The organism is uncultured Rikenella sp., assembly GCF_948810725.1.
In the GTDB taxonomy this organism is placed as follows: Bacteria; Bacteroidota; Bacteroidia; order Bacteroidales; family Rikenellaceae; genus Rikenella.
Genome location: NZ_CAQIVA010000001.1, coordinates 50,043 through 107,713, shown reverse-complemented (window position 1 = coordinate 107,713; position 57,671 = coordinate 50,043). Strand labels below are relative to the sequence as shown.

Annotated in this window: 56 protein-coding genes, 1 tRNA gene and 1 pseudogene; 39 read left to right on the top strand and 19 right to left on the bottom strand. The window is 43.1% G+C overall.

The window, feature by feature from the left end:
- Window positions 1-169 precede the first annotated feature (169 nt).
- The 4 genes from Q9S52_RS00540 to Q9S52_RS00525 all read right to left on the bottom strand — a co-directional run bounded on the left by Q9S52_RS00540 (window position 170) and on the right by Q9S52_RS00525 (window position 2,968).
- Window positions 170-394: a hypothetical protein gene (locus Q9S52_RS00540; RefSeq protein ID WP_304707627.1), complete on the bottom strand. Its 225-nt coding sequence runs from the start codon at window positions 392-394 to the stop codon at window positions 170-172.
- A 180-nt stretch (window positions 395-574) separates the two neighbouring features.
- Window positions 575-1,063: a hypothetical protein gene (locus tag Q9S52_RS00535; protein ID WP_304707625.1), complete on the bottom strand. Its 489-nt coding sequence runs from the start codon at window positions 1,061-1,063 to the stop codon at window positions 575-577.
- Window positions 1,064-1,126: 63 nt separating this feature from the next.
- Window positions 1,127-2,266 (bottom strand): hypothetical protein, encoded by a 1,140-nt coding sequence (locus Q9S52_RS00530; RefSeq protein WP_304707623.1) that lies wholly within the window; start codon window positions 2,264-2,266, stop codon window positions 1,127-1,129.
- A gap of 336 nt (window positions 2,267-2,602) precedes the next feature.
- Window positions 2,603-2,968: a hypothetical protein gene (locus Q9S52_RS00525; RefSeq protein ID WP_304707621.1), complete on the bottom strand. Its 366-nt coding sequence runs from the start codon at window positions 2,966-2,968 to the stop codon at window positions 2,603-2,605.
- Between the two features lie 254 nt (window positions 2,969-3,222).
- Between Q9S52_RS00525 and Q9S52_RS00520 the strand changes: the two genes are divergently transcribed.
- The 29 genes from Q9S52_RS00520 (at window position 3,223) to Q9S52_RS00380 (ending at window position 30,540) form a co-directional block, all read left to right on the top strand.
- Window positions 3,223-3,903, top strand: a complete 681-nt coding sequence (locus tag Q9S52_RS00520) for a hypothetical protein (protein ID WP_304707619.1) — start codon at window positions 3,223-3,225, stop codon at window positions 3,901-3,903.
- Between the two features lie 50 nt (window positions 3,904-3,953).
- Entirely contained in the window at window positions 3,954-4,313 is a 360-nt protein-coding gene (locus Q9S52_RS00515; RefSeq protein ID WP_304707617.1) for a hypothetical protein, read from the top strand.
- A 20-nt stretch (window positions 4,314-4,333) separates the two neighbouring features.
- Window positions 4,334-5,686 carry a major capsid protein gene (locus Q9S52_RS00510; RefSeq protein ID WP_304707615.1) on the top strand — a complete coding sequence of 451 codons (1,353 nt, stop codon included), beginning with the start codon at window positions 4,334-4,336 and terminating at the stop codon, window positions 5,684-5,686.
- A gap of 5 nt (window positions 5,687-5,691) precedes the next feature.
- Window positions 5,692-6,021 (top strand): hypothetical protein, encoded by a 330-nt coding sequence (locus Q9S52_RS00505; RefSeq protein WP_304707613.1) that lies wholly within the window; start codon window positions 5,692-5,694, stop codon window positions 6,019-6,021.
- Entirely contained in the window at window positions 6,018-6,338 is a 321-nt protein-coding gene (locus tag Q9S52_RS00500; protein ID WP_304707611.1) for a hypothetical protein, read from the top strand. The genes Q9S52_RS00505 and Q9S52_RS00500 overlap by 4 nt, the downstream gene beginning before the upstream one ends.
- A 1-nt stretch (window position 6,339) precedes the next feature.
- On the top strand, window positions 6,340-6,786 hold the full coding sequence (locus Q9S52_RS00495; protein ID WP_304707609.1) for a hypothetical protein: 447 nt from the start codon (window positions 6,340-6,342) through the stop codon (window positions 6,784-6,786).
- Window positions 6,786-7,199, top strand: coding sequence for a hypothetical protein (locus tag Q9S52_RS00490; RefSeq protein WP_304707607.1), 414 nt, complete (start codon window positions 6,786-6,788; stop codon window positions 7,197-7,199). Before Q9S52_RS00495 ends, Q9S52_RS00490 begins: the two co-directional genes overlap by 1 nt.
- A 23-nt stretch (window positions 7,200-7,222) precedes the next feature.
- The gene (locus tag Q9S52_RS00485; RefSeq protein WP_304707605.1) at window positions 7,223-7,687 is read left to right on the top strand and encodes a hypothetical protein; all 465 of its coding nucleotides are present in this window, start codon (window positions 7,223-7,225) and stop codon (window positions 7,685-7,687) included.
- A 42-nt stretch (window positions 7,688-7,729) separates the two neighbouring features.
- Window positions 7,730-7,803: transfer RNA gene (locus Q9S52_RS00480), tRNA-Met, on the top strand.
- A gap of 41 nt (window positions 7,804-7,844) precedes the next feature.
- Window positions 7,845-8,384, top strand: coding sequence for a hypothetical protein (locus Q9S52_RS00475; RefSeq protein ID WP_304707603.1), 540 nt, complete (start codon window positions 7,845-7,847; stop codon window positions 8,382-8,384).
- Window positions 8,385-8,592: 208 nt separating this feature from the next.
- Window positions 8,593-13,404 (top strand): tape measure protein, encoded by a 4,812-nt coding sequence (locus Q9S52_RS00470; protein WP_304707601.1) that lies wholly within the window; start codon window positions 8,593-8,595, stop codon window positions 13,402-13,404.
- A gap of 3 nt (window positions 13,405-13,407) precedes the next feature.
- Window positions 13,408-13,896 (top strand): hypothetical protein, encoded by a 489-nt coding sequence (locus tag Q9S52_RS00465; protein WP_304707599.1) that lies wholly within the window; start codon window positions 13,408-13,410, stop codon window positions 13,894-13,896.
- Window positions 13,851-14,819, top strand: a complete 969-nt coding sequence (locus Q9S52_RS00460; RefSeq protein WP_304707597.1) for a hypothetical protein — start codon at window positions 13,851-13,853, stop codon at window positions 14,817-14,819. The genes Q9S52_RS00465 and Q9S52_RS00460 overlap by 46 nt, the downstream gene beginning before the upstream one ends.
- Window positions 14,820-14,823: 4 nt before the next feature.
- Entirely contained in the window at window positions 14,824-15,654 is an 831-nt protein-coding gene (locus Q9S52_RS00455) for a hypothetical protein (protein WP_304707595.1), read from the top strand.
- Window positions 15,655-15,667: 13 nt separating this feature from the next.
- Complete coding sequence (locus Q9S52_RS00450) at window positions 15,668-17,101, top strand: hypothetical protein (RefSeq protein WP_304707592.1); 1,434 nt, start codon at window positions 15,668-15,670, stop codon at window positions 17,099-17,101.
- A gap of 273 nt (window positions 17,102-17,374) precedes the next feature.
- Complete coding sequence (locus tag Q9S52_RS00445) at window positions 17,375-18,409, top strand: reverse transcriptase domain-containing protein (RefSeq protein WP_370648978.1); 1,035 nt, start codon at window positions 17,375-17,377, stop codon at window positions 18,407-18,409.
- The gene (locus tag Q9S52_RS00440; RefSeq protein WP_304707590.1) at window positions 18,396-18,779 is read left to right on the top strand and encodes a hypothetical protein; all 384 of its coding nucleotides are present in this window, start codon (window positions 18,396-18,398) and stop codon (window positions 18,777-18,779) included. The genes Q9S52_RS00445 and Q9S52_RS00440 overlap by 14 nt, the downstream gene beginning before the upstream one ends.
- A 1-nt stretch (window position 18,780) precedes the next feature.
- Window positions 18,781-19,095, top strand: a complete 315-nt coding sequence (locus Q9S52_RS00435) for a hypothetical protein (protein WP_304707588.1) — start codon at window positions 18,781-18,783, stop codon at window positions 19,093-19,095.
- Complete coding sequence (locus Q9S52_RS00430; protein ID WP_304707989.1) at window positions 19,095-22,238, top strand: hypothetical protein; 3,144 nt, start codon at window positions 19,095-19,097, stop codon at window positions 22,236-22,238. The genes Q9S52_RS00435 and Q9S52_RS00430 overlap by 1 nt, the downstream gene beginning before the upstream one ends.
- Window positions 22,239-22,303: 65 nt before the next feature.
- On the top strand, window positions 22,304-22,906 hold the full coding sequence (locus Q9S52_RS00425; RefSeq protein WP_304707586.1) for a hypothetical protein: 603 nt from the start codon (window positions 22,304-22,306) through the stop codon (window positions 22,904-22,906).
- Window positions 22,903-23,361, top strand: coding sequence for a DUF5675 family protein (locus Q9S52_RS00420; RefSeq protein ID WP_304707584.1), 459 nt, complete (start codon window positions 22,903-22,905; stop codon window positions 23,359-23,361). The genes Q9S52_RS00425 and Q9S52_RS00420 overlap by 4 nt, the downstream gene beginning before the upstream one ends.
- Window positions 23,358-23,834, top strand: coding sequence for a hypothetical protein (locus Q9S52_RS00415; protein WP_304707582.1), 477 nt, complete (start codon window positions 23,358-23,360; stop codon window positions 23,832-23,834). The genes Q9S52_RS00420 and Q9S52_RS00415 overlap by 4 nt, the downstream gene beginning before the upstream one ends.
- A 283-nt stretch (window positions 23,835-24,117) precedes the next feature.
- On the top strand, window positions 24,118-24,579 hold the full coding sequence (locus tag Q9S52_RS00410) for a hypothetical protein (RefSeq protein WP_304707580.1): 462 nt from the start codon (window positions 24,118-24,120) through the stop codon (window positions 24,577-24,579).
- A gap of 1 nt (window position 24,580) precedes the next feature.
- The gene (locus Q9S52_RS00405; RefSeq protein ID WP_304707578.1) at window positions 24,581-25,327 is read left to right on the top strand and encodes a hypothetical protein; all 747 of its coding nucleotides are present in this window, start codon (window positions 24,581-24,583) and stop codon (window positions 25,325-25,327) included.
- 555 nt (window positions 25,328-25,882) lie between these two features.
- Window positions 25,883-26,761 carry a helix-turn-helix domain-containing protein gene (locus Q9S52_RS00400; RefSeq protein ID WP_304707576.1) on the top strand — a complete coding sequence of 293 codons (879 nt, stop codon included), beginning with the start codon at window positions 25,883-25,885 and terminating at the stop codon, window positions 26,759-26,761.
- A 115-nt stretch (window positions 26,762-26,876) separates the two neighbouring features.
- A complete protein-coding gene (locus Q9S52_RS00395; RefSeq protein WP_195651864.1) occupies window positions 26,877-27,989 on the top strand; it encodes a site-specific integrase in 1,113 nt (370 codons plus the stop codon).
- Between the two features lie 174 nt (window positions 27,990-28,163).
- Window positions 28,164-28,985 (top strand): hypothetical protein, encoded by an 822-nt coding sequence (locus Q9S52_RS00390; RefSeq protein ID WP_304707572.1) that lies wholly within the window; start codon window positions 28,164-28,166, stop codon window positions 28,983-28,985.
- A 101-nt stretch (window positions 28,986-29,086) separates the two neighbouring features.
- The gene (locus Q9S52_RS00385; protein ID WP_304707570.1) at window positions 29,087-29,464 is read left to right on the top strand and encodes a helix-turn-helix domain-containing protein; all 378 of its coding nucleotides are present in this window, start codon (window positions 29,087-29,089) and stop codon (window positions 29,462-29,464) included.
- A 2-nt stretch (window positions 29,465-29,466) separates the two neighbouring features.
- Window positions 29,467-30,540 carry an AAA family ATPase gene (locus Q9S52_RS00380; RefSeq protein ID WP_304707568.1) on the top strand — a complete coding sequence of 358 codons (1,074 nt, stop codon included), beginning with the start codon at window positions 29,467-29,469 and terminating at the stop codon, window positions 30,538-30,540.
- A gap of 658 nt (window positions 30,541-31,198) precedes the next feature.
- Here Q9S52_RS00380 and Q9S52_RS00375 read toward each other — a convergent pair.
- The 12 genes and pseudogenes from Q9S52_RS00375 to Q9S52_RS00320 form a co-directional block, all read right to left on the bottom strand.
- Window positions 31,199-32,221, bottom strand: coding sequence for a virulence RhuM family protein (locus tag Q9S52_RS00375; protein ID WP_303644624.1), 1,023 nt, complete (start codon window positions 32,219-32,221; stop codon window positions 31,199-31,201).
- Window positions 32,222-32,347: 126 nt separating this feature from the next.
- Complete coding sequence (locus Q9S52_RS00370) at window positions 32,348-33,127, bottom strand: toll/interleukin-1 receptor domain-containing protein (RefSeq protein ID WP_303644623.1); 780 nt, start codon at window positions 33,125-33,127, stop codon at window positions 32,348-32,350.
- A gap of 322 nt (window positions 33,128-33,449) precedes the next feature.
- Entirely contained in the window at window positions 33,450-34,934 is a 1,485-nt protein-coding gene (gene brxL / locus Q9S52_RS00365) for a BREX system Lon protease-like protein BrxL (protein WP_303644622.1), read from the bottom strand.
- 11 nt (window positions 34,935-34,945) lie between these two features.
- The gene (pglZ, locus tag Q9S52_RS00360; protein ID WP_304707563.1) at window positions 34,946-37,336 is read right to left on the bottom strand and encodes a BREX-4 system phosphatase PglZ; all 2,391 of its coding nucleotides are present in this window, start codon (window positions 37,334-37,336) and stop codon (window positions 34,946-34,948) included.
- The gene (locus Q9S52_RS00355) at window positions 37,329-40,787 is read right to left on the bottom strand and encodes a hypothetical protein (protein ID WP_304707561.1); all 3,459 of its coding nucleotides are present in this window, start codon (window positions 40,785-40,787) and stop codon (window positions 37,329-37,331) included. Before Q9S52_RS00355 ends, pglZ begins: the two co-directional genes overlap by 8 nt.
- Window positions 40,788-40,812: 25 nt before the next feature.
- Window positions 40,813-41,238 (bottom strand): hypothetical protein, encoded by a 426-nt coding sequence (locus Q9S52_RS00350; protein ID WP_304707559.1) that lies wholly within the window; start codon window positions 41,236-41,238, stop codon window positions 40,813-40,815.
- Between the two features lie 8 nt (window positions 41,239-41,246).
- Entirely contained in the window at window positions 41,247-43,751 is a 2,505-nt protein-coding gene (locus tag Q9S52_RS00345; RefSeq protein ID WP_304707557.1) for a phosphoadenosine phosphosulfate reductase family protein, read from the bottom strand.
- Window position 43,752: 1 nt separating this feature from the next.
- On the bottom strand, window positions 43,753-43,956 hold the full coding sequence (locus Q9S52_RS00340; RefSeq protein ID WP_195554881.1) for a helix-turn-helix transcriptional regulator: 204 nt from the start codon (window positions 43,954-43,956) through the stop codon (window positions 43,753-43,755).
- Window positions 43,957-44,318: 362 nt separating this feature from the next.
- Complete coding sequence (locus Q9S52_RS00335) at window positions 44,319-45,581, bottom strand: type II toxin-antitoxin system HipA family toxin (RefSeq protein ID WP_304707552.1); 1,263 nt, start codon at window positions 45,579-45,581, stop codon at window positions 44,319-44,321.
- Window positions 45,582-45,584: 3 nt separating this feature from the next.
- Window positions 45,585-45,905 (bottom strand): helix-turn-helix domain-containing protein, encoded by a 321-nt coding sequence (locus tag Q9S52_RS00330; RefSeq protein WP_032573715.1) that lies wholly within the window; start codon window positions 45,903-45,905, stop codon window positions 45,585-45,587.
- 102 nt (window positions 45,906-46,007) lie between these two features.
- Window positions 46,008-46,718, bottom strand: coding sequence for a hypothetical protein (locus Q9S52_RS00325; protein WP_155012630.1), 711 nt, complete (start codon window positions 46,716-46,718; stop codon window positions 46,008-46,010).
- 46 nt (window positions 46,719-46,764) lie between these two features.
- Window positions 46,765-46,941 (bottom strand): annotated as a pseudogene (locus Q9S52_RS00320) (helix-turn-helix domain-containing protein); the annotation flags it as partial.
- A gap of 527 nt (window positions 46,942-47,468) precedes the next feature.
- On the opposite strand from Q9S52_RS00320, the gene Q9S52_RS00315 reads away from it, so the two are divergent.
- Window positions 47,469-48,161 (top strand): hypothetical protein, encoded by a 693-nt coding sequence (locus tag Q9S52_RS00315; protein WP_304707546.1) that lies wholly within the window; start codon window positions 47,469-47,471, stop codon window positions 48,159-48,161.
- Between the two features lie 89 nt (window positions 48,162-48,250).
- Here Q9S52_RS00315 and Q9S52_RS00310 read toward each other — a convergent pair whose 3' ends face one another.
- From Q9S52_RS00310 to Q9S52_RS00300, 3 genes are all read right to left on the bottom strand, one after another.
- Window positions 48,251-48,544, bottom strand: a complete 294-nt coding sequence (locus Q9S52_RS00310; protein ID WP_300601312.1) for a hypothetical protein — start codon at window positions 48,542-48,544, stop codon at window positions 48,251-48,253.
- 26 nt (window positions 48,545-48,570) lie between these two features.
- Window positions 48,571-49,389, bottom strand: coding sequence for a DUF6591 domain-containing protein (locus Q9S52_RS00305; protein WP_304707543.1), 819 nt, complete (start codon window positions 49,387-49,389; stop codon window positions 48,571-48,573).
- A 245-nt stretch (window positions 49,390-49,634) separates the two neighbouring features.
- Window positions 49,635-50,555, bottom strand: coding sequence for an IS1595 family transposase (locus tag Q9S52_RS00300; protein ID WP_304707541.1), 921 nt, complete (start codon window positions 50,553-50,555; stop codon window positions 49,635-49,637).
- A gap of 208 nt (window positions 50,556-50,763) precedes the next feature.
- On the opposite strand from Q9S52_RS00300, the gene Q9S52_RS00295 reads away from it, so the two are divergent.
- The 9 genes from Q9S52_RS00295 (at window position 50,764) to Q9S52_RS00255 (ending at window position 57,226) form a co-directional block, all read left to right on the top strand.
- On the top strand, window positions 50,764-51,378 hold the full coding sequence (locus Q9S52_RS00295; RefSeq protein ID WP_304707539.1) for a hypothetical protein: 615 nt from the start codon (window positions 50,764-50,766) through the stop codon (window positions 51,376-51,378).
- Between the two features lie 27 nt (window positions 51,379-51,405).
- Window positions 51,406-51,816: a hypothetical protein gene (locus Q9S52_RS00290; protein ID WP_304707537.1), complete on the top strand. Its 411-nt coding sequence runs from the start codon at window positions 51,406-51,408 to the stop codon at window positions 51,814-51,816.
- 288 nt (window positions 51,817-52,104) lie between these two features.
- Window positions 52,105-52,359, top strand: a complete 255-nt coding sequence (locus Q9S52_RS00285; RefSeq protein WP_304707535.1) for a hypothetical protein — start codon at window positions 52,105-52,107, stop codon at window positions 52,357-52,359.
- Window positions 52,350-52,784: a hypothetical protein gene (locus Q9S52_RS00280; RefSeq protein ID WP_304707533.1), complete on the top strand. Its 435-nt coding sequence runs from the start codon at window positions 52,350-52,352 to the stop codon at window positions 52,782-52,784. The genes Q9S52_RS00285 and Q9S52_RS00280 overlap by 10 nt, the downstream gene beginning before the upstream one ends.
- Before the next feature lie 62 nt (window positions 52,785-52,846).
- The gene (locus Q9S52_RS00275) at window positions 52,847-53,761 is read left to right on the top strand and encodes a Fic family protein (RefSeq protein WP_304707531.1); all 915 of its coding nucleotides are present in this window, start codon (window positions 52,847-52,849) and stop codon (window positions 53,759-53,761) included.
- Window positions 53,762-53,781: 20 nt separating this feature from the next.
- Window positions 53,782-54,825: a Fic family protein gene (locus Q9S52_RS00270; RefSeq protein ID WP_304707529.1), complete on the top strand. Its 1,044-nt coding sequence runs from the start codon at window positions 53,782-53,784 to the stop codon at window positions 54,823-54,825.
- A gap of 49 nt (window positions 54,826-54,874) precedes the next feature.
- Window positions 54,875-55,315: a PH domain-containing protein gene (locus Q9S52_RS00265; RefSeq protein WP_304707527.1), complete on the top strand. Its 441-nt coding sequence runs from the start codon at window positions 54,875-54,877 to the stop codon at window positions 55,313-55,315.
- Window positions 55,316-55,400: 85 nt separating this feature from the next.
- Window positions 55,401-55,721, top strand: a complete 321-nt coding sequence (locus Q9S52_RS00260) for a helix-turn-helix transcriptional regulator (protein WP_304707525.1) — start codon at window positions 55,401-55,403, stop codon at window positions 55,719-55,721.
- Between the two features lie 8 nt (window positions 55,722-55,729).
- The gene (locus Q9S52_RS00255; RefSeq protein ID WP_304707523.1) at window positions 55,730-57,226 is read left to right on the top strand and encodes a type II toxin-antitoxin system HipA family toxin; all 1,497 of its coding nucleotides are present in this window, start codon (window positions 55,730-55,732) and stop codon (window positions 57,224-57,226) included.
- Window positions 57,227-57,671: the final 445 nt, after the last annotated feature.

Below are 57,671 nucleotides of genomic sequence, written 5' to 3'. Positions count from 1 at the left end.
CTGTATCGTTTTGCCGGTTGCCCACCCGCTGTACGGGAAGAACGTAACGGTCTTGCCCTTGTGAATGAACTGTATTTTCTTGTTATCCCGCAGCGTTATTGTGTAGCCAAGCTGCTCAATTCGCCGAACCGCATGGGCAATGCGCTCCGGTTCCAGCCGCTCCTGTCGCTCAATGTTCAACCTTGCCATGTCCTACGATTTTTTCGGGGTGTACGGGAAAATCCCAATTAACCATTTCATCAGGCAACGAGGAATGAATGTCGCCTCCGAGAACCAGCCCGCAATGTTTCTCGGCATATTCTTCCGCCTGCGCTTTGCTGGCGGCTTGGATTTTGAACTCGCCCCTGAACACGAATCGAACAGGGACGGTATAAATTCTCTTTCTGTCGCTCATAATTTCAGATTTTGTTGCCTGACAATCGCAGGCGGTTTGACAAATACCCGTAAGGGTATTATTATATACTTTCCTATACTATACTCTCCTTTACTCTACTATGGGGTATTGAAACTCCGAAACTCCGCCGTAATTCATTGATTTGTGTGTTATGGCGTGGTTTCGGCGTGCCATAACTTGTCATAAGCGCACTATCTTCGACGCAACCTCCTCACCCCAATACCCGACGATGAGGTCATAGGCATCTTTATCACCATCCCATGCAATCATACATTCGTGGTTATTGTATTCATAGAAATACACCTCTTGCGGATCGCATTCTTTCGGGATGGCCGCCCTACTATCGGCGTAGAATTTGAAAAATGCCGCAAGTCCGTCCTTTGTGCCGCAAGCTCCCGTATCTTTATCTTGGCATATTTTATCGCCGTCTTTAATGTGTCCGAGCTCTATCAAATGCTTGTACCCTTTGGCAAACTGCTCTCGGCTAAAAGCGAAGAAAACCCCGTATTTATCCGCATTGGGATGCTCATTTTTAATCGCCTTGTAGCGGTTGATAGTTTGGGCGTTCAACATTACAACACCCCCGTCGTAATTACCCCAATCCCGATAGTATCGGAGCTCGCCCCGCGTGGTCTTGACCGTCTTAATATCTTTAATGTCCGTTGTCATTGCCTTTGAAATTTTATACCCGCCACTCACGCCTTTTTAGGCCGAATGGCGGGCGATTATTGCTTATGCGGTTACTTTTACCCGGTTGAGCAAAGCCCCCGAAATCTCGTGTAATTCACGACTGCGGCGGGGTTCGAGTTCTCTTGCGTGTGCCGTAATAGCCTGCGTCAGTTTCCAAAGGGTTGCGCCGCCCTGTACTCCGTCGTCGGGGTCGTTACGCATGAGGATTTTTTCAACGCTCTCGCCCTCCGATTTCAGTAGCGAACCGGCCTTTACCAGCCGTTTCAGTTCTTGGTCAAAATCAACGTCGATTTCGGCCGCTCCTTGAATCTCAATGGCTTTTTGCATGATATTGTCCTTGCTGAACAATCCTCTCGTCAGGTCTCGAACTGCGGAAACCGTCGTGCGGGTGTCGAGTTCGTAGGTGCGGTTGGAGAGTTGCAGATTGTCAGGGAGGCGGGAGCCGAGGTGTACTTGCTTCATCACGCTCTCCCGAACCATACCATTGAGGCAAGCCCCGTTGAGTAAAAATGCCCGCATATCAACTGCCCCGTCGCCATAGTCGGAAGTGCTGAACCTCGCTCCTGCGAAAATTACCACCTCGCCGTTCTTTACCGTCGGAACAACTATGGGCTGCGGCAGTATCGTTTCCGCCCATACTTTCGTATCGCTCATATAGGCATCGGCGATAACTGCCCCCTGCTGGCTCGCCTCCTGTACGAAAGCGGTCAGGATTTCAACGCTGTTCAACCGGCGGTAGCTGTCGCTCAACACGCCTCGAACCTGCTGTCCGACCGTGCGGATAAGAACCCGTGTGCGCTGCGTCCAGCCGCTATGCTCGTTCAGAACCGTTGCGGCGAGTTGTCGTTGCCATTCGTCGCCGGAGGCGAGCTGCCGGAGATAGCGAGAGGGGATGCCCATTTTGTCGGCCAACTGTCCGATAGCGTTGTCGTGGAGGGTGTATTGCCCGCTCTGCATATTCATCAGGACGTGCCCGTTTCCGCTGAACGTGATTATCGGAGAGTGGTCGTTACGGCGCAGTTCTACTCCGATAGGGGCGATATAATCCTGTGCGATTTTCCCCTCGTTTACCAGGCGTTCCATTGTGGCCTGTACGCCGACGGCCTTGTTTTCAATCATGCGCTGAACCTTGTTAATTACAACTTCGTTCAAACCTTTCTGCGTTGTCATTGCTGTTTCCATAATCCTGTTATTTATTTGGTTAAAATTCTTCTTTTAGTAAGTCTTGAAGTTCTGTTTTAAGTTTAGTTCGCAATATTTGGTTTTGCATTTGTCGGGTTCTGTTATGCCGATTAGACCTAATACGCCGATTGCATGAAACAAACTCCCTTATAGTTCCATTTTTCCCTAATACAGTTAAAAGTTTCTTTCCTGTCATATCCTTGTATTTTTCTGATTATTTTGCCAAATCTGTGATGTATGCGAGGGCTTCATCGTAGAGTTCCTCGGCGGGCAGGTTGTCCGAGCTTGGCTCGAACCCTGCCATATATGCCGCTTCAATTATCTGTGCCATAGCCATTATTTGTACTCTGCAATAAGTTTGTTCAGCATTACCCGCATCGCTTTGTCGTCTTTTTCGAGGTTAAAAATGCGGGTCAGTTCTTTTGCATAGGCGTTCGCCTGTGTGAGTGCTGCTATCAGTTCTTTTTCTGCGTGTTCACGTTCCGCCTCTCTTTTGCGGCGTTCTTCTGCGAGTTCTCGCCGGAGCGAAAGGATTTGCCCTCTCATTCGGTTGCTTATCTCCTCGATGCCGCCCTGTTTAATCCATATCTTGCAGAACTTATCTTTATCAAGTTCACTTGCCATATACTCGGCTTCAATCTCTGCATAAAGTTCAGGGGTAGTTATAAATCCCGTCCGCTGTTCAAATTCTTGCTGTGTCATATCTCTGTTATTTTTGGTCTTTTGTTGATGATTGTTTTATAATCACATTGCAAAGTAAGTGAAGTATATTTGCTATAACAAATTTTTCACGAAGAATTTTTAACTGAAAAGGTTATTTTTCTTTGTCCGTTCAATTATATCGTTGATACTCACAACCAATCATTTGAAAGAAAATTCCTGATTATATTATAATCACTATCCGATTTTTGAGTATATTTGTCGCAGATAATCTAAACAGTTAATTTTTGAATCGTATGAGAAAAGAGATTTTGGATGCGCTGAAAGCCAAATTTGTGGGGGTCAGCGAAGCAATCTTGGGCAGGATAGCCGACAAGTTGACGAAGACTGCAACCACGCAGGAACAGGTTGCAACCGCAGTCGAGGGGGTAACATTCCAGCAGGTTCTCGAAAGCTACGGCGACAGCCGAGCTACGGAAGCCCAGCAGACCGCAGTATCGAACTACGAGAAGAAACACGGCCTGAAAGACGGGAAGCAGGTCAAAGGGGGCGCATCTGCTGAACACAACGACGAACCCGACAATCAACACGGTAACGGAGATAACGATACTCCTGCGTGGGCAAAGGCGATTATCGACGGGCAGAAAAGCCTATCCGACCGCCTGACTGCAATCGAGGGCGACAAAGTTACCACCAGCCGGAAACAGAAATTCGACGCAATCATCGGCAAGCTGCCGGAAGACCTCCGCAAGCCTTATGCCCGCACGGACATCAAGAGCATATCGGACGATGAGTTTGACGCTCTTTTGTCCGAGGTCGGCACGGAGGTCGAGGAACTTGCAAAAAAAGAAAATGCGAGGGGTGCTGTTTTCGGACGACCGGCCACCGGCGGCGCAGCAAAAACCACAACGAACGGAGTCAAAGAGGCGACGGACGAGGAGGCGCAGCGTGTTGTGGACGGGATGAACTTAGGTTAAACCATTAAAATTCAAAGACAATGCCTACCGCAGATTTGAAAAGAGCCTCTATGGAGGTCAATGACGGGCTGGATGCTATCGTCATTGTAAACGACTTGGGCGATGTCCCCGGCGGACGCACCCTTGACGTGTCGGGACTTGCTGCTGATGTCGAGGTCGTCAAGTCAGGCCATATCCTGATTCAAGACGACAAGACCAAAGCTGTAAAGCCGCTCGGAGTATCCGCCGGAGCGTATGAAACGCTGCCGTCCGGACATTCGTACCTCGGCGTTCTGAAAGCCTCTGTGCTGAAGAAAGACCCGAGGGCTGCTATCCTGACTATCGGTCAGGTCAATGCAGCAGCAAGCCCGTACCCCGTAACGGCGGCAATCAAAACAGGATTGCCCCGCATCGAGTTCCTTAACGCCTAAAACAGAAAGGAGAATAAATTATGAATCCGTCATTATTCATCGAGTACATTGACAAGTACTTCCGTCTCGTAATCGGGAAGATTACCGAGAAAATCAACGGCAAGAAAACGGAGGAGCAGTTACTGCACAAAACGATGCTCACGGAGGAATACTCCGCCGACCTCACCTGGGGTTCGACCGAGCTGAACACCTCCGTCGTGGCCGCTGATGTCGTGGCTATGGACAGCTCGCTGCCCTTGAAAAAGCGGGATAAAATCAGCAACGCAAGCGGCGTTATCCCGAAAATCGGTATCAAGTTCAGCAAGGGCGAGAAAGCCATTTCCGACATCAACGTAATGCGAGCAAGAGGAGCCGACGAAACCACCGTCGTTGGCAAAATCTTCGACGACGCCCCGAAAGCAATCAAGGGCGTGGATGTCCGCAAGGAAATTATGTTCCAAGAGGCTCTGTCCACCGGCGTAACCCTCGTCCCCGACGATGAAAACGTCGGCACGGGTGTCCGGGCAGATTTCGGATACAAGGCCGAAAACACATTCCACGCAACCAAAGCCAAATGGGGCGAGGCCGATGCCGTTCCGCAGGACGACGTGCAGCAGCTTTTCGACAAGGCACAGGAGGACGGCAACTCAATCGCCCTCGTTATGCTGTCGAAAAAGTATTTCAACCTGTTCCGTAACTCGAAGCAGGGCAAGTTGCTCGCTGCGAACTACAACAAACAGGTCATCACGAACGAAAACCTGCTGTCGGTTCCGTCGAGGGAAACGATGTTGGAGGCTTTGGCCGACGAGTACGGCGCAACTTTCCGCATCGTAGATTCTTCGTTCAGAATCGAAAAGCCGGACGGCTCCCGTGTTTCCGTTAAACCGTGGGCAGAGGGCAATATCATCGGTCTGCCGGGCGAAAACGTCGGACGACTGGTGTATGGTACGCTGGCCGAGGAAACCAACCCCGTTGCCGGAGTGAACTATCAGAAATCAGGGTCGCATATCCTCGTGGCAAAATACTCGAAGACCGACCCGCTCAAAGAGTTCACGACCGCACAGGCTTTGGCCTTGCCGGTTATCGACGGTGTGGACGGCATCTATATCCTCCATGCCGATTCTACCGGCGAGGGGTTGAGCGTCAATCCGACCTCTTTGTCGTTCCCCAAGTCAGGTTCGAGCAAGGCGTTTGACGTACACTACGACGGCGACACCTCCAAACTGACCATTGAGGCTGGCGAGGATTGGCTGACCGCTACGCTTTCCGGGAACAAAGTAACCGTCAAAGCTACGGCCAACACGGGAGCAGAACGAACCGGCACTATTACCGTAACCGACGAGGAGGACAACTCCGTCGAGATTTCAGTAACGCAGGCCGCAGGTAACGCCTAATCGTCATGGCAACAGTTCTCGAATCGCTGAAAAGCATCAACGCCTACCCTATTCCGTTGCGTACCCTTGTGGACGCAGCGGAATATCGTGGGCTTGATATGACGGCAGAAGTCTCGCAGGAGATTATGCAAACGGCTAAATATAAACTCGCCCAAGCCGACCTCTTGTTGTGGATTTCGCTCGCTCCCGATGTTACGCAGGGCGGGCAGTCATACAGTTTCACGGACGAACAGCGGGTGCAGTTCCGCAACAGGGCAAATGCGCTGTACGGGGAATGCCAGGAGGAGAGCAACAAACCGAAATCCATTTACGGGTACAAAGGTTCAAGACTATGATTATCGCAAACGGCACAATCGAAACGAAGATAAAGACAGGCGGAGGGATAGACCCTGATACGGACTATCCTATCGCCCCGTCTGTTTCTTGGGGTAGCCCTATTTCGTGTCAATACCGGGCAAATAAATACAGCAACAAAGGCAAGGCGAATGGTGAAGCATTTACAATCGCTTCCTATGAAATCCTCATAGATGAGCAGCCATACGATGCCGAAATGCTGCGGTTACGGGATGAAAGCGGGAAAATCCTCGGAGAGTTTTCTGTTATCGAAGTCGAGCCGTTGCGGGCAGTTTGTCAAATACGGATTTTGGTCTGATATGGCAATGAAGCAGCTAACACCGATGTCCGAGGTCGATGCGTACCTCGAAGAACAGATACAGAGGATTGAACAGCAAGCCATCTACAATCTGTCCTATGTCGGCGAACGCTGTCTGAATGAAGCCCGCTCAACCAACTCCTACAAAGACCAAACAGGGAACCTCCGAAGTTCTATCGGCTACGTGATAGCCAAAGACGGTAAGATTGTTCAAACGAGCGATTTTACCCCCATTAAAGGAGGTAACGATGGAGCAAAAGGCGGGGCGGCATTTGCTCGCCAACTCGTCAAAGAGTTTCCCGACGGTATAGTCTTGATTGTAGTGGCAGGAATGAACTACGCATCCTATGTATCGGCAAAAGGATATAACGTGCTGGATAGCGCAGAACTGTTGGCAGAACAACTCGTGCCGAGCATTATGAAACAACTTGGATTTACAAAAAGGTAATGGCAAAGACAGGCAAACAGATACAAAGCGATGTGCTGGCGTTGCTGAAACGCAGCAGCCTCCCCGCCCTCATATCGGGGAAAGTATATCGCAAAGGTTATCGCCCGAGGGATTCCAAAGCCGAGGACGCTATTGTGATTTTCACGACCGGTCTCCCCGGACAGGTTCAGACGGGCGTCGTAACCATAAATATCTATGTCCCTGACATCGACCCTTGCGAAAATGGTGTTCTTGTGGAGAACGGACAGCGTTGCGAAACGCTTGAAAAAGCCGCTTCGGACTGGGTGGATAGCCTTACGACAGCCGTATCGAATTACAAGTTCAAGTTGCAGCAGACGATTTACACGGAGGAAGAGCCTGAAATAAATCAGCATTTCATCGTGGTTAAGTTGCAGTACGAATACATTGATTAACAAACCATTAAAACATCAAGAATATGTCTGTATTAAGTTGGGGTAAACCGACGGTAGAGTTTACCAAAAGCAAGGACGGCGCACCGGAAGCCTCTGCATCGTGGGAGAAAATGCCCGAAATCAAGGAGGACACCGCCAAACTGACCACCACCGAGGGTACAAAGAAAGAGGCAACCGAGGAGGGCGGCGACCTCGTGGACACTCGAAAGGGTAAAAACAAATACCTCTTCGAGTTGGAAATCTTCGTCAAGAAAGGCGACGAGAAGCCTATTGAGGACGAGGACGGTGTAGTCATCGATAACTATGCCGTGCGTCTGACACCGGAGGACGAGGAGTGCGAGGGCTTCCTGATTGAGAACGCCTCTGTGTCGGTGTCTGAATCGTGGTCATCGGCAGACGGCAAACTGTGGAAGTACTCTTTCGACGCCAAGAAGCCGAAGACCGGCAAGACGTTGAAAAAGTACATCAAAACAGCAGCCGGAGCGTAACGCTCAATACCCATGCGGAGGGGGATTAAACCTCCGCACATAGCGGGATAGAGCAGGTAGTAGCTCGCCAATTTCATAGGTTGGAGGTCGCTGGTGCAAATCCAGCTCCCGCCCCAAGTTAATTACGGCGGATTCGCCATAAATAAGAATTATAGTTATGCCGGAAAATATCGAACGTAAAGTCGCTCAAACCATTCTCCAACAACCGGAGGAAATCACGGTTGGCGACAAAGTATATCAGGCCGCTCCGCCAAGCGCAGCTACACTGATTTTGGTGTCGGAGGCTGTTGCACGGATGCCGAAAGTGCAACTCGACGCAGAACGCATTGTGGACGAGGTTCTATCCATAGGGAAAGATTGCCGACCTATGGGGGAAATCATCGCCATTCTGATACTCGGAGCGAAAGGCCTAACAGAGACACGCAAAACGGTCAAAACAATCGAAAAACGACGTTTTTGGGGGCTTGTCAAAGAAACCGAACAAGTGGAGGTCGAAGAAACTATCGACCACAAATCCGAACTCGCAAAATCTCTGCTGGAAGACATCACGCCGAGAGAACTCCATAATCTGGCCGCACGGTTATTACAAAGGTCGCAGGTTGCCGATTTTTTCGGGCTTACCACTTTCCTGACCGAGATAAATCTGCTGCGACAGACGAGGGAAGTGGAAGCCGAAACGACAGCATTTGGGCAGTAATCGCAGGCACGGTCAAGGGATTTAATCTTCCGCTCGAATATGTCTTGTACGAAATGAGCTATGCCAATATGATTTTGTACGGGGCAGTTCTTCCGAGTTACAAAAGCAAAAAAGAAAATGGAGCGGATAAAGGTAATGACAATGAAGTTATAAATGCGGACGACCCCCGCAACAGGGACAAAGTCCGAGCAATATTATTCGGAGAGTAATGCAAAACAACAAGGGCAAATTATACTACGGTTTAGGGTTGGATAACAACCAGCTGCGAACTGACGCTGCCGAATCTCGTAATATCATCAAGGGTATTGGCGATACAGCAGTATCGGAGGGAAGCCGTATTGATAGCATTTCCAAAAGAATTGGAACTGCTATTGCCGTTGCATTTTCAGTCCAGCAAGCTACGACATTCGCCAAATCAGTCATTCAAGTTCGGGGAGAGGTTGAAGCTCTTTCTATATCATTCGAGACCCTTTTAGGTGGCAACAAACAAAAAGCGCAAGCCCTATTTTCGGAAATACGGACTTTTGCTGTTAATACCCCTATGATGCTGAATGACTTTGCAAAAGGAGCTCAGATGCTTCTATCGTTCAACATTGAAGCCGACCGTGTCATGCCAATCCTTAAACAGATTGGCGACATATCAATGGGCGATGCCCAAAAATTCAACTCGCTGACGCTGGCGTTCTCTCAGATGATGTCTACCGGCAAACTCATGGGACAAGACCTTTTGCAGATGATTAACGCCGGATTCAATCCGCTTTCTGTTATTTCCGAGAAGACCGGCAAGAGTATCGGCCAGCTCAAAAAAGATATGGAGGCCGGTGCAATATCTTCGGAAATGGTTGCCGACGCTTTCGCTGCTGCCACCGCCGAGGGCGGCAAGTTCCACGGAATGCTCGAAAAACAGAGCAAAGGCATCAATGGTAGCATATCAAACCTGAAAGGTGCTATCGATGATATGATGAACGACATCGGCACGTCGAATCAAGACATCATCACAGGGTCGATTTCTGCCGCTACAACGGTTGTACGCCATTACGAGCAAATCGGCGAAATCTTGTCGGTTATCGTTGCCACATACGGTACATATCGTGCAGCACTTATTGCAACCGAAGCCGTGCGTCAATCCGTTGCCACGGTAAAACATACGGAGGAGGCCGCCGAACTATACAAACTCCTTTCAGCGGAGCAACAGGCGCAAATCTCGAAAATGGGATTATCGAAAGCCTCTGTCGAGTATTATACCGTCGTCAAAGCAGAAACCGCCGCTAATGTACAAGCAGCCCAAAGTGCTTTGACGAAAGCCCGTGCGGATGTTGCCGCTGCCAATCAAGCTGTTGCAGCTCGCCGGACTGAATACATAGCCGCCAAACAATTAGAGCAACAGCGGCTTGCCGAATTAATGCACATCGGGGCAACAGGCAATGCAAAACAGGTAGAGGTGGCACAACGCAAATTAGCCACCGCAGAAACACAACGGGAAACCGCAGCCCTCGCCTATCAGTCTGCCGCACGTGATTTCAACGCCAAGAAAACGGCAGTTGAAACCGCCGCCCGAACAGCCAATACGACTGCTACCGCTGTAAATACTGCGGCACAGACGGCCAACGCCACGGCGAGCGGCTTTTTGACAGTCGTTAAAACCCGTCTGACTGCTGTCGCCGCCAAACTTAACGCCGTAATCATGGCGAACCCCTATGCGTTGGCAGCAGCGGCTGTCATCGCACTCGGTTATGGATTATATAAACTCATAACCTACCAAACAGATGCAGAAAAAGCCCAAAGCAAACTCAATGACACAATAAAAGCTACCAACAAAGAGATTGATTCAGAGGTGCATCAGATTGATGCAATGTTTGGTCGATTGAAAGCAGCCAAAGAGGGTACGAATGAATATCGAGCAGCCAAAGATGCCATAATAAACCGATATGGCGAATACCTGAAAAAACTCGGCGACGAAAAAACTGCTCTAAACGACATTGCCGCTGCTTATGCCCTTATCACCGAGGAGGCAAAGAAAGCAGCACGAGCTCGGGCAATGGAAACCTTTACCAAAGATGCTGCGGATACGTTGGCAGAGAAAGAGGGCGACGTTAAAGATGAAGTAAAAAAAATTCTTGATAAACAGTTCAAGGGGCAAAAGGGGACTGACGGTGTAAGCCTGTCAGAGACTTACTATTGGAAAATAAAGCCGGTTATTGAGGGTGAGGCTGAAATAACCGATGAAATTAAAGAAATTATCAGTTCGTTTAATCGAACCAAAACGGTAATGACGGGGATTACACCCGGCACAGATGCCCCCATATATTCGGAAATCGTAGTAAACGACCTCCAAGAGCAGATTGATGCCGCTATAAAAGCACGTGTAATTTTCAATCGTTCTATGGAGCAAGCTCGCATGAAATTCGGCGAAAATCCGGCAACGGACAATGGGGAAACGATTTTCGATGCCGCTACCGCCTCATTACAGCAACTCATGGACAGGCTACCCAAAGCACAAGAGGAACTTGCGGCTCTGAAAAAAGCCGAAACGCCCAATGCCGCTGCAATCGCTGCCAAAGAGCAAGAAATACAGCAAATCAAAGATAAAACCCTCGCCCGTGAACGAGAGTTGTCAGTAATCAAAGATGTCAAAGCGCAAATTGATGTGTTGCAGAAAGAGCAACTGAAATATGGTAAAGATGACGCAGAGTACAAGGCTCTTGAAGCCCGCATAAAAGTCCTAAAAACAAAGTTGCCACTTACAGAAGGGCAATCGGGTAAAGCCGAAAACGAGGCCGCAAGAATAAAGCGAGAAACCGCCGAGCGAAATCAGAAAATACAAGAGTACGAGACAAATGTCAAGAAACAGATAAAGCAGTCGGAGTTGGATATTTCCCAATCCCGTATTGACGCTATGGATGAGGGATTTGCCAAAGAGCAAGCCCAAATGGAACTTGCATATCAACGATTGATTTTCGCCAACCAGCAACGGGAAGCCGAAATGGTCGAGGCATTACGTGATGCGCGTGAACTCGAATGGGAGAACAAAAATCCCAAAGCAAAAGCAAAGGGAGAGACATTCGACCGTTCCACCGTTACTGCCGCCGACCTATCGCCGGAGCAGCAAGCACAAATTGCAGAATATTATAAAGTGGCCGAGGAGATACGCAACAAAGCCAACAAAACCTCGCTCGAACAGATGCTGGCGGATTTTATGACCTACGAACAACAGAGGAATAAAATCACGGAAGAATACGAACGGCGACGGAAAGCTCTGTATAACGATGACGGCTCCTTGCGGAAAGGAGTTACGCAAGGGAATGTCGATGAACTCAACCGTAACGAGCAAGAAGCGTTGAAAGCTGTTGATGAACAGTTCGCATCACGAGAAGCAACATATCAGGCATGGATGAACGCCATAGCCAATATGACATTGCGTCAGTTGGAGCAAGTTTTGGAAAAAGCCGAACAGGAGTTAGCCGCACTTGAAAAATCAGGGACAGCCGATAGCAAGCAACTGTCCACCGCTCGTGCGAAAGTGAATACCGCTCGTAAAAAGGTAACGCAGGCAAAGGCTGAAAATGAGGTCTCACCTGGCAAACGCTCTATCAAAGAGTGGGAAGACCTTTACAAAACATTACAGGAGGCGGAACGTGAATTTGAAAGCATAGGCGACACAGTAGGCGGTACAGCGGGCGAAATTATCAGCACAGCGGGGACTATCCTTTCCTCGACGTTGAGCATGATAAATAGTATTGTGTCGCTCACAACGGCATCGACAACGGGTATGCAGACTGCGGCGTTGGCGTCATCTTCGGCCATTCAGACGGTGGAGAAAGCCAGCGTAATCCTGACTATTATTTCTGCGGCTCTGTCTATTGCAACGGCTATTATCGAGTTGTTCAACAATGACGACAAATATCAGGAGGAAATCGAAAAGTTGCAAGACCGTATCGACCAGCTCCAATGGGAACTCGACAATGCCGACGTGATGCGGTTACAGAGCAATTCGTTCAACGCCTTGCAAAAGGTAAAACAGGTGTACGCCGAGACGACCAAAGAAGTGCTGCGACTTCATACAGTTACAAACCGATACGCCAACACCATGTATCAGATTATGGGAAGGGTCGTATATCAAAACGAGATAATGCAGAAATCGGCAGAAAAACTGGCTGTCGCTTATGCAAATATTGCGTACACCGCTGACAAGGCTCTTGGAGAGGAAAAGTTCACAGGGGCAAAAGAACAATTAAAAAACATTGCCCAGCAGCAACTTCTCTTGCAAGAACAAATCCGAAATGAAGATGCCCAGAAAGATCCCGACCACGGGAAGATTGCGGATTTGGAGCGGCAGATACAGGAACTTGGAGAGGAAGCCAATAAAATCATCAATGAGATTGTCGAGGATATTATGGGCGGTAGTGCCGCCGACCTTGCAAGTGAACTCGCTGACGCTTTTATTGACGCATTTCAAGCGGGCGAAGATGCGGCCGAGGCGTGGGGCGACAAAGTGAAAGACATCGTTGCGGACGTCATCAAACGTATGCTGGTAAGCAAGTATCTCGAAGAACCTCTTGGGGATATTTTCGACAAATACAAAGCGAAGTGGTACAAGGACGGCGAGTTTGCTGGCATTGATGCTATCATCAGTTCTATGAGCGGATTTGCCAATGACCTGAACGCCGTAGGCAACGAGTTCAAGATGATATGGGACAATCTCCCCGATTCGGTAAAAAATATGTTTACCGTAACGAGCGATGCGTCCCGTGAAGCGTCGGAGAAAGGTATCGCCACCGCCTCACAGGAGAGCGTCGATGAACTCAACGGACGGGCAACGGCCATACAAGGCCATACCTACTCACTTATGGAAAGTGCGAAACTCCTTGTCGCTAACAGCGCACGGATGCTCGAACACCTCGCCGGCATAGAGGACAATACCAAGCATCTGTCAAAATTGGAAAGAATTGAGAATGATATGCAGGCCGTAAAAAACACGGTAAACGATATTGCCTTGAAAGGGATAAAACTGAAAAAATAGGCTATGGAACCAGCATTATTACGTGAAATATACGCACAATGGAAATCTGCCAAGAAACGGGCGCAGCAGGAATGCGAAAAACGTGCTTTATTCAACATGGCAGAGAAATATCGTGTGTGCGGTATGTTCAAAGGGACGGAAAGCCTTGAACAAATCATCCGGCTATTCACGTCGCCGCAGGGGGTAGAGTTCTGCCAAAAGTATCATTTCCCTGACATAACAACCATCCGGAGGTTCAAGCAGTACGATGTGGAACGCTACGGGGTTTATATTGATGCAGGGCATATACGGTTGGAAAACGAGCGGACGATAGTGCTTATCGGAAACACCTCGGCCAGTCTGTCATACGACGATAAAGGTAGGCACGAAGTTATGTTGATGCACGGGGCACAGGCTACAATTAACGCCTCGTCATGGGCTATCGTTTCTGTATCGAGCGAACACGGATGTCAGGTTATCAAAAAAGCAGCAGACAGAGCGATGATTTTATGACGGGAAAATTTTACATAGACGGTAAAGACGCTTTCACGGAATACGGTGTTTTCGTGCAGGAGAACGGCTACAACGAACTTGTGGCCTTTCCGCCATTGAAATCCGTCAAGAGCAACGATTGGCAGGAGGAGGACGGTATCGAGGCTGATTTATCCGACCCGGTATTGGACACCAAAGAATTTTCTATGAAATTCGTGTTTACGGGTAAAAATTCCCGTTATAGGGGATTTATCGAAATGTTATCCGACAAATCCTACCACACGTTCAATTTCAGGGAAATCGGGCGAACATACCGGCTCCGTATGGTGTCGCATACGAATCTCGATACCGCTCTGTTCCTCGGCTTTGTTACGCTACGCCTTGCCGATGATTTCCCGTTAGACGGCTACACCTATACCGCTCCGGCAAGCACGGTTCCTCCCTACGGAGATTATGAACTCGACGGGCGTAGGCTGACCGATTATGGCATACGTGTTTTGGATGGGACGCTATCGGAAATAGAGAAATCCCCCGCCGTGAAACAAAACCTGCTACGCAATATCGGAACACAAGGAGGCGCAATATACGACGGGGAACGTGTTACATTCAAGACGAAAGAGGTCAAGGTAATTTGCCTCATGAGGGCGGCAACGCAAGTCGAATTGTGGCGTAATTATGACGCATTCCTATACGACTTGGTACGTCCTGGCGAACGATTGTTATATGTTGATACGATGGGGCTTGAATTTCCGTGTCATTACAAAAGCGGAGCAGTTGCAGAGTTCTACGCTTCAGGGAAAATTTGGCTAAAATTTACCGTTACACTGGTCTTTACATCATTCCGAGTAGAAGATGAACTTTACTTCCTCGCAGCCGAATCCTGCGAATGGATTATAACGGAGGAGGGTGATTTTGCGATTAATTTAACAGAGATAAAACAATAACAATATGGGGGTCAAGAAAATAAAAATCAGCGAATTGCCTTTGACAGATACCCTTGTCGGATTATATACCATAGGGGTAAACGCTCTGAACAAGAGCGTCAAGGTGAGTTTAGAGTTTCTGAAAACCGCAGCGGACGAGGCCAACGACGCTGCTACGGCGGCCAACAAAGCCAAGACAGCCGCAGAAACGGCAACGGAATCAGCAAATACGGCGACCCAAAAAGCCAACACTGCAACAGAGGCGGCCAATACGGCCGCTCAAAATGCAACGGATAAAGCAATGGCAGCTGACACAGCAGCCAAAAATGCGAACATAAAAGCCGATGCAGCGGACAAAGCTGCCGGGGTAGCGACGACAGCGGCGAACAATGCCAATTCTAAAGCCGACCTCGCAGACCAAAAGGCCACAGCAGCCGACACCGCCGCAAATCTCGCAGGGGAAACCGCAGAGGAGGCACGAGCAACAATCGTAAGGTTGGAGGAGTTGGAAGAATCGCTCGTCGGGCAGTACAAAATGATTCCGACCGGTATTAACCTCGACTATCCGCCTCGCATAACACTCCGTAACACCGAGCCAAAGCGCATAAAATACGAGCTGTTACCCACGAACACGGGACGTAATGTATTGTTCCTCGGCGATGACAATGCGGTTTCTGTGCAGCCCGACGGAAGTTTTACGGTCAATCGGGCAGGCATCAGTAAAATCCACGTAATCCCAACCGAGAACACGTCGATTTACCGCACCATTCAAATTACGGTTGCCGAACCGGAATTGCGTCGGGTAAAAGCAAACTCACTCCGACTGATGGGCAACGGCAATTTTAGATTAACTTAATAACAAGACAATTATGGCATTAACACCTGAACAGGAAGCGAAAGTGCTTCAAATCATCACGGCTTTCGACAACGGGAAGCGGTTGAATGAACTCCCGCATATCGGGAATGTAAACCCCCTCGAACTCATCGTCGAGGTTATGGATACGGACGGCGAAACCAAGCAGAGTAAAATAGCTGCGCTGCTCCCTTACGTCGAAGACCAATGCTCCTACGGCATTCAATGGGACACGACGGTATCTTCGCCCGCCTGTACCCGTATCGGGAGTGTCGCTCTCCATAAGAGCTTGCCTATTCAGAGCCGGATGCGGGGCTGCCTGTTGAGCGACAACGGAACGGTCGTCGAGTATCTGAACCCAACAAATTGGAGGGCACACACCCTCGATGGTTCGAGAGGGCAGGTTATGGTCGAAATTCCGGCACATTTCCGAAAGTTTGAAACCGAGGGAACGATACGCCGGTGCAAACTATCGGAATATCCACTACCGGGCTATCACGCCGTCCCCAAAATGTATATCTCGGCGTATGAGGCTGCTATGGAGCGCAGCACGGGCAAACTCTGTTCTGTCGTCAATGCCGGAACGGATTACAGGGGCGGTAACAATCAAGCGGATTGGGACGGAACATATCGGTCAGTTCTCGGACGCCCTGTAACGGTTAAGAGCCGCACAGCATTCCGCAACGCTGCCCGCCTCCGCAACGCTTCTGCAACGAGCGAGTGGAATTGCCTTGATTACAACGCATACAAAGCCGTATTTTGGCTTTTTTATGTGGAGTATGCCACCCGTAACTGTCAGGCGGCATTCAACGCCCAAAAGGACGCAAACGGCTTTGCACAAGGCGGCCTCGGCAACGGTGTAACCAACACGCCGGATTGGAACGGATTTAACGGTTACTACCCGTTTGTGCCTTGCGGTTACACTGATGAACTCGGCAACGCTTCGGGCGAGATTGCATACGTTATGCAGAAAGCCGACGGAAGTACGCACGGGACAGTATATGTTCCTCGCTACCGAGGCATTGAAAATCCATTTGGGCATATTTGGGGCTGGTGCGACGGCATCAACATTCAAATAGCCTCGGCAGCTGACGGCGGAACGTCAAAAGTATATGTAGCGGACAATCCCGCTGACTACAACGACAGCAATTACAACGGTTATACCCTGCGGGGATTGGAAGCCAGAACCGAATCATACGTCAAAGAACTTGTCTTTGGTGAGTTCGGCGATATTATACCTGCGGTGGTAGGTGGCGGCTCAACAACCTATTGGGCAGACTATCACTATACCAATATCCCCTCGTCGGGAACAGTCTTTCGTGGTGTCCTGTTCGGCGGTGCTGCGAATTACGGTGCGGGGGCGGGCTTCGGCTTTGCGTCTTCGTCTTACGCCCCCTCGGATGCGAGTGCGCACTTCGGCTCTCGCCTTTGCTTTATACCTAATTTGTAAATAATTTAATAATAAATAGTTATGACGTAAGATAGAAAAGGTTGGTCGTTCTTCGTGGTGTCCTGTTCAGCGGTAATGCGAATAACGGTGCGAATGCAGGCTTCAGCTATGCGAATTCGAATAACACCCCCTCGAATACGAATGCGAACATCGGCTCTCACCTCTGATTTTCATAGGTTATAAGAAACAAAAATATAGAATGACGACCTTGCCTCTTGGCAAAAAAACACGAACCACAAAAAGGTGCTGGTAGGGAAACCGACGGCTCCAAGTATGAAAAGCAAAGCAATGAAACGGATAGGAAATTTATACGAAAAAATTATCGCAGTAGAAAACCTCCAACTCGCCGACCAAAAAGCGAGACGGGGAAAACTGCGCTCTTACGGAGTACGTCGCCACGACAAAAACCGTGAGGCCAATATCCTCGCTTTGCACGAAGCACTCAAAAATAAGACATTCAAAACATCAAAGTACGAAACATTCATCATCAAAGACCCCAAAGAACGGGAGATATACCGGCTACCGTATTTCCCCGACAGAATCGTTCATCACGCAATAATGAACATTCTCGAACCAATATGGATTTCGGTATTCACGACGGACACGTTCTCCTGCATCAAAAACAGGGGTATAAACGGGTGTATGTTGAAAGTGGATAAAGCGTTGAAAGACGTGGAAAACACTCGATATTGCCTGAAAATCGACGTTAAAAAATTCTACCCAAGCATCGACCATGATGTACTGAAACAAATTGTGCGCCGAAAAATCAAATGCTCGGACACGTTGGCTCTACTCGACCAAATAATAGATAGTGCCCCCGGTGTTCCTATTGGCAACTATCTAAGCCAATATTATGCCAATTTGTTCCTCGCATACTTCGACCATTGGATAAAAGAGGTGGTTGGTATAAAGTATTATTTCAGATATGCCGACGACATGGTTTTTCTACACAAGGACAAAGCGTTCCTCCATGATTTACTTACACGGATAGATGCCTACCTACATGATAACCTGCATTTGACGATAAAAGCCAATTACCAGGTATTCCCTATCGCTAAAAATCGCAGCGATAAGCACGGGCGAGGGCTGGATTTCGTCGGTTTTGTTTTTTACCATGAACACAAACTAATTCGCAAGAGCATCAAAAAGAATTTTTGTCGTGCCGCCACCCGGCTCAACAAGCAGCCCAATCTGTCTGCCAAAGACTACAAACAAGGGGTGTGTAGTTGGCTCGGCTGGGCGAAACACAGCAATTCCAAACATTTATTGAAAACCATAATTAAACCAAGTTTCTATGGCAACCTATGACAAAAAGCCCTCTATCTATGAGGCAAACGGGGACGGTTCTTATACCTACCGTTGGGACATTAAAGAAGTCGAAATACCTGCCGGAACTGACACAGAAGAAACCACAACAAAATGGGAGTGTCTTGAAGTTATCGTGTGGGGCACGGTAACGAGCGACAAACTGACTGAAGCTGTAATCAACCATTTATGGCCGAAAGATTACGAGCAGAAACTTATCAACGACTACAATGCTGCGTCAATGGGCATATACGGGGCGAAATCAAGTTCCGACGCCCAACCGAAAATCGCTGCATACAAAGCCTTTTTATCCGAGCGGGCAGCTATCAAACGTCAAATAGACGACGATTGTGCAACCCTTAATATCAGGTAATATGGCAAAGCGTTTCAGCGAACTCGGCATCAAGCAGCAGGACGACCGTAAGATATTCAACTGTCAGCAGGTGTCTATCACAGATGTTCTGAATAGCGAGATAGAGGTTATCGACTTTATCCCCGGCATGAAAACACAGCACGGGGAGGGTCGGTATCTCATTAAGTTCACGCAGGACGGAACGGAGGGCAAGTTCTTCACAAACTCGTCCGCTATCAAGAGTGTTCTCGACCAAATTCCCAAAGAGGAATTTCCGTTCATAACCACAATCCGCTGCACCAAGTGTGGCAACGGGAAGATATACCAATTTACGTGATGAAAATTCTACATAATAACACCGAAATACTCGACATACAGGTTGATGACAGCAGTTACCGCTATCGGGCTATAAAGGGCGACCATAATCTGACGCTCTATTTCTCGCTGGCGGAGCACGTCGAAATACCTGTTGGGGCGTATTGTGTCTATGAGAACGAGACCTACACACTCGAAAAGCCCGAAAGCCTTAAAATGAAGCACAGCCGCTATTTCGAGTACACCGTCGTATTCGATTCTCCGCAGGCAAAGGCGGGCAAGTGGAAATTCAGAAATCCCGTGGATAGACGGCTGAAATTTCCGCTGACGGCCAAACCTATCGAACACCTGCAAATGTTCGTGGACAATATGAACCAGCGGGACAGCGGTTGGACTATTGGACGGTGCATTGACGCTCCCGAAAAGACCATATCATACAATCATGCGTTTTGCATCGACGCCCTATCCCAAATGGCGAATGAATGGGAAACGGAGTACGAATTTGTCGGTAAGCAGGTGTCGTTGTGGAAAGTCGAGTACAACAGGGACAACCCGCTACCGTTATCGTATGGTAAAGGGAATGGATTTAAGCCCGGCATCGGACGCTCAAACTATGAGGATTCTACGCCTATCGAAATCCTTTATGTTCAGGGCGGGGAGCAAAACATCGACGCCAGCCAATATGGAAGTCCTGAACTCCTGCTGCCCAAGAACCAAACAATCCGGTTCGACGGCGTTCATTTTGAGGGTGAATCCGGGTTCAACAGCAGCAAGGCTCGAACCTACAAAACCGATACAGACGGGTTCTCAATCCGCCGTGCTGATAAACCGTTATCCTCGCAGGCCGAGGATAGCCTTGATTGCTCGGAAATATACCCCTCCCGTGTGGGAACGATAAGTGCCGTTACGGTAGTCGATGCCGGCAAGCATTTTTACGACATAGTGGATAACAGCATACCTGCATCGTTGAACTTCGAGGAGTGTCTGATTGAGGGCGAAACGCTGACGATAATCCCGCAAACGGGAATGTTGGCCGGAAAGGAGTTCGAGGCGAAATACATCCACAATGCCACCGGCGGGAAAGCCGCCCGCAGGTTCGAGATTGTACCGCAAGAAATAGACGGTCAGACGATGCCGGGCGGGAATTATGTTCCCCAAGTTGGAGATAAATACGCCGTGTTTCATTGTATGCTGCCCGCAGCGTACATCTGCGACAATGCTACGAAAACCGGAGCGTCATGGGATATGTTCCGGCAAGGGGTGAAATACTTGTACGATAACGAGGAACAGAAATTTACTTTCACAGGCGAGTTGGATGGGATATGGGCGAAAAAAGATTGGCTCAATATCGGCGGACGGATAAAATTGGGCGGTTTCGTTCAATTCTCCGATGAGCGGTTCCAGCCGGAGGGAGTGCTTGTCAGGATTATCGGGATAAAGGATTACATCAATAATCCCCACAGCCCCGAAATCGAATTGTCAAACTCTACCGTCGGGCGAACTATATCGAGTGACCTGCGGAAAATTGATAGCAACGAGGTGGTTATGGATACACTACACAAAGAAGCTTTGCAGTTTACCAAACGTCGGTACAGGGATTCAATGGAAACTATCGAAATGTTGGGCGATGCCCTGCTTGATAACTTCTCGAACTCCATAAACCCCATAGCTGTGCAAACAATGGCTATGCTCATCGGCGACAAGAGCCTGCAATTTGAGTTTGTTAGAGGCATTGCAGACCGCACTCCGGTATCTCACAATGTTACATATAACCAAACAACAAAAGTGCTGTCCGTCCCGTTCGGAGTCATTCAGCATTACACGCTTGGTATTGATACCATTTCGTCAAGTCACAATTCCGATGAGTATATGTGGTGGTTGCTCCCAAATTTCAACACGCCGCCGCTGACCGACGGAACCAAGAAATACTACCTGTACGCCAAAGTCAGCAAGACGGACAAAACCGGTACATTCTATATTAGCGAGCAGGCTATCGCTATGGAGAGCGTCGCAGGTTATTATCACTTACTCATGGGTGTACTGAATAGCGAGTACGACGGGGAACGCAGTTATGTTTCCTTATACGGGTTTACCGAAGTATTGCCGGGACAGGTCATAACGAATAAAGTTGCTTCGGCCAACGGCAAAAACTTTATGGATTTCCTGAATAATGCGTTCCGTATCGGCAACGACAAAACCTACATAGATTGGAACGCTTCAATAGCAAACGTCCTATCTATGCGGAACGCCACCATACAGATTTCAAACACCGCTGGACAAACGATGATTTATTTCAGCGGGGTAGACGGTTCCGGACAGCTTGCAAAGGGAAACATCACATGGGATGCCAACGGAAATTTAACGGCTCATAGTGGAACTTTTGAAAATGTCATTATAAAAGGAGCAATTCGTACTCCATTTCAGGACGGGTATTTTCGGTTGGATGGAACAGGTAGCGGAATAACAGTATCGACGTTAGGGCTTCAAAACAATAACTGCATTGTCATACCCGGAGATTCAAGAGGATGGCTTACGGCATTCACAATACCGTTTACCAGCGAATATAATGGCTTTCGAGCCTGTATCATTAATACCAAATGGGGCAATAAAAATGCTGTCGGACAAATATCAGCATCGGCTCCAACCGGATATTATTTTCATGAAGACGGAGAGCAAATATCCACCCTTATAATAAATCCCAACGAGGGTGTTGATATTATCGGTGTCGGCGAGGGCAATTCATTCAAAGGGTGGCTTGTGCTCAATAGATTTCGATACGGAGTTGCCAATTCGGGAGAGGGTTTTCCTCTGAAAGCCGTATTTGCTGGTAAAGTTGAATTTTCAGGAGGCTTGCCGCGTCTTGTCAAGGAGAAGCGATACAACCAATATTGGTATGGAGCAGAGAATAAGGGATGCCAGTTATCGTATATGACCAATTCGCCGCATTATTGCACTATCAGTTTTCCTGACGGCACGTTCTCGTCCGCAGACAAATATACGGTACTGTTGAGCGGAGAACTTTTACGCAGCGATAACGGCCATGGTGTATATGCCTCTGTAATCAAACGCACCGCAAACTCATTTACGGTATATACTGGCGACGATGCGAGTTGGAATGACGGTAATTTTACATTCATAGTTCTTGCAACACATCTATGGAGTTAAATTTTGTCGATATGTGATTATAATATAATCAGTTTATTTATCTTTGTAAGCCAAAAAACAAAATTATGGAGAATATACCTGCAATTATCAGTTCGATAGCCGTCATATTGTCAGCATGGTTCTCGTATAACCAATATGCCAAAAACAAACTGACTGACCTCAAAATCGAAAAGTGGAAAGCCGAAGAAGAGGTGAAGTCGGCCAAGCGCAGCGATAATATAGCCAAAATCTATGGAGTGTTGTGGCAACTACTTCATGAATTGCAAGCCGACCGGGTATATATCGTTCAACCGCACCCACTCGTAAATAATTTGTTTCTGTCGGTCAGCTTAGAAGTGAAGCGAAACGGTGTGTCAGCCATGAAGCCCAACGTACAGCGGTTGCCGATGCAGGATGTAGCGGCATTCTCCGCCGAACTGTCTGCACGTGATTTTCTTCTATATCGAAATATCGACACCGAAGTCAAGGATAAGCGAGCACGGGCGATAATGACAACGAACGGTTGCTGCTCGGTGGTTGTGAAGCGTCTGACTGACGACGAACACGATTGGATAGGGTCGATATTCTGTGGCTTCACTCACGAACAGCAGTTGCAACCGGCATCCCTGCGGCAGCAGTTGCAGGAAGCAGCCGACCACATTCAATACATATTACCCGAATACAAATGAAACTACTACTGAAACGCATAGCATTGAAGCCAACATATACTGTCGGTTGGCTATACATAGACGGGCAGAAAGTATGCGACACTATCGAAGACACCGTGCGAGACCTGAACAAAAACGGCAAATTCGACAACGGGGAAAAGAAAGTGTACGCCGAAACCGCTATCCCCTACGGAACATACGACATCACGTTGAAAATGCAGTCTCCGAAGTACAAAGACAAGGCACAGTATCAGTTTTGCGACGGATACTTACCGAGACTACTCAATGTGCCGGAGTTTGAGGGCATTTTGATACATATTGGAAATACGGCAAAAGACAGCGCAGGCTGCATCTTGGTTGGAGAAAATAAGGAGGTAGGCAAAGTGCTGAACTCGACGGCCACGTTCCGCAAGGTGTACGATATGCTCAAAATAGCCTCCGATAGAGGAGAACCCATAAAAATCGAAATCGTATGAGAAACGTCATTCTTACCCTGATTCTTGTGGCGGTTGTCAGCTGTTGTCCGACCCGCCAGTTTACCACCTCTACACAAGACAGCGTGCGAGTGGAAACGGTCGTCCGGTATGAACGTGTGCTCGACACAGTATTCATCGAAATTCCGGTCGAGGTCGTGCGGCAAACCGTTCGGGACACGACGAGCCACTTGGAAACGTCATACGCCGTTTCTGACGCCCGAATAACTACGGACGGGGCGTTATTCCACTCGTTGGAGAATAAGCCGCAGAAAAAGCCCATACCGACCGAAAAAGAGGTAATATATCGGGACAGCATCTTTTACCGGGATAAAATTGTCAAAAAGTCCGTGCCGGTTGAACGGGAATTGACATGGTGGCAACAAACGCAGATGAAAGGCTTTTGGATTGTGCTGGCAATTCTTGTAGTAGCGTGCCGGAAAAAGATTTTTGCCGTTGTCCGGCGATTTATCTAACATCGCAACAATATTCTCCCTCGGGAACCAATCCCGAATCAAAAACTTTGTTTATATTTGGGCAAAATTATTGTAATATAGCGTTTGCTATTGTTTTGAGGTTTAGAAAATCGCCAATTTTCATCGAAGCCCTTAAAAGCAATGGTAAATGCCTGCGTATATGCGTGGGCATTTTCCTTGTTAGGGCTTCAGGTGTTTGGCGATACCTCTAAACCAACAGGAATGCCCACGCTTCTTTCGTGTGTTCCATATCAAGGCGGTAGTATCGCCAAAACGACTGAATATGGGCACATTTTTCTATTTCATTCTATTCGGCTTTATTGTCGCCGTTATCGGCGGCGTGTTGCAGGGCATCCACAACTCGAAGCGTCAATCCCAACCTCCTCCCAACAAAAAATACAGCCTCGGAGGTTCAATCACACGGGAACAATTATCCCATATTCAAGCAGAGAACCGTAAGCGTGGAACAGTTCTCCAACATTGTGTAGAACTCAACAACAGGGGTATTTCCTATGAAAAAATGGGGAAAATCGAAGATGCCATAGCCACGTATGAAATCAATATATCCATCGGTTATACAGCCCACCACGCATACAAACGATTGATGATATTATATCGGAAACAGAAAGATTACCACAACGAAAGACGGGTAATTATAAGGGCGTTAGAGATATTCCCAGCGGAAATGGAATACCTCGACCGGTTGAGAAAAGTCGAATATTTAATCTTAAAATCAGGTATATAATATGAAACAACTGTCCATAATTATTTTGGCCGTAATTGCATTCTCTACAAACTGTATGGCGCAGGATAGAAACAATGCAGCTCCGGCACAACTGGCGACAAAATCAAAGGAAATAAAATCGGCCTTATATTGGCAGCAAGACCGAAAAACAGGGAAATGGGAAAGCCGCAAAAACACGACACTCGTTTATCTTGGCGAGGGTGTTGCTGTCGATAATTTCAACAGCCTATTCATCGGAGAGTATGCAGGACGACGATACCTTTTTTGTGATTTCAAAGAATACAGCTGGCGTTACCCTGTTTTACAAACGGAATGGATTGTATCACGAACGATAATGGCTGCTCTTTTATCCGAAGCCGATTATAGCAGCATGAGCAATATTGAACCCGGACAGGTAATTACAATCACACCTCGATTCTATCATAAAATGTTCAAAGGCCATGCCGAATATTCATTCCCGTTTTTCCTATCGCTCGGCGAAACCCTTTGCTCGTCATCTGAAACAATGTATAAATCATACGCACGAACCAATGGCGAGGATTATGCAGAGCGTTATTGGGAATCGGAATATCCCCTGCTATACTTTATCGTATTAAAACGTATAGTCGGGTCTGACGGGCGTGATGTTGTCCGGTTCCTATTATATCCTCACGCTATGTCAGAACTCATCGACAGTTGCTATTTTGAAGTTGCTTTTGACGTTTATAAAAACCTATTTACGGCAGACAAGAAGACAAGTTACAAATAAAACTATGGGCGGCGGAACCGCCCTTTTTCGTGCCTGCATCTGCCGTTGGGAAGAAATAACCGGCGAAATAATCACGGACGTTATATGGGACAGAAAGTAATCTTACTTGCGGATGTAGAAAGTAACTTTGAAATTACTATCTTTGAGGTCAGATATAACCCGTTCAATAGCAGTTCTTTCAATTCTGTTGCTGGCTTGTTGCTCACAAAACCTCAAACAGTACACAACAATGTGGATTGCAGTAGTTTACGGATTTAATTTCACATTTTGCATCGGAAAATGATATATCGCAATTAACCGCAACGAATTAGAATCAACAATAATGAAGTCGCTGAAATTCAGCGGCTTTTTTATTTACCCAAAATCCAGTTCATAGCGATTGGATAGTGTTGTTCACCATATTTTTCTACCGTATTTCTACCGAGAAACAAATTAGGGTTTGTCCCCGATGTCACACTGACGCATTTGGCGACATGGGTGAACAATGGTTTACGTAGAGAGACAAAAAGGGAAATTAAATCTTTATGGTTTCACTAAAAATATGGAGAAAACAACATGGAAGTAAAAAGAATTTGTCAATGGTGTGGTAAACCTTTTATAGCTCAGAAAACCACCACCAATTATTGTAGTCCTCAATGTTCTAAACGAGGTTACAAACATCGAATGAAAGAGCGAAGAATGGAGCTCATTCAGAGTCAAGAATTGTTGGAGGTAAAGAAGGTGCTGGAAAATCAAGAGTACTTTACCTTTTCACAAGCAGCTAAATTGATGGGAGTTTCTCGTCAGTACATCTACAAATTAGTCAAAGAGGATAAGTTGAGAGCAAGTCGGATTAGTTCACGAATGTCTTTTATTCGAAGAACTGATATAGAACTTTTGCTTAAATCTAAACCTTATGAACGTGTGATGTCAAAAGTCGAATTTGATATTGCTGAATATTACACTGCTGAAGAAATTGCCCAAAAATACAAGGTCAACACCAAATGGGTATGGACTTATACACGGGAGCATAATGTGCCAAAAGTAAAAATCCGTCAGTTCAACTATTACAGCAAAAAGCATATTGATGCTGCTTTTGCCAAATACAAGACAGATAATGATCTGACCGAATGGTACACTCCCGAAGAGATAGAACAAAAGTATGGGATGAGTCGGGTTGCCATCCGCTCCCATGTCTATCGCAACAACATCCCGTCCAAGAAAGAACACGGTCAGATATTCTACTCGAAGCTACATTTTGACCTATCCAAGCAGACTGCCGAAGATAATGCTTCGGAGTACTACACCGTGCAGGAAGCCATGAAGAGATACAATCTCACACGGGATTCTGTCTATGGCATTCTGCAGTTCCACGAAATCAAACGTGAGAAAAAAGGTCGTTTCGTGAGATTCCTGAAAGTGGAATTTGATCATGTAATGGGTGTCAGAAAATAAGCCTAAGTCTGAATTTAGGCAGACCAGAAAATGATTCTAAAAATGAGCATTGTCTGTGTCAAGTCATTACGGACATTTGCAGCAAATCAAGTATAAACTAATAATAATTGTAACTATGTTAGAATGTAAAACAGTAACATTGAGAACACGTCCTTTGAAACATGGGATGCTTTCTTTCTATCTGGATTATTATCCGGGGTATCGTGACCAGGAAACAATGAAAACCATCCGTCACGAAGGATTGAACATTTATATTTATGCCAATCCTAAGAATGAACGTGAACGCAACTTCAATGCAACTATGTCGGAAAAGGCGGAAGCCATCCGATGCCGACGCTTTGAATCTATCGTTAATGACAGGTATGATTTCTTTGACAGGCACAAACTCAAAGCGGATTTTCTGGAATACTACCGCAAGCAGCTTCGCAAGCATGACCAAAAGTGGGAATTTGTGTACCACCATTTCTACAACTTCGTTCATGGCAAATGTACTTTTGAAGAAATTGATATTGACCTTTGTAATAAGTTTCGTGAGTATCTGCTAAATGCCAAGCAACTCAGGCGTGACGGTCGCATTTCAAAGAACTCTGCTTCCGGCTATTGGTCAACATTCAGGGGACTTTTGAAAATCCTTTATCGCAATCGGCTAATCAAGACCAATATCAATGACTTTTTGGACAAAATCGAAACAGAAGATACTCCAAAAGAGTATCTAAGTGTGGAAGAACTATACAAATTGGCAGAAACACCTTGCAAAAAGCCGATTCTGAAGACAGCATCATTGTTCTCATGTTTGACCAGTCTCAGAATCAGCGATATACTATCGTTACAATGGCATGAAATCGTTGACTTTGCAGCCGGAGGAAAATGTGTCCACACAATTACCCAAAAGACCAAGACGGAGGACATCATTCCTATCAGTGACGAAGCCCTGCAATTAATCGGCTATTCTCCGGAAAAAACCGGATTAGTATTTAAAGGATTGAAACGAAGTTGGACACAGCAACCTATGAAAGAATGGATTCGCGAAGCCGGTATTACCAAGAATATCACTTTCCACTCCTACCGAAGAACATATGCAACACTTCAAGGAGCAGCCGGCACAGACATACGTACCATTCAAAGTAATATGGCACATAAAAGTATCACCACGACACAACGGTACATGAAAGTTGTGGACAGTAACAAGCGTGAAGCCAGCAACAGAATCTCTTTAATCCGCAAGTAAGAATTAAGGTACAAATAATCTCGTTTTTATCGCTCAGAGTATGATATTTTGCTCTAAATCATACTCTGAGCATATTTTTTCTTAAATCCTGAACGATTATCCATTACAAACAGCAACTATTTGGAAATCTACATATACATTTGTCTTATTGTAAAACTCAAATAGTATCAGTTTATGACGAATAGTATTAAAATCTCTCCTCAAAGAACCAGTTTCATACTTTCAGTAAGTGTCATCCTTTACTGGGCAACAGACTCCTACTTATATCTCAGTTGTCATATCGACATGATGGAATATTCCACTCCAGTTATTCTATATATTACGGCAATGATACTCGCCTGTGGAGTACTTAAGCATTTCTTCTTCCGATTCATAACAAAGAATGAATTGAGTTTGTCTTTTGGCAAGCAAGTAAAACCTTTCCATATTGAACGGACAGAACAGATTAAGGAGATTGAATCCACATATTCTGAGGGCTGGGAGATAAATCTGGAAAAGCCAGTTGTAGAAAACTGTGTAAAACACGACTATATGGATAATTATGAAATGCGTGTCGCCGAAATTGAACGTAAAAAATCCGAAAGACAGGCAGACATTAAACGTGTCATTCATGAATACACCACCTTTGTAATGACTGAATTTCTCTCAAAAGAAAATCTTGAAATTCTGCATGAAAACATAGAGTATTTCGCACACGGACAATCTGAATTATACAAGCCAATTCGTTCAAGATTAGATAATCCCCTCCGTTCTATCGACCTGATGCACTTTGTGTGGAACATCGGAGAGAGATTGAACATTTCCCTTATAGACAGAGCTACATTCATACATTCTATGTTCACACATGAACTGAAAGATGCTTCGATTAAATATCTGGCTAAAAATCTTCGGACAAGCGGAGTTTGCAAAATAGCACTTGATATCCCTAAAACCGGAGACTATCACTTCAAATGTATGAAGAACGACCCTGAATCGGACTTAGGTTCAATCAATTAGGGTTATTCAACGCAGACTGAAATATTATTGCTTTCTGAGGTTTGTCAGCATTACATCATTGTATTGGTTTGCAGCATGTTTAACAAAAACAATGTTATATCATGCAAAAAAACAAATTAACCTTCAATGACCTACCGGAAGTGGTAGGCGAACTCTGCGAGAGAATCTCAAGTATGGAAAATCTGCTGACAGAAAAACTTCATCAGCAGCATAACGAGGTAAAAAAAGACACCCATGTTCCAATGACCGTTGATGAAGTCTGCGAATATTTAGGTATCTCGAAATCATCCTTTTATTACAAAGCCAAGCATGGTCGTATTCCAATCATCAAACAAGGAAAACACTTGTTTGTCTATCGTGATGAATTGGACAAATGGTTGGAAAGCGGGAGAAAAGGAGACACGCCTATAAGCATAGAGGAAGAACACGCCCGAATGCTTGCAACTACACGCCGCAAAGCCAATCATAAAAGCTGGTGAGTATGGAAACGGTAGCACCCATTGAAGATCTTGCCCAGGTCGCTACAAGATGGCAAGATACAATGCTCAGTTTGGAAAAGGAATACGAACAGGAGTCGGAAGTTCTGAAAATAGGCGAAGTGGCTATCGGGACATTGGGAAATTTCAGTGCATCTATAGGCAAGGCTAAAAGCAAAAAGACTTTCAATGTGTCGGCTATGGTGGCAGCAGCTTTGTCAGGGAAGGAAGTTCTTAACTACACAACGGACTTCCCTGAAGGAAAGAACCGCATCCTTTACATCGACACAGAGCAAAGTCAAAACCATTGTATGATTGTAATGCATCGTATCATGAAACTGGCAGAGTTGTCGGCTAATGAGGATTGCGACCGTTTCTATTTTCTCGCTCTACGCAAGTTCAACCCCAAGGAGCGTTTGGCTATCATAGATGATGCAATCAGTCAGATTGAGGGTCTCGGTTTCGTGGTGATTGACGGAATCCGCGACTTGGTTTATGACATTAATTCTCCGAGCGAAGCCACGTGCGTAATCTCCAAACTCATGCAGTGGACTGACGAATACCAGATTCATCTTCACACCATCCTCCACCAGAACAAAAGCGATGAAAATGCTCGTGGACACATCGGCACAGAAATCAACAACAAGGCCGAGACTGTCATCCAAATCGAGAAAGACAAAGACGACAGCAACATCAGCAAAGTGGAAAGTGTGCATACACGTTCCAAAGACTTTCTGCCATTCGCTTTTTGTATCAACGACCAATCACTTTCCGAACTTCTGCCGGATTATGTGCCGACAAAGAAGAGCGCAGGTCGTCCCAAGCAGGAACCGTTCTCCCCTTATAAAGACATCCATGAAGCCATCCATCGCAAAGTTCTCGAATTGGCTTTTGACGGAAAAGAGACGATTTCGGGATATAAGGCTTTGGAAGAAGAACTGACCACTGCCTACGAACTGGCAGGAACGAAATTTAATCACAACAAGATTGTGAAGATAATTAAGTTTCTCACGAACAAACGGATGGTGATTCAGGAAAGCCGTGGCATTTATCGGTTCATGCCGGATTACCATTATTGACTCTCCACTTGACTTTATTCTAAAAGTGTCCATTCGTATATAAGTCAAAGTCTAAGTGCAACGACTGGTTTCATGATAATCCACGGAACTGGTCGCTGCCATTGATTGGGCTTGCCCGTTGTACAGACATTATCTTGTATGGGGAGCCTAATACCCCAATCAACCAATAGGTCGTTTGAGAGTGCCAAATCTCTCAGCAAGCTGATTGGTGAGAAAAAGGCGTTATTTAAGCCTTTTATCTTTTCGCCAGCCATCGGTATGCCTTTCTCGACAAAAACGAAATTTGTATACTTAATTGCTCACAGGGCTTGCCCATTATACAAACCTTATTGAGTTAGGGTAACTCAATACCCCAAGTGATTTATCGCTCGTGAGACTTTGCCAATCCTCTGCAAGCTGAATTTGGCATTATTGCGGTTTTGGAGTGTATTTCAGTAGTGCTTTTACGAACTCTTTTATGAACCCTACTGGTTCTTTTATGAACTCTGTTGTGAACTCTGTTCTTGCTTTTAAGTGGTATCCTGGAGTAACGTCGGCCACCATAAATGCAGATACTAGATGATGAATACAGAACTATTATCCGAACACTTGCCAATTTAACGACATGAATCTGCCATATCCCAAAGGCGATTTTGCCAACCTCAAAATGACATTATAATTATTCAATATCTAATGCAGGAAGACTATTATCTTCAAATCTATCAAAGTCAGATTGGAAAAGACGATCTTGAATGATCCTGTACTTTTCAAACTCAGATTCAGCAAACTCTTTGGCATATTCGGCAGAAACTTTTCCGCCATCCTGCAATATCGGGCCATCAAATAAATTAATGAATTTGTCTATTCGCTTTGCCCAATCTTCCATTGTCATGGGTATATGACGCATTGCCATACTTTCCGCCATATCAAGCGATGCATTGACTATCCTGCCCATTTCTTCCAATTCTTTTTCTCGCAAATAGTTCTTTGCTACAGACACATCTGTTTTGACAATTTTTCCATTCGGAGCGTTTTCCCAAGTGGTCAATCCCATGTGTTCCTTATTCGCATCGGCTCGTTCGACTATCAACTCCGCAGCAGTATGCCCATGCACAGCATAGTGCATTTTGTTCTGTACTTTCTTGAAGAAAAGACGTGTTGTCGGAGTATCCTTGTTATAGTCTATTGCCGTAGCATAGATATCCGTGAGCTTCTGATAAAAACGACGTTCACTCAGCCTTATCTCCCTTATTTCGGCAAGCAAATGCTCAAAGTAATCTACACCTAAGAAAGCCCCGTTCTCCATTCGCTTATGATCAAGCACATATCCACGAATGGCAAACTGCCGGAGTACAAACGTACACCACTGACGGAACTGTGTGGCACGAACAGAATTGACTCTATATCCGACACTGATAATGGCATCAAGATTATAGAACATTGTTTGATAATTCTTCCCGTCTGTAGCAGTTACCGAGTTTTTCTCGGTAACTGAATCTTTGACAAGTTCCCCTGATGCGAATATATTTTTTAAGTGCAGTCCAATATTGTCAGTTGAGCAATCAAAAAGCTGAGCCATCGCCTTTTGCGTTGCCCAAATGGTTTCATTTTTATACATCACCTGAATCCCATCCTCTTTGCCTTCAAGCATGAAAATGAGAAACTCTGCTGTACTATTTCGTATCACTATATTTTGTGCCATAGTATAATAGTCTATAGTCCTATTTTAACAGTTGTTCGGGAATCCCGAACAACTGTATCTTTTTGTGGTTCTCTCTTCAAATATACGTTTCAAATACCTGCTAATACATATTTAGCATGATAAGAATCATGCTTTTGCAACCAAATCCAAGAAATCGCCTTTGGCTTTATTAAAACTACGCCAATCTGGTGTTATTTCATAAAACTCACACAATTCTTGATACAATTCATCTAATTTATTTCCGTCAGTAATAGACGCACCCTGTTTAACAACATTAAGAAATCCCATTTGCTCAAAAGTTATTTTGGGAAGAGTAAAAGGTAAAATCCTCTTGTTTTCCAAAGCCCAGGCAGCTCCCATTTCATTTTTACAAACATCACTCTGATTATAGTTTTCAGAAATGAAAAGAAAAATAAAATCACAATCTCTCATGTTCTCAATAATCTTTTCACGGAAATCATCTCCTGTTCTAATAGTAGAAGTATCCAAAGTACAGAATAAATCACTATCCTTAAAGCCACAACCAACTTTCAATATTTCTTTGACAAAGCCATCGACAATTGTTTTATCAGAATGAGAGTGACTAATAAAGATTTTTCTTTTACCCTTTTTAGCATCAATATACTTATTCTTTAATATGTTTGTTATAGCATTTATCGCTCCAAATTGATAGGGCTGAACACATTGATTATAAGGGCTTTTTATATTTTGCAACTCCAACATTAAACGTTGAAAGCATTCTGGTTCCGTATCTCTAATCTCTACAATTAATTGATTTATAGTATTGATTAAAGCATCTCTTCCAGGACAGCAGGAATTACAAGGTCTTCCTAACTGCATCCCATTCATGGCTTTAGCAACATTATCACATGCAATAGCCGCATTTTCTATTATTTTTTTATCCATATTGGTCGCTTTTAATGTTATATCGTAATATGTAGCGAAACATTTCTATCAAAAGAGGTTAAGCACATGTGTATTTTATCATCTTCGGCAGTATGTGCAAAATTTGCACATACTGAATCCTGCTGCAATTCAGACGACTCGAATACATTTTTGAGATGCTTAGAAACGACAGTCATATCCACACCAAAGGGTTTCATCCCTGATGATTACCTGTAATTGCTCTCCTTTTCCGAAAGATTGCATAATATAAATTGAATGCCGTTTGACATAATCCCGATTCTATATCCAGTCAATTTTTCGCTCTCTATTTATGCCCATAATACTATATTGACACATCCAATGCGTGATTAAAATCCGAATTATACTCAACAGTTGCCTTTCGCACTTCTATTTTAGGCATTTTTGTATTAAACTCTTCATCAATGTTATGGCATTGTGCTTTGATAATACCTCGACGAAGAATTGCTGGCTGTAGGCAATACTGATCAAACTCTTCATAATCAACATCTGATACATTCTGCCAGTGTGGGAACAACAACTTCATATAGGCTGTAGCTATGCGCTTTACAGCATTAAAGTCTCGCATATCTGCGTTGGAATCAAATGTTACTAGGGCATCGAAAAGCAGTCCATAAGAATTCTGGGTACGCAAAGTATGCATCAATTCCGAGAAATACTCCACGTTAATCGTCCAACCTTTAAAGATCATGCTCTTGTTGATTCGAGGTAAATACCACCCCTCAATAAAGCAGTGAAAACGATCTAATAGAGCAGATTCTCTAAAGTTCTGAGGAAGAGAATCGAAGTAACGGTATGACAACGGTCTATGTTGTTTGTTCAGAGGAATATTCCCCATTAACATCAGTCCACACTCGGAAGAGAACTCCGTGTTATCAATAGTAGTCTTACCACTTTCAAGGTATGATTTTAAGGCTGCTTGAATCTCAGCAGGTTCCTGAAATACAATGGTCTGTATCTCGTCAAATGCTGTATAGTCATGGTTCTTGATTATGCCATTTTGTTGCTTTTGCTTATCGTAAAAGAGCTTTGCCCTTGTCACCTTACCACCACTAACAAGCCAACCATATTTTGATAAATTACCAAATACATATGACTTACCTGTGCCCTTGGGCGCAAGCTCTATCACATTTAATCTGGGCTCTACAAATATTAGCAGACGAGTCAAGAACTCTAATTTTTGACTAATACATTCAAAGCCATCTGGATCATACTCCATAGCGGACAAAAGGACATCAAGCCACTCTGTTGTTGTAAAAGCTCTTCTTGCCTCTCGCAAATAGCTCATGTCAACTGACTTATATGGCTTGAATGGTTTGTAATCAACCATCTCGACATGATTTTTTTTACCATCCATATCAGGAAGGACACAAAGCTTAATAACGCCCCACTTCTCTCCATCAACCAAGTCTCCAACATGCTGATTATACACATAGTCTGGAATTTGTCCCTCGTTTAATTTTATACCTAAATCGGGAATAGCAAAACGACGAATACCTTTGACCAAATCTATGTAGATGATAAAGCGAGTGAGCAATGTTAGCTCTTGACCACTACCTAAACAATCTTTAACTAAAGCAGCCTCTTGTGGTATCACTTTATCAAGAAATGCGGTAAGAGCACCTCTATCAACCTGTCCCGTAGTATTAATATATTTTTTTAGTACAAAATCTTTAACAAAAGACGGTAGATTACGGCCTGCAAATAAACTATTAGTAGAAGCAGGATCCTTATAAATTGCCATTGAGGCAAAATAGTTCTTTATCTTATTACTAATTTCTGTTTTCATACGCATCTATGTTAAAATAGGTCTTCTTCTTCGGCACCAAAATTAATGTCAATCTGGTAATTCTGCTTTGATGAGCCAATACTTAATACAATATCTCTCGCATTTTGAACTAACTCAATGCGAGCACTCTGATATTCGTTGCCTGTAATATTGCTAAGCTTATACGATTTACTATTATAAACCACGAAAGGAATCTCATCTTTTAATCCCTTAATTTCAAATCTAATTATAGGCGCTGTCGCTGACAACTCTTTTGTAAGCAACTTAGCTGTCCATGATTGTACAGACTCTTGGTTTGATATAATGAAAATTGGAACTAATACCTCTTCTGGTGTAGCTCCTCCATGAGACGCTTGCCCGGTAGGAACTTTACCACATAACGAAGAGTGTTCTAAAGCACAAGCAGTATCCTCATTCACAACAATATACTTATTGTCAGGCGAAACACCACTCTTCTTTTTTGCAAGTCGACCATGATGATCTGATTCAAAGCCCGCTAGATTTAACCCTGCACAATATTGAGATAAATGCGTTAACCCATGGTCTGACACAATAGCAATCTTTTTACCTGCATACTCATCAATTATACTACGAATAGCATTTGTAACTACATCAAACTCTTCTAATATATATGCAGGATACTTGTTGTTGTTTTTATGAGCCAAATTATCAAGATCTCCAGTCTTTACCAGCTTGCTAGGAACTAGTTTCTCTAAATCAACCTTATTTATGGATGTCACTGTTGGTAATAATGATTTTCCAACAATGACCTCGTTTAGATAAATACCATTTTGTTTTTCAGCCTCTATAATATGTTGGACAACAGGAATCCAGTCTATACCAAGTCCATCAATCCAATAAAACACATCTATATCGTCTCTATCAGCAAGAATAGTACGCACCGTTCTATAATCTTGATACCATGAGTTAAATGCAACATCATTGGAACTATGGACAAGCAACGCATCACTAACACTCTGATCGTACTTATTAGAAAACTTTGCTTTCTTATATTTTTCAATATAATTTTCAATCCAATCTTGTGAATCAATCGGCAACACATTATTTTGCAGGTAGCAATAGAATATAGAAAAGTTTTCTCGCAGATCGCATACAGCCAAATTACCTTCTCCATACCACTTAACAGCAATTTCTTTTTCTACACTTGTGAATGGAGTCAAAAGGTTTGCAGCTGTTTTAAACCCATAATCTGTTGCGACCTTAATTAGCCTTTCCTCTAGTGTTTCTTGCGCCTCCTTTGATAATGCTCCTTTATACTTGAATATTCGCAAAACATCTAGACGAATACTTGATTGAGCTGACATATCTTCAAAGTCAAAAACAGCCAACATTAATTGTTCGAACAACTCTCGATCTGTGTAGGTGCGACAATTCTGCAATGCGGAAAACAGATAATCTGACTTATCAAACTCGCTTAAGTAGTACGTTACTAGCAACCATTTATCAAAGCTGTCATCTGTACTATGCCATGCTTTGATGAAATCTCGATAATCCTTAAGTTCAAATAAATGGAAATACTGTTTAAGAAACTTTGAAAAAACGAAATTCGTGACATCTATTTTTTCGGCCAACTCTCTCCAATGCGCATCATCACATTCCTTATACTGCACATTGCCAAAAGAAAGTTTTAATCCGAGTGTTAAAAACTTATACACATTCTCACACTTGTCAAAATCAAATGCATTATCAGGTAAAGCATTCTGTTCGTATGCATATATAGATGGTGAAGTGGAAATAATAGTATTGGCGATATCCATTCCATTTCTCCACAAATAGAGCCACTCTTTAAGGTTGTTTACAACAGTATATCTATTCTTTAAATTACGTACATCATAATCAGTACCATTAGATAATACCAAACGATAATTAAACTGCTTGTCATCAGATTTTAAATACCAAGCGAACATTTGTGGGTCATTTTCAAAATTTGAAATTTTGCTATATTGTCCCACAATAACAATATATATACGCTGATGTTTATCAAATGCGATGTTGGTACTCTGAATAGATTTTAACTTTGTGATAAGGGCATCGAATTCTTTGTGCTCAATATTGTCATAGAAACGAGCAAGCTCAGAGAAAGGAGCCACAACACAATCCTCACCGTTAATATCTCCAATATATTTCTCGATATTATTAGCCAGTTCAATACGAGATATAAACATATCGTCATATTGAGGATTCATCCACTTGTCAACACTTTGTATTTCGATATCCTTATCCGACATCTTAGAGATAAACTCGTAGGAGTCTCTAAAGTTATCAAACAATACAAATCGGACTGGAAAGCGATTTGCTGTACCAGCATTACTGCCTGTTACATTTTTGTCAGCATCAATTGCAACAAGCATATCATCTATTGTTCCAAATGACTTAAGCATCGTATTCGTTGATAAGACTAATTACTAAGCTATTATTTGTCTTTTCTATAATTTTTTCAAGAATTGCCTTTGCTATATCTGCATCTTTAATCTGTTTCACTTTGGCAATTGCAGCTGCTTTCCGTTGATTGAGTTTGTCAAATTCCGATGCAGTGTATTCAGTCCTCATGTCGTTAGCCTGCTGACGACGAATCTCTTCCTCTTGACGACGCAATTCCTCTTCTTGTCTTCTGCGCTCCTCTTCAAGAAGCTGAGCCCTCCATATCACATATGCATTGCGAGCCTCCTCTTCCGACCAATAACCAATATCGCCACCTAAGTGCTTACGCATACCGGCTATTGCCTCATCGACCTCGTCTTCTTTGAGTGGAAGACCCTTTTCTATTGCAACGCCCATTACAAATGCCGAGAAACCTTCTTTGAATGCATTAGTATGCTTTAGCAATTCCTTTAATTCAAATTTGAATTGCTTTATTTCTGCAAGCGTTTGCGACATCAAGTGAGGCTGGTTTCGGAAGTCTTTTTCAGTACTAATTTTTACAATATTATCAATTAACCCCCGCAAGTTATCAAAATTTGTTGCATGCTTTAATGACCAAAGAGGAAATCCTTTTTCAGTTATATACTCATGCGTAAGAGCCCAACGTGCATCTGTTAGACTACTAATATCATTATAACCCTTAAGCTCATTCAATCTGAAATTTTGAACGAACAATCTACACAGTTCTCCAGACTCTTTCGTCTCAAACATAAAGTTGAGAGTATTGTTCACCTTATCAGATTCCCAAGCCTGAAACATCTTAATAACAGCATCTGCAATATGAGTCGCATCGAGAGGTTTTCCATTTGTATCAAAAATCTGCTTGACATACTTACGCATTGCAAATGCAACCATACCCATACAAGCACATGACTGGAAAAGTCCAAATGGAGGCAGAGTTAATTCTTTTAGTCGCTCTACAAGATTAAAATCAGTATTCTTATTAACACTATGAAGTTTTTTGTCTATAAAATCAGCCACAAGCTTTAACGGATGCAATGGACTGATCGAAGGCTTCCACTCCAAATTCTCATCAACGCTATCTTGAAGCAATAACGCCATATGAGCATATTGCCCCGTACAACGACTACTGATATCAGTTTTAGTATTATTGGTCAATACGGTCTTGACGGTATCTCTAGCCAATTGTTTTCGCCAATACGTTGCAGACTTAGAACGAAGCAAATCATAAGAATCAGGTCCGCTTGAGAAGATTGTCGGAGCGACACAAGAGTTAATTGTAAGAGCAATCTTCAAACCAGAGCTAACACTGTTTTGATCTCTCAAAAAATAAGAGAATGTAGCTCGTTGTAGCTTTTGAACCCACTCCTTAATCATTGCATTTGCAGATGCAATGTGTGTTTCAGCTTGCTCTGTAGAGTTATGACTACGAGCGACAGAGGCATTTGCTTGATACTCTATAAATCGCTCGTAATTTGTATCCCCAAATGGTGTTTCATAAACAACAAACAGAGTGCTGTCAAAGCGGCCAATCTCATCGTTTGAGGTAGCGTTATATGCAATTTGTTTTAACTCACTTAACTCTTGAGCATTTCTAGCAAAAAGCAATGCAACAAATATTTCGTATGCAGGACAATTCTTTCGTCCTTTCTCTATTGCATTCAACAATAAATACTCATTATTATCAATTGAGTATTTTTGATATGCCATTGGTCGAGTGACTGTCGAGAAATTCATTTTCAACAGTTTGTCAGCCTCACTACCAAAGTTTATAATGCTTGAAGTATACTTGAATTGCGTCAGCTTCAACTCATTCTTTTTCGCTTCAATTTCTTTTGTGGGAAGTGAAGAGAATTGTATCGAGAATAAACCACCTGGAGCTCTTTGAATTATACTATTGTCATTCAAATAGTCAAGAATGTCTTTGAGTTTAGGCTCAATATGAGTACCAACAAATAGGCGAGCGATATTCTCTTCCGAAGGTGTTACAGTTATATTGTTTGCAATGTTATTTAGCGCATTTAATAGCAATATGCTCTTGAAAACAGCATAACACTCTGGACCGCCTTCATTCTCAACTTGCAATTTGCGCGAGTTGAAGCGTTCTGTAACGGCACCAAACTTCGACACCTTTTCATTAAACTCATCAACAACAAAATCCCACAAAAAATTAGCTGTAATTACTCGACCGTCAGCATAAGCTTCCTCATTTTCGAAAAACTCACGAATCTTTGGATTAGCACCGATGAATTCAAAGACGCTTCGAGATGAAGAGCCTGCCTCACGAGCATAATATGTTGCCAAATTCGCAGTACCAGGATGAATAGGAAACAAATTATACAAGTCTTGTTCAGTCTCCTCTGGACTATTCGAGGTGGATATTGTTGCGAATTCCTTATAAAGTTTCTCGTGTGGTCCTACAAAAGCACTGCGCTTATGTTTGTAATAGACGTCATCCTCATCAAATTTGAATTTACGCGACATAATCTTATATGCCGATACGGTCTCCATATTGTATGGCATATAGTGGTAGCGACCTTTTGTCTTTTCTCGCTCTTCTACTTGCAAATTATCCAAAGCAGAAGGGTGTGAGATAAACAAGAAATAGGAATTATTTTTAGCCATCATCATACGTTCACTGATACCCTGTAAAGTAACAAGGATTGACAAACCGAATGATGACTTAATTACATCTGTGAATTCATCCCAAAGAATAAGCAGGCCATCATATACACCTTGTGCAGCCAACTTATCTTGTACCTCAAAAATCCAGTCTTCAAGACTATCACTATGCAATGGGACAACACGATTCTGCTTGCGTAAAGCATTTTTTATATGACGAATTACCGATGTGTCACAATCGTGAAGTTTGTCAATCAATACGTCTGTCGTAGGAGCTAATGCTTTAAGCTGGGCATCCCTATCTATGACAAGTGACCAGAATTCAGAGTCCTTGTTTATATCGTTAATATAGTTGTCAAAGTCTGTTTGAACCTCAAATTCGATTCCTGCTGCTTTCAATGCATCTACAATAACTCTCTGCAGAACAAACGGCAAGTCTTCGGCTGCAGCCATATTCTCGTTGCTATACAACGATACTGGGAATAGTCGCTTCTTGCTACGCAGATTCAATATATCCGAGCGAAGCAATGCCAAAGAATCGTCCTTATACTCTCTTTCAACATACTCACGAATATCCTCTACCTTATCACATAGCAGATGTTTTAGAACTGCTCCTGCATGGCTCTTACCGCTACCATAGGTACCGGCAATCCAGAATGGTTTATGAAAGTCTGCATTGTTGTTATATACAGCATTTGTAACTTTCCTTAACACATCGTTAAACTGTCCATTTGGGATAAAGTCTCTCCAATCACCATTTTCCGGATGAATCTTAAAAGCTATAGCCGATTCACGGATTTCAATTAGGTCAGAGTATTTCGTCTTCATCGTATGAAATTTTTATTTTTACAAGTTAATTGTTTACGTCAAGCTTAAAGAATCTCACGATCTCTTCTTTAATCGTTTTACGAGCTTCTTTATCTTGCAGCAAATCCCATAGCGCATTATCTAAATATGCGTACTCCACATGGCCATTTATCGCTTTAACAGAGTTGATACAAATGGGTGAATTTATATATTGAATATGCCAGAAACCATCATTTTGTAGATGGTAGAATGGCTTATGCATAGGAGTTATATTCATTCCAATGTACAAATGATATATCTGTTTGTATAAATCAACCAATGTTTCGTAAAAGAATCTATTATTTGTACTTATCCTTTTTTCTATTGCTTCAATAAGTGCTATTATAAAAATAGGTTTTGCCAAGATCTTACGACCTCGGTAATTCCCTATATTGACTTGCTTTATTAAATCTAAATAAAAGGATAATTGCATATGACTAACTATTCTGTTAAGAGTTTCAATACACTTAAGGGATTTAATTCGCTACGCAATGATATATGATCTAAGCCCATATTAAATGTCGCATTGAGAACTGGATTTATATCACTATTTAGCGATCGTAGTTGGCTAATTAGAGTGTCTTTATCAATGCCAAATTCCCTATATATACCACATTTGTTATTATTATCATACAAATCCGCAACCCTTAATTCAGAGATATTTTTACTTTGTGCAAATTTGTATATAGAATAAGCAATAACCTCTCTAGACGCATCATTGTAGCTAGTCTTTATATATGTCTGCTTATCCTGTTGAGGCATAATACGCTCGCCGATAGGACATTCTCTAAACGTTCTAAATAGTGCATACACAATATTCTTTATGGTAGTCCGGCTATCGGTTGGATAATCGAACATTACTTTTTCCCTAACATCCGATTCTGTAAGATTAATATTCCACACTGTATTCTCTATAAACCATTTTACTATTGGAGCATTGCATGAAAGATTAACCCAGATAACTTCCCATACTAAGTCTGGCATATAAGCATATAATGCAACTAAATATGATCCAAGTTCTGTTAGCTTTCTCGATTTTGTATCATCCAGAATTTCAGCTTGTACTAACCATTTAACAAAATTAGGCAACTGCTCCTTGACGTTTAACCCATGTAGGTTATCTGAAAAATATGTATCTGCAGATGACATAAATACATCAAGCCATTCGCCATTAAATCCGAAATTATTGTATCCTGTTAATTTCATTTTATTTTTATTAGAACTAGTTTCGACTAATGAATGTGCAACGATACACCCAAATTCATGGAAATCTAAGCACTTGTGACAATGAACACATTTTTGAGCATCAATTTTAGCTTCAGGTAGAATTGCCAACGCACCTGTTGGGCACTCCACCTCACATGCCTCGCAGTTTATGCAATAAGTAGATTTGTATATTGCACGCTTAAGCAGCCCTTGAAGTGTTGGGGTTGTATGTGTATTCTTAAACGTAATTTTAAAAGCATTTCCCTTATTCTCAATAACAAATGGATAAATAATCTTCTCATATTTAATCTCTCCAGCACACTTATTTGCAGATAATCCATACTCGCATACCGCATTTAGCCATGTGAGAATATTCTTTTGAGGATTCGTTACTAAGATCTCCAAATCAGGAGTTGTTGATAGCACTTGCACAAATGAGTGAGAAGCCAAGCCTCTTCCTCCAGCACGTCTTTTCCAATTTCCTTGTCTAATATAATCTTTTTTGTCCGGAATATTGCTTTTATTTACGATTGCTTCAATTCTTGATAAAAATGGCTTAAGGCTTTTGGAAAAACATTTGCGTGAAATGCAGTCATTCCATTCTGACGAGAATGGACAAATTAAACAACCTACACGCGTCATACCATATCGATATGCAGGATTTATCGGCAAGTTATTTTTGAATAAATACAGGAATATTTCTGTCGTATTCCAATACAGAATTGGGCTAACATTCAATACTGTAAAGTGCTTTACACTCTTCCCCTCTCTATTGTATCCAGATCTACGCGTACTTTCTTCAGCACGAACACCGTCAAATGTTAGGATGCGCGCCTGTTTATTTGTTCCCTCAACTTTAAGCATTCGATATAGTGGAGCCGTCTTCATAATTGAACAGCACCAGCGATGGGTGTCCGATGGAGTTCCAATTTTATCCCAATAATTGATCACATTCTCATGATTGCGCGCAACTGAAAATTTCAATGTTGGAAACTTCTGATGGTAATACTCTATGACTTTATCATAGAGTGCTAATGATGGAGGAAGTTCATATCCTGTATCTGAATAAATAACCTCAAAAGACTCGGGAGGTATTGCACGTGTACACAGGTCAAGGACTACTTGTGAGTCTTTTCCCCCAGAAAATGAAGCCAAGAATTTATCAATTCTCGTTGTGTGATATGTCTTCTTCCCTTGCTCCCGCGCCAGTTCTAATGGCATAACATCAAAACTATCACAATCCTGCTTAACAATTGTCATTTTGCTTTTGGTGCGCTTCTCAAGATTTGCCGCCAATACTTCAAAATCAATTTGGTTGGCAGCCACTTTCTCAACAGACTTTCGAGCAGTAGAATATTGCGTAAATATATTTCGTATATACTCAACAGCCTCACTCTCCAACAAAAACATCTCATCACCAACTCTGTTTAACATCTCATTCACATCAACCGGAATAAGAGACAGAGACTCTTGTCCTGCTTGAAAAATTACGGTTGGATCATCATAGATATTTGCACCTTTAACTTCAAAAACAAATGTTCCTCTGTAGAAATATTGCTTATTGCAAGCCCACAGTAATGGCTCTTGACATCTTGGATATTGCCAACCAAATTTGTCCAACTTCAGCATATCAAGTTCTTCATAGAAAACAGGACGTGGCGACACGGGCAATGTGTCGACAGTGAAGTGCGACAACATTCTGACTCCACCAGTTTCTGGATCCCATATTATTTTATACATCTTATTTTTCTATAATTACTAATTGTGCCAGTTCAACATCAAGGAGTTTTGCTATCTTAATATATGTTTCCATTGTCGGTTGACAAGCATTAGTACACCACTTTGATACAGTTGTTGGAGCACACCCTAATTGCTCAGCCAGCCATTTATTTGTCCTTTTCTTTTCCGCAAGAACAACCTTGAGTCTATTTATATCCTTATCCATAATAGGCTATTTAACATGCAAAGTTAATCAAATCCTTTAATATAAAGTGTATATGGAGAATTATTTATGCAATAATGGAATTAAATTAGCATTTTCCCCACCCTGCGCATTTTATTTCTACAACTATACGATATAAATTGGATGCGAACCTACATCAAATAAAGATTTCCGTTTACATGTTATTTTTCTATCAATGAATTTCACCTTTCAAAAATATTATGCTTCACAAACATTATGTTCGCGCTGCATAATAAAAAATCCCCCCCTTTTTTATTCTTCAATAACGTGTAAATCACTGTTATAACTTGTTTTGTTTGGAAATTTGGCGCATTTTCGCTTGGTAATTTGGCACACTATAGTAGTCATTCCGCCTTATATCGCCCATCCAACACTCCGGCAAACATATCCGCTTCTCTCTTGGAAATACTTAATCGTGTTGCCAATTCGCGCCATCCTTTTACAGCTTCAATCACCTCCGAAATAATCTTTTCTGCTGTTTTACGGTTTAGCATGTAGTCTTCGCAAGCATCCAGCAAAATACTCAACTCTGCTTTGTTAGAAGTTGAGGAAACAAGCAAACTTTGATACTCATTCAACGTGGGGTTCATGTCATATGCAGGAGACAGTGTCCAACCTTTTGCAGTCAAAAGGAAACCATGATTGCGAAAATGGTCGTCACTATTGCCTATACAAATATTGAAAGCCACACGACGGTATAGTTCCTGGAGATTTCGTTCCACATCGGTACAGCTCTGAATAATAAAGTCGACTATATCCAGATAGCCATGCCCAGTAGTTGCATTGTCACCATCACTCAGCCCCAATAAGGTCATGGCAGATGCAAAATGAATGCGTTTTCCTTCTTGGGTTCTATCGAAGCGTTGTGACAGCAATGTATGATATTTCTCTCCAGTTGCCAACACTTTTGTTTTTGCAGCGTTTATCCCTGCTTTTGTGGCAAGCAAATGACTGAAATGCTCCCCAAGCCCAAAATCATAGTCATCCTTGCGCGATGGAAACTTGGCCACATAAAGAGTTTTATCCGTATCTATCACATTGGCTTTAGGCCTTGCACCTCCTAATGACGTTCCCGGTTGCACAAGTTGTGCAATCCATTTCCTATCAGGGAGCATATTGTTTTCTTCACATTTCTCTATCTCGGCACTGGCCGCAATCAGTTCCCGAATATCCGTCAAAGGTGGAATTTTCAATGATTCACTCACATTGATAAATTCGCCATTGAGGTCTTCCTTAAAACGGAATCCACCCATTCGGGAGAAATCATCAATACCAGTCAAGAAATCGAAGGATGACAATCTCCGTATTGGTCGTTTTTCTTCCGCCGCTGCAATTTGCTCACGGCGCAACAACAAAGTACGTCCCCAACGATCCGGCAAAGCATCAGAAAAACATCCGAATATATCCTTGTCCGGTTGTGTATATTGTTGTCCCGGGTAATTATTCAGGTCGTCACTCAAAAACAGATTGCTGTGCTGCCTTAACCATTCATTATTGAACGTAAAACTATAGCTGTCCGCACCACGAAGAGACTCATAGCCTAGTTCGCCAATGAGTTCCACTTCTTTGAGCCAATCGAAATCGGCATATACATACAACTTTTTCATAGATTATTCTTTCTTGGATGCACGTTCTCTTGTTTTCAAACTCAAATCTTGCAAAGCTTTTCCCATTTTATCTTCTTTGGCAAGCAGTAAAATATCATCATCGAGTTGCAAAGCATACAACACACGCATATAAATTCCTATAGCAACAGTTGGAATACCTTTTTCAATTCGAGACACAGTAAGCGGTGAACAGGTAGCCCGTTCTGCCACCTGAGCTACACTCAGATTCCTACGTAAACGAGCTAGCTTAATCTGCTCGCCTACAATCTGCATCTTTTGCTCCAATTTTCGGGGAAGTTTGGTTCCCATTGTATTCTTTGTCATAATCAACCCTTCATATAATATGCAAAGATAATGCTTTTTGTTTATTTAATAATACATTATGAAGATATTGTCTTATATCGTTTATTCCATAAAGTATAGAATTTAGAAGCATACTTGCAATCTTTTTACACCCAATTCTATAATCGGACTTGTTACATTGCCAAGCTTATTAACAATATTTCCGTAGTTAGTAATTAATTGCACCGCTTCAGCCAAATGCAATCTTTCTATAATATCTATCTGTGCACTTACTTCTACATCCCTATGAGCATCTATTCCCTTTCTAACACGAGTTAATTCGGCTGTGTTTTCCTCTCTAAACTTGGTAAGCTCTTTTCTTGCAGCAGTAAATGCTCCATAGTCATAACTTGGGAAACAATCCTTAATAAATTTAATAATATCACCAGTAGTATCAACTAACTTTTTTGAAGTTTCATATATAGCTGTATATGCCGACTTAATAACAGTTCGTTGCTCCCATTCGTCAACATCTTCAACGGACAAGCGCTTCAAATATTCCTTCATTTCAATACTTGTCATTTGAATATGTCCCATCGTATTCCATATGGTTAGATTGTCTTTGAATGCGAATTTCTTAGCTTCATAGATAGACAAAGACGCCATACTACATTTTTTAATTTGCTCTTCACAGACAGCAATATTATTTTTACAATGATTTATGCTTAGATGTATTTGCTCTAAACAATTTTGCTCCATTTGCAATGTTTCATTAAGAGTATTCTTTAGCTCTTTTGCATTGTCACTTATCCGTTGTTGTAAGAAATAGTCTAAAGGACTTTTTTTATATTTCATATTTATCTTTCTTTTTTGTTATTTCGTTACTCTCTACCTAATCACTGGTCGGTGCACCTGTCTCTATACGAGCTACGGTGAACGGAGAACAGGTAGCCCGTTCTGCCACCTGAGCCACACTTAGATTTCTGCGCAATCGAGCCAACTTAATCTGCTCACCTACAATTTGCATCTTCTGCTCCAATTTTCGGGGCAACTTTGTACCCATTGTATTCTTTGCCATATTTTCTTAATTTAAGGTACAAAGCGACTATGTCGATGACTTTGCCACAGCCAACATATCATATAATATACAAAGGTCATACTTTTTATTTATTTAATGATGTGTTGTACATAGAAAATGCACATCATTGAATAATTAACCATGCACATATCCCTTTTTGAGCAGAAACTCCAAAGATTAAATGTCATGATTTTGTTTGTAAGTGCTATATACACCTATCTACAAACAATATATTATTCGTAATATAGATGCAAATTATTACTCATACACTCATCATATCAAAGAACTATTTTGCTTGCCAAAAGAAAAAGATATAACTCCACTCTCAACTTGACTTTAATGACCGTTACCCATCTATATACTTTAATGTACCAACTTAGTTAATGGTATATTTTCCTATCAGATAGGGAATTTGCATGGGTTACAGCGTTTCGGAGTAGCAAAGATTCATGAGTCTGGAATCTTTGTCCTTGAGACGTGTTAATTGATTCTCAACATGGAGATATATTCCTAAAAATACTTAGATCATGTCTAAAGAATCATTCAAGAATTCCATGCTGGCTGCGGGTTTCGAAGGGACAGGAAAAATAAGCAAAGCCGGACTTGTTAAGTGTCTCGACGAACTTAAAAGCGGATTGACAAATCCGTCTGATGTACAGACTGCAATGACTGATGCAGGCTTTTATAGCTCAGCCAAGATATCAAAATCCGGACTTGTCGCAGTATTCAATGCCATGAAGGCTGGCTTTAATCCATATGCCGGAACCGCATCGTTTCAACTGGGATTGATACTATCATTGCATTCAATGAATGCAACGAAAATTAGTAAGCAAGATCTGAACAAGATGTTGTCTGTTACCGCCGACGCGGTGTTCATTCCATCTATTTCATTTACGAACAATACTTTCACTACAGTTGTTTCGTCTACTGACGAGTTTCCGATTCAAATTACTGTAACGAACATTGTAGTGGATAACGGTACTATGATCGGAATCGAGCGAATCGTATATAACGGTAGAGAGCTGAACCTCGATAATATCACTGACATGCAAGTTATCTCTGGTACCGTAGAGCAATTTGTCTTAGTGAGCGGTTATCCCGGATGCGTAATTGGCCTATATTCATATACTGCATATCAGACTTCCGGTTATGATACATTGACCGCAACAATAGATGGCGTACGTTGTAAGATTAACATCAAATGTACGATTAACGTATAACGACTGCCCTTGCTGAATAAAAAATCGCCCCGTTCAACGATTCGTTGTACGGGGCGATGAGTTAGCTACCTTATGTGGCTGTTCTTTAATTAGTTTAGAAACATCCAAACGGCCTGAATGACGGCCCATACGATATTACAGATCGAACAGAATCGGGTCAATTTTGTTCTGAGAGGTTTGACAACTAAAAACAAAACGGATACGATAAGCAATATCACGTCGATAATAGAGACGTATTGAATCAAATCGCTCATTTCGTTGAAATACCCACTGAGATCACCCTCCGTCAAGCATTCGATGGCATCGGCACCGATGATAAAGGCAATGCCTATCAGGATGATTTCCACAAGGATGAAGCATAAATTGGCTATCCAGGGTTTCATATCTTTTCTATTTTTATGATACCTAATTATTCCGTGAAAGCCGACGACAGTTTGCCAGTCAGTTTTATATATCGGCTCATTTGAGACGCCGACATGCTACCTTCGGCTCGGCTTAATTTTTCGCTGTAGGATTCGGCTTTTTCCAGCATTTCCGCATAGGCCGATAGGGCTGATATGTCGCCACTTTGAGCTTTTCGATATAGCTCGATGTATTGGTCGATGTATTTTTCATATTCATCCAGGACTTTATCCCAGTTGTTCGATCCCGATGAAGTACTTGTCGATGTATGATTCGTCGTATTCGATCCGTCGTATTCGACATTCGGGTTATCGTCCCAATGTATATCGTCATTCGACCAATCATAGCCGAACGTATTGTCGATCACCTCGAATGAAACAGCCTGGTCGAATATAGTTTTTGCCATCTTCTTTTCACTATTGAGACCGAAGTAATCCCATTTGAATGAAATACTTTTCGTGTCGCCTTCGCTGCCGGTATTCAAGAACTCTTTGAGTTTCGTCGTTTCCGTCCGGCTGGTGGTAAAACCGTAAACTCCGGTATCGAATATTTCGCCGGTCTCACCGATCGGATTGAGCCGAATACCTTCCGGATGTTTTCTACGGCAGATTTCAGTGCCGACATTAACCTGCGTCAATTCAAATTTGACGGTAATGAAAGCATCGTCTCCATTGTGGGTGAATTTGTAACTGCCGTCCACGACTTTCACATGGTCTTTCAGCAAACCTGTGATTTCCACATCGGCAACTGTTACCTCGCGTTCCCGGGGAATGCCGGAGCAACCGCACAGCAGGCAAGTCATTGCCGCAAAATAGAAGTTTTTCATAACATGTAAAATTACGGTGCATCTCGCTATCGTTTTACACGCCACAAAAAGAAGCGCGGGCTGACACTTACCGGCAGAGAGGTACGACCAAGCACCATAATCCCAAGTAAGTAAAGCCCACGCTATCGCATGAGCGTTCACTTATTGTTTGTGGGATTAGATTAAAATTGGTCGTTTTCTCTGCCCAAAACAATAGCTAAACGCTATTCATATGTCGCCACAAAATTACAAAATTTTGCTCCGTTTCAAAGGTTATATACTAGTTCCGTGTATCTTAATCGGGTACTCGGTTGGGCTATGAATTGAACGAATCGTTGTAAGTCATCCAAATTTCTCGTATTGTATCTGTATGCAAACTCGTCGCAATACATTTGCAGGTGCTTGGGTCTGACAGCATGATAAATGCCTTTCAGCCCTCGTTTTAGATGAGACCAAAATCCCTCTATGCCGTTCGTATGAAATCCCTTCTCATTTACATATTGTTTGGTATGATGAGTAACCATCTCATGGCGGTATTCTATGGAAAGGCCTTGATATGCCTGCCACTCATCGGATACAATCGTAGAGCCGGGTTTTACCAAGCCATATATGATCGGTTTCAGGGTTCTCCCGCTTGTATTGGGAACAACAAGAGCGTAAACTCTTTTGTCGGTTAATAGTCCGAAAACCGCAACTTTTTGTTTGGTACTTCGCCCCCGATTGAATTTGAAACGCCCTTTATTTCTGCCACCGATATAAGTCTCATCCACTTGCACGGTACCATCGAATTTGTTCTGTATAAATAACTCTGTGTCATTCAGATTGTACCTTATCCGATTGAGCATAAACCAGGCTGTCTTTTGAGTAACCTGTATATCACGGGATAATTGAAGGCTACTTACCCCTTTCTTGTTAGACAGAAATTTGTCAATCGCATAAAACCATTTGTTCAATGGTATATGGCTCCCCTCGAACATAGTTCCAACAAGTACGGTAAATGTTTTTCTACAATGCCGACATTTATAATACCCCTCACGTTTCAGTTTATAGTGATATTCGGAGGAGTGATTACAGTGTGGACATATCGGTTTCCCATTCCATCGCTTTTGTTCCAACAGCTCTCTACATGATTTTTCATCGTGCATTAACCCTTTTAGGTCCCAAGAGGTCTTTAATTCCCGTACCATTTACTTGCCATTTTCTCGAATGGCGGGTAATACAGAATAGAAAGTCTTTGGTTCATGAGCTTTATATTATTTGGTTATATAAATATAATAAAAATTTATAACACGTTAAAATTCAGGAAATTAAAAGTTTTCAAGAGGTGTAAAATGCCTGACCTTAGGCTTCCGACAAGGTCGATACATTGTCCTAAATCTTATAAAACTTGATGCTATGCCGGAATTAGTCCTATTATCACCTCAAAATCGTTTCGTAAAAGACATCTTGAAACTCAAAATCCACCCCAAACCCTGGATGCATCTCGGTATCATCAAATGGGATAATGGCAAGCGAGGGTATGCCCTCTGGATATGGGATAGTCGTCAAGTAATCGAAGAGGATTACTTATCCGAAGAACAAAAAGACAGAATCGATTTATATATCACCGATCATTTTTTAAGCAAAGAAATAAAGACAAATGATAATTTTCTGCCTTTAAGTGGCGGAGGAAACATATCGAAAGCTATTTCGGAATATTTCGATAGACACTACGACAATCTTATCACAGGTATAGAGGCTTATCTAAATCTGTCGTATGAAGAGGCCCTGCATGAATTATCTGAGAAACCGGATAAAACCAAATTAGTGGCACGTATTAAAGAGGTTCTTGGAACTATTTCAACCTATGGACAGCGGTGTATTGACATTGATAATTTCAAAGATGGCATAAAGATTCGCTGCAATGGAGGTCATGATGTCGCGACAATGATCAATAACAAGCTAATTAAAGCCGGATTAAGAACAAACCTGCCGAATAACAGCAGGTTTATCACGGTGTATTTCAAATAAAATAGCTTGGTATATTCAAGTATATAGTTGGGCTTCCTTAAAGCTTTTGGGCGAAATCTGGATGAGTATCACACCCTTCTTGAGATGCCTGATACCTATATCATTTATCGTTTCTTCTTTGAGTGGCTCGACAAGAAAAAACATAAACTTGGGATGAGTCAATGGGTGAAGACCATAAACTCCATGACTGCTAAAGAGCAGAAAATATTCTTTGATATTATCCACGACAAAGATTTCAAGACCGGATATAATAGCACAGAACTGCCAAAACTCGTACAAAAGGCACTTAGTTTTTACCGTAATCTCCGAGATGCGATTCAACAGTCAGATGGAGAGCTTCACGAATTGAAACTGGAATTTGATGCCCTTCCCAAGGGAAACCTAGACTACATCAAGGACTCATTTGCAGGGACGATTAGGTTTAAAGCATATTTGTGACAAAGTTCTTGAGCTTATCTGTTATGGAGAATTTCGTTCCAAATATCATGAAAAACGGCATCCTAACGGACTTTATAAAAAACTTCAAATAAACCTCCATTTATAGCAAAAGTAATAATGGCATACGGAGACAGATATAAGGAGTATGAGCAGTACCTTTTTCCCGGGGAGCTGGGGAGCCGGAAGTGGAGGAACATGCGCGGAACTGGTCAATGGCGATTGCAAGGCCAAGCCAATATATTCATGGCTATTCGCCATTATTCAATAATAAACAAACACTGAAAACAAATGAGCAACATTAAAAATATTACACGCGATTTCCACCCAAGGTGTGCGACTTGCGGATGTCAGGATATGTTTGAGTATAATGAAGACCAGACTTTCATTAAATGCTCTAATTGCGGTAGGGAATATCCTGGTGGCAAAGACGAGCTATTAGAATATAATTCCGAGGAGTTGGAGGCTCTTAAAGAAGACATGGCTCAAGAAGTAAAATCAGCTCTTGCTAACGAGCTCAAATCCATTTTCAAGAAATGGAAATAAGCAATTGGTCTGTTCAAGATTGGGCAGCCGCTATAGGAGCAATAATAGCGGTTGGCGGTGTGGTATTCGGTGCTCTTAAAGGTATCGGGAAACTTATCCTTTGGATTAAACGCAAGTATAAGCCAAAGGCAGCAAATATAAGAGCAAACTTCTTCAAACAAGGGAAAAGTTGGCGTATAAGAGTTTACAACGCTTCAGAGATTGATATTCATGCCGAAAACATTCAAGTGATTATTCCTGAAACCGAGGGCGTATACGCTCGTTGGGACGATTCAAAAACGTTCCCTCGTCTTAAAAAACATGGAAGCTTTGATATTAACGTTCTTTTATGCACAAGTGCACCAGATTTCATGCCCATTACTATCAAATGGACTCAAGGCAAGAAAGAATTTAGTGTAACTGAAACTCTACAACTTAGATCATAGTAACATCACTTGGCAGCATATATCTTTTCCGCCTTCAAAGAGTTGAGAATAAACAAGACTACATGGCATACAAAGACAGATATAGAGAGTTTGAGCAGTATCTTGCTTCCGGGGAACCGGGGGTGGAGGAACGTGCGCGTAACTGGTCGATGGCTATCGGCTTGCAGGATGTTGACCGGTTGAAACCGTCGGAGTTTCTGCTTGAACAGGCTAAAGCCAATATCGAGGGTAGAATTTCGAGCGAGGAGGTCGGCAAGCGTCTTGAGGAGTTTTATAGCCAAAAGTCGGTTCGAGAGAAAGCGGAGGCTGACGGAACCTTTGAGGCAGACCGGGTGGCAGACCGAATCAATCTTCTTTTGGCGGAGAAGGCTTTTACATTCTCTCCGATGGAGCTGTCACGTATTCATGGATTTCTTTTTAAAGATGTACTGTCTCATGCCGGACAATTCCGCGCATATAACATCACTAAAAATCAATGGATTCTTGACGGCGATACAATCAGCTATGGCAGCGCAGGGTCTTTGTCGGAACTTCTGAATTATGACTTCGGCGAGGAAAAGAAATTTGATTACAGCACCGTTTCTTCTGCGGACGCTATCAGACATATCGTGCGATTCATTTCAGGCATCTGGCAAATTCATGCATTTGGCGAAGGCAACACCCGCACGACTGCGGTGTTCCTTATCAAGTATCTAAGAAGTTTTGGCTTCGAGGTGAATAACGAGAGCTTTGAAAAGCACTCATGGTTCTTCCGCAATGCGCTTGTCCGCTCTCAATACGAAAATATTCCCAAAGGTATTCACCGTACGTTTGAGCCATTGGAGCGATTTATGAATTTCGCAGTGTTCGGCATTCCGGCAGACCTCCGCAACCGCACTTTACACATCCATTGGAATGCAGCTAAACCTCAAAGCGACGCCTCTAAACGTCAAATTGACGTTTCCGAAATGTCATTATTAACATCGGTGTCAAAATAACGCTACTTGGATAATAAATCATGGACGACAGTCTTAACATACAGATAGAAGAGGCTCTGAAGGCTTATCGGGCTTCGGGAGTCGAGGATCAGGTGAACTATCAGAAGTTCTATATTTATTCCATTGTGACCAATTCCACCGCAATTGAGGGTTCTACTGTCACTGAAATAGAGAACCAACTTCTTTTCGATGAGGACATTGCTGCCAAGGATCGCTCTTTGACCGAGCAGATGATGAACGTATACCTGAAAGACGCTTATCTTCATGCTTTCAGGGTTGCCGCTGAGATTCCGACATATACGCCAAAGTTATTGCAACAACTATCCGCACTGGTTATGCGCCGCACCGGAAGTGAATACTCCACTATTACCGGACAATTCGATTCTTCAAAAGGCGAGTTCCGACTGTGCAATGTCAGTGCCGGTATTGGCGGAAGGAGTTATCTCGCCTATAATAAGGCTTCGCGTGCAGTGGATGATTTTTGCAGGTGGCTCAATGATGAAATTGCCAAAGTAGACAAAGCAAATATTGCAGCTTGCTATCGCCTGAGTTTTGAAGCTCATTTTAGACTCGTAACTATTCATCCGTGGGTTGACGGCAACGGTCGAACAACCCGACTGGTGATGAATATGATTCAGCGGCAGTTAGGACTTGTTCCCTCTATCGTCAGAAAAGAAGACAAGGGCGAATATATCCAGTCACTCGTTGACAGCCGCGAGAATGACGATTCTACAATAGTACAGGACGTTATGCTACGTCATCATATCGTAAATCTCAAACGCCGAGTTTCACAGTATCAAGAAAATGACACTGTAAATACTCAAAGTGACACTGTAAATAACACCATAAGTGCCAATAATGACACTGTAACAGGTCTAAAGAAATCCTTGCAAAAAGTATATACGACCATTTTAAACAATCCGGAGATTACACATTCAGAAATGATGGAGACGCTTCATATTTCAGAATCCACAGCTAAACGAGCAACAAGAGACCTCAAAAAACTTGGCTACATTGCGAGGGAGGGCTCTGACAAAACCGGTCGATGGGTTATTCTAAAATAATACCTATAGTCAGGTAACATTATTAGCATAGTAACGTAAGACAATGATTATGGAAAAATTCAGAGGCACAAGATATAATTCGATGTGGGATGGATCGACATGGTTCATTCTTGGACTCGTTGCGGTCTGCTGCGTTGTGCCTTGTTTCATGTATGACGGGATATGGCCGACGATTATTTGTCTTGTGATGCTGGCGTTTGTCTTGGTGACATTTCTCAGTATCTATTACCGGATTGACGGTGATAAGCTCGTGGTGTATTCTTTCTTTATTCCCACCGCCTACCCGATTGACAAGATTAAAGAGATAAAACCTACGAAGAGTGTGCTATCGGCCCCGGCAACATCGCTTACTCACCGTCTGGCAATCACCTTTACCGACCGGAAGATTCTCAAAAGCTCCATTCCACTCATTATATCGCCCGTGCGTCAAGAGGAATTTATCCAGCAACTCCTTTCTGTCAATCCGGAAATCCGCAATAAAGCGCAATAAATTTGGTCGTATGGGATTTTATGCCTAACTTTGTAAATATCATTCTGCGGAGTGTTATACTAATATATTAGACATAAATATCATTATGATGACATTTACGAACAAATCATTGGCTACGCCTGATGTAATCAGGAATCTCGGCATGAGGTTTCGTGATTACAGGTTGCGGTTGCGCATGACCCGTAAGGAGGTTTCCGAAGCGGCATCTATCGGCATGACCACACTCTATAGGTTTGAGTCCGGCAATATGACTGACATTTCGTTCAGTACTCTTCTGAGACTATTAAAGGCAATAGGTCTTGGAGAGAACTGGGATACACTGCTGCCCGAATTGCCCGAATCACCTTATATGTATAACGACAATGAGAAAAAAGTACAACGTGTTCGCCATTCCGCGAAAAAATAATTACGGGCATGAAATACTTGAAAGTAAATCTATGGGGGCAGGAAATCGGACGGCTCGTGTGGGACTCAGCCACGAGACGTACATATTTTACATATAACCCTGAGCTGAAAGACAGGCTTCCCGACATTGCTCCGCTAATTTCTCCTTCGAAGAACCGAAATTTTCTTCTGCCTATATATGGGGATGACAGGCCTGTTTACCAGGGGCTTCCACCGTTTATCGCTGACTCATTGCCGGACTCATGGGGTAACACTTTATTTGATAAATGGGTAAAGGACAATAAAATACCACGCAATAAAGTTACGCCACTGTATAAACTGATGTTCATTGGCACACGAGGTATGGGAGCTTTGGAATATGAGCCTTACGCTGCAGACCTTACCCATACTCGTACAATCGACATCAAATCGCTATACGATATTTCTCTCAAAATTCTTGAAGACCGGGACAACATCGTACTGAATGCCAACGAGGAACTGACGTTGCAGGCATTGCTTGCCGTGGGTACGTCAGCCGGAGGTCGCCAGATGAAGGCGATTATCGCCATTGACAACACGACCGGAGAAATTCGGTCTGGTCAGACCGATGGGCTTGAAGGTTTTGAATATTATATCTTGAAGTTTGGTGACAAATCCATGCCTATTGCCGAAATTGAAACTGCATATTACAAAATGGCAGTTGCAGCCGGAATCGAAATGGAGGAATGTCGGTTATTGCCCATAGACAGCATCAACCATTTTCTCACCAAACGTTTCGATAGGAAAAACGGCCAAAAGATTCATGTTCAGACTTTGGCTGCCATAAACCCCGAGGCACGAAGCTATAAAGACCTCGTTGCGACCTGTCGCGAACTGTCAATCTCCGAGTCTGAGATTGAGCAGCTCTTCGCACGGATGGTTTTTAATGTCATGGCCAACAATACTGATGACCATAACAAAAACTTCTCATTCCTACTTGAAGAGGATGGGAAATGGCGGATGTCACCGTCATACGATACGACATTTATATTCAACACAAAAGGCACAGGCCCCAATATCGAGCGTAGATTGAGCATTGGAGGAGAAATAAGTGAGATTTCCAAGACAGACCTACTCGATTTTGCGAAACAGCATGATATAAAGAATGCCAACGCAATCATAAACCGTGTAGCCGAGGCAATTTCAAAATTCGGCGAATACGCCGAGCGGTGCCATATCACTCAACCATGGCGTGGTATAATCCAAAAGACACTGAACGACAATCTTATCGCTTTCGGTTATATCTCCAAAGACGATGGTATCGAAAAATCCTTGTGCGATATGCACGGAAGAACTATCACTGATTTTTCGGTATCAGTCAATTCCAAAGGGCATTATGAAGTAGTTGTGATAATTGACGGACAGCGTCATCGACGATTCGTCAGACCCAATATGGACCTCTATACCGACCTGACAAATCAAGACTTTTATAATCTTCCTACCGATGAGAGAATCCGATTAGTTGAAATCCTGTTCCCTCCGGAATAGAGCCTATAGGCTCTATTCCGGCTAAAACATTGGGGAAATCGGCTCAATCTGAAACCATTTTTCATGGATATAGCTTAAAATTTGAGCCGATAAACAGGATAAAACTCCTCTATGGATAAGACTGCGGCAGACATATCGACAGAAAAAATCAGTGAATTTGTACGCGTATCTGTATGTCGCTAAAAGTTAAAGTTACTATATTCCTTTGATAATCCGATTATTATCGCTAATTTTGCATTCAGTCACTGTTGTCTGTTTGGCAAATGCGGCTTGTAACGATTTAAGTAGCAGACGGTTAACCACTTACAAACATAGAAAATTCACATCACTTGTACGGATTAGGTTTATATCTATCTGTATATCAGCAAATTAACCGCTTCTGCATCGTAAGTAAGTAAGTAAGTAAGTAAGTAAGTAAGTAAGTAAGTAAGTAAGTAAGTAAGTA

Bases quoted from the DNA above. Each gene is read 5' to 3' on its own strand.
- Q9S52_RS00535 (WP_304707625.1), bottom strand. From the start codon at position 1,063: ATGACAACGGACATTAAAGATATTAAGACGGTCAAGACCACGCGGGGC.
- Q9S52_RS00315 (WP_304707546.1), top strand. From the start codon at position 47,469: ATGTCTAAAGAATCATTCAAGAATTCCATGCTGGCTGCGGGTTTCGAA.
- Q9S52_RS00395 (WP_195651864.1), top strand. From the start codon at position 26,877: ATGTTAGAATGTAAAACAGTAACATTGAGAACACGTCCTTTGAAACAT.
- Q9S52_RS00280 (WP_304707533.1), top strand. From the start codon at position 52,350: ATGGAAATAAGCAATTGGTCTGTTCAAGATTGGGCAGCCGCTATAGGA.
- Q9S52_RS00465 (WP_304707599.1), top strand. From the start codon at position 13,408: ATGGAACCAGCATTATTACGTGAAATATACGCACAATGGAAATCTGCC.
- Q9S52_RS00285 (WP_304707535.1), top strand. From the start codon at position 52,105: ATGAGCAACATTAAAAATATTACACGCGATTTCCACCCAAGGTGTGCG.
- Q9S52_RS00405 (WP_304707578.1), top strand. From the start codon at position 24,581: ATGAAACAACTGTCCATAATTATTTTGGCCGTAATTGCATTCTCTACA.
- Q9S52_RS00420 (WP_304707584.1), top strand. From the start codon at position 22,903: ATGAAACTACTACTGAAACGCATAGCATTGAAGCCAACATATACTGTC.
- Q9S52_RS00350 (WP_304707559.1), bottom strand. From the start codon at position 41,238: ATGCAATTATCCTTTTATTTAGATTTAATAAAGCAAGTCAATATAGGG.
- Q9S52_RS00355 (WP_304707561.1), bottom strand. From the start codon at position 40,787: ATGAAGACGAAATACTCTGACCTAATTGAAATCCGTGAATCGGCTATA.
- Q9S52_RS00515 (WP_304707617.1), top strand. From the start codon at position 3,954: ATGGAGGTCAATGACGGGCTGGATGCTATCGTCATTGTAAACGACTTG.
- Q9S52_RS00500 (WP_304707611.1), top strand. From the start codon at position 6,018: ATGATTATCGCAAACGGCACAATCGAAACGAAGATAAAGACAGGCGGA.
- pglZ (WP_304707563.1), bottom strand. From the start codon at position 37,336: ATGCTTAAGTCATTTGGAACAATAGATGATATGCTTGTTGCAATTGAT.
- Q9S52_RS00400 (WP_304707576.1), top strand. From the start codon at position 25,883: ATGGAAGTAAAAAGAATTTGTCAATGGTGTGGTAAACCTTTTATAGCT.
- Q9S52_RS00340 (WP_195554881.1), bottom strand. From the start codon at position 43,956: ATGGATAAGGATATAAATAGACTCAAGGTTGTTCTTGCGGAAAAGAAA.
- Q9S52_RS00375 (WP_303644624.1), bottom strand. From the start codon at position 32,221: ATGGCACAAAATATAGTGATACGAAATAGTACAGCAGAGTTTCTCATT.
- Q9S52_RS00445 (WP_370648978.1), top strand. From the start codon at position 17,375: ATGAAAAGCAAAGCAATGAAACGGATAGGAAATTTATACGAAAAAATT.
- Q9S52_RS00485 (WP_304707605.1), top strand. From the start codon at position 7,223: ATGTCTGTATTAAGTTGGGGTAAACCGACGGTAGAGTTTACCAAAAGC.
- Q9S52_RS00305 (WP_304707543.1), bottom strand. From the start codon at position 49,389: ATGAAAAACTTCTATTTTGCGGCAATGACTTGCCTGCTGTGCGGTTGC.
- Q9S52_RS00295 (WP_304707539.1), top strand. From the start codon at position 50,764: ATGCCGGAATTAGTCCTATTATCACCTCAAAATCGTTTCGTAAAAGAC.
- Q9S52_RS00425 (WP_304707586.1), top strand. From the start codon at position 22,304: ATGGAGAATATACCTGCAATTATCAGTTCGATAGCCGTCATATTGTCA.
- Q9S52_RS00505 (WP_304707613.1), top strand. From the start codon at position 5,692: ATGGCAACAGTTCTCGAATCGCTGAAAAGCATCAACGCCTACCCTATT.
- Q9S52_RS00380 (WP_304707568.1), top strand. From the start codon at position 29,467: ATGGAAACGGTAGCACCCATTGAAGATCTTGCCCAGGTCGCTACAAGA.
- Q9S52_RS00430 (WP_304707989.1), top strand. From the start codon at position 19,095: ATGAAAATTCTACATAATAACACCGAAATACTCGACATACAGGTTGAT.
- Q9S52_RS00385 (WP_304707570.1), top strand. From the start codon at position 29,087: ATGCAAAAAAACAAATTAACCTTCAATGACCTACCGGAAGTGGTAGGC.
- Q9S52_RS00330 (WP_032573715.1), bottom strand. From the start codon at position 45,905: ATGACAAAGAATACAATGGGAACCAAACTTCCCCGAAAATTGGAGCAA.
- Q9S52_RS00460 (WP_304707597.1), top strand. From the start codon at position 13,851: ATGTCAGGTTATCAAAAAAGCAGCAGACAGAGCGATGATTTTATGACG.
- Q9S52_RS00300 (WP_304707541.1), bottom strand. From the start codon at position 50,555: ATGGTACGGGAATTAAAGACCTCTTGGGACCTAAAAGGGTTAATGCAC.
- Q9S52_RS00325 (WP_155012630.1), bottom strand. From the start codon at position 46,718: ATGAAATATAAAAAAAGTCCTTTAGACTATTTCTTACAACAACGGATA.
- Q9S52_RS00520 (WP_304707619.1), top strand. From the start codon at position 3,223: ATGAGAAAAGAGATTTTGGATGCGCTGAAAGCCAAATTTGTGGGGGTC.
- Q9S52_RS00370 (WP_303644623.1), bottom strand. From the start codon at position 33,127: ATGGATAAAAAAATAATAGAAAATGCGGCTATTGCATGTGATAATGTT.
- Q9S52_RS00335 (WP_304707552.1), bottom strand. From the start codon at position 45,581: ATGAAAAAGTTGTATGTATATGCCGATTTCGATTGGCTCAAAGAAGTG.
- Q9S52_RS00455 (WP_304707595.1), top strand. From the start codon at position 14,824: ATGGGGGTCAAGAAAATAAAAATCAGCGAATTGCCTTTGACAGATACC.
- Q9S52_RS00265 (WP_304707527.1), top strand. From the start codon at position 54,875: ATGGAAAAATTCAGAGGCACAAGATATAATTCGATGTGGGATGGATCG.
- Q9S52_RS00525 (WP_304707621.1), bottom strand. From the start codon at position 2,968: ATGACACAGCAAGAATTTGAACAGCGGACGGGATTTATAACTACCCCT.
- Q9S52_RS00390 (WP_304707572.1), top strand. From the start codon at position 28,164: ATGACGAATAGTATTAAAATCTCTCCTCAAAGAACCAGTTTCATACTT.
- Q9S52_RS00475 (WP_304707603.1), top strand. From the start codon at position 7,845: ATGCCGGAAAATATCGAACGTAAAGTCGCTCAAACCATTCTCCAACAA.
- Q9S52_RS00495 (WP_304707609.1), top strand. From the start codon at position 6,340: ATGGCAATGAAGCAGCTAACACCGATGTCCGAGGTCGATGCGTACCTC.
- Q9S52_RS00310 (WP_300601312.1), bottom strand. From the start codon at position 48,544: ATGAAACCCTGGATAGCCAATTTATGCTTCATCCTTGTGGAAATCATC.
- Q9S52_RS00530 (WP_304707623.1), bottom strand. From the start codon at position 2,266: ATGGAAACAGCAATGACAACGCAGAAAGGTTTGAACGAAGTTGTAATT.
- Q9S52_RS00470 (WP_304707601.1), top strand. From the start codon at position 8,593: ATGCAAAACAACAAGGGCAAATTATACTACGGTTTAGGGTTGGATAAC.
- Q9S52_RS00410 (WP_304707580.1), top strand. From the start codon at position 24,118: ATGGGCACATTTTTCTATTTCATTCTATTCGGCTTTATTGTCGCCGTT.
- Q9S52_RS00345 (WP_304707557.1), bottom strand. From the start codon at position 43,751: ATGTATAAAATAATATGGGATCCAGAAACTGGTGGAGTCAGAATGTTG.
- brxL (WP_303644622.1), bottom strand. From the start codon at position 34,934: ATGAAAACAGAAATTAGTAATAAGATAAAGAACTATTTTGCCTCAATG.
- Q9S52_RS00435 (WP_304707588.1), top strand. From the start codon at position 18,781: ATGGCAAAGCGTTTCAGCGAACTCGGCATCAAGCAGCAGGACGACCGT.
- Q9S52_RS00540 (WP_304707627.1), bottom strand. From the start codon at position 394: ATGAGCGACAGAAAGAGAATTTATACCGTCCCTGTTCGATTCGTGTTC.
- Q9S52_RS00450 (WP_304707592.1), top strand. From the start codon at position 15,668: ATGGCATTAACACCTGAACAGGAAGCGAAAGTGCTTCAAATCATCACG.
- Q9S52_RS00440 (WP_304707590.1), top strand. From the start codon at position 18,396: ATGGCAACCTATGACAAAAAGCCCTCTATCTATGAGGCAAACGGGGAC.
- Q9S52_RS00255 (WP_304707523.1), top strand. From the start codon at position 55,730: ATGAAATACTTGAAAGTAAATCTATGGGGGCAGGAAATCGGACGGCTC.
- Q9S52_RS00490 (WP_304707607.1), top strand. From the start codon at position 6,786: ATGGCAAAGACAGGCAAACAGATACAAAGCGATGTGCTGGCGTTGCTG.
- Q9S52_RS00270 (WP_304707529.1), top strand. From the start codon at position 53,782: ATGGACGACAGTCTTAACATACAGATAGAAGAGGCTCTGAAGGCTTAT.
- Q9S52_RS00260 (WP_304707525.1), top strand. From the start codon at position 55,401: ATGATGACATTTACGAACAAATCATTGGCTACGCCTGATGTAATCAGG.
- Q9S52_RS00415 (WP_304707582.1), top strand. From the start codon at position 23,358: ATGAGAAACGTCATTCTTACCCTGATTCTTGTGGCGGTTGTCAGCTGT.
- Q9S52_RS00510 (WP_304707615.1), top strand. From the start codon at position 4,334: ATGAATCCGTCATTATTCATCGAGTACATTGACAAGTACTTCCGTCTC.
- Q9S52_RS00275 (WP_304707531.1), top strand. From the start codon at position 52,847: ATGGCATACAAAGACAGATATAGAGAGTTTGAGCAGTATCTTGCTTCC.